39 protein-coding genes and 1 tRNA gene are annotated in these 47,211 nt (G+C 67.1%); 18 read left to right on the top strand and 22 right to left on the bottom strand.

Features of this window, described 5'->3' with window-relative positions:
• Window positions 1–159 precede the first annotated feature (159 nt).
• Together ABS88_RS13800 and ABS88_RS13795 are read right to left on the bottom strand one after the other, a co-directional pair.
• Window positions 160–534, bottom strand: a complete 375-nt coding sequence (locus tag ABS88_RS13800) for an ArsR/SmtB family transcription factor (RefSeq protein ID WP_067186242.1) — start codon at window positions 532–534, stop codon at window positions 160–162.
• On the bottom strand, window positions 531–1,187 hold the full coding sequence (locus ABS88_RS13795) for a peroxiredoxin (RefSeq protein WP_067186241.1): 657 nt from the start codon (window positions 1,185–1,187) through the stop codon (window positions 531–533). Before ABS88_RS13795 ends, ABS88_RS13800 begins: the two co-directional genes overlap by 4 nt.
• A 178-nt stretch (window positions 1,188–1,365) precedes the next feature.
• On the opposite strand from ABS88_RS13795, the gene ABS88_RS13790 reads away from it, so the two are divergent.
• Window positions 1,366–3,180, top strand: a complete 1,815-nt coding sequence (locus tag ABS88_RS13790; RefSeq protein WP_286750005.1) for a DUF885 domain-containing protein — start codon at window positions 1,366–1,368, stop codon at window positions 3,178–3,180.
• A 57-nt stretch (window positions 3,181–3,237) separates the two neighbouring features.
• Here the strand turns inward: ABS88_RS13790 and ABS88_RS13785 are convergent, their stop codons facing one another.
• From ABS88_RS13785 to ABS88_RS13775, 3 genes are all read right to left on the bottom strand, one after another.
• Window positions 3,238–3,669 carry a DUF2497 domain-containing protein gene (locus tag ABS88_RS13785; protein WP_067186239.1) on the bottom strand — a complete coding sequence of 144 codons (432 nt, stop codon included), beginning with the start codon at window positions 3,667–3,669 and terminating at the stop codon, window positions 3,238–3,240.
• 165 nt (window positions 3,670–3,834) lie between these two features.
• Window positions 3,835–5,313, bottom strand: coding sequence for a TolC family outer membrane protein (locus tag ABS88_RS13780; RefSeq protein WP_234002496.1), 1,479 nt, complete (start codon window positions 5,311–5,313; stop codon window positions 3,835–3,837).
• A gap of 50 nt (window positions 5,314–5,363) precedes the next feature.
• Window positions 5,364–6,026: a protein-L-isoaspartate O-methyltransferase family protein gene (locus tag ABS88_RS13775; protein ID WP_067186235.1), complete on the bottom strand. Its 663-nt coding sequence runs from the start codon at window positions 6,024–6,026 to the stop codon at window positions 5,364–5,366.
• A gap of 246 nt (window positions 6,027–6,272) precedes the next feature.
• On the opposite strand from ABS88_RS13775, the gene ABS88_RS13770 reads away from it, so the two are divergent.
• The 3 genes from ABS88_RS13770 (at window position 6,273) to ABS88_RS13760 (ending at window position 7,301) form a co-directional block, all read left to right on the top strand.
• A tRNA-Cys gene (locus tag ABS88_RS13770) sits at window positions 6,273–6,346 on the top strand.
• An 89-nt stretch (window positions 6,347–6,435) separates the two neighbouring features.
• Window positions 6,436–6,936 carry a hypothetical protein gene (locus tag ABS88_RS13765; protein WP_067186234.1) on the top strand — a complete coding sequence of 167 codons (501 nt, stop codon included), beginning with the start codon at window positions 6,436–6,438 and terminating at the stop codon, window positions 6,934–6,936.
• A gap of 53 nt (window positions 6,937–6,989) precedes the next feature.
• Complete coding sequence (locus ABS88_RS13760; protein ID WP_076077115.1) at window positions 6,990–7,301, top strand: hypothetical protein; 312 nt, start codon at window positions 6,990–6,992, stop codon at window positions 7,299–7,301.
• Window positions 7,302–7,365: 64 nt separating this feature from the next.
• Here the strand turns inward: ABS88_RS13760 and ABS88_RS13755 are convergent, their stop codons facing one another.
• From ABS88_RS13755 to ABS88_RS13740, 4 genes are all read right to left on the bottom strand, one after another.
• Window positions 7,366–8,961, bottom strand: coding sequence for a tetratricopeptide repeat protein (locus ABS88_RS13755; RefSeq protein ID WP_067186230.1), 1,596 nt, complete (start codon window positions 8,959–8,961; stop codon window positions 7,366–7,368).
• A 78-nt stretch (window positions 8,962–9,039) separates the two neighbouring features.
• On the bottom strand, window positions 9,040–11,208 hold the full coding sequence (locus ABS88_RS13750) for a primosomal protein N' (protein ID WP_067186228.1): 2,169 nt from the start codon (window positions 11,206–11,208) through the stop codon (window positions 9,040–9,042).
• A 229-nt stretch (window positions 11,209–11,437) separates the two neighbouring features.
• Window positions 11,438–12,541, bottom strand: coding sequence for a PepSY-associated TM helix domain-containing protein (locus ABS88_RS13745; protein WP_067187186.1), 1,104 nt, complete (start codon window positions 12,539–12,541; stop codon window positions 11,438–11,440).
• A 16-nt stretch (window positions 12,542–12,557) separates the two neighbouring features.
• Complete coding sequence (locus ABS88_RS13740; protein ID WP_286750004.1) at window positions 12,558–14,762, bottom strand: TonB-dependent receptor; 2,205 nt, start codon at window positions 14,760–14,762, stop codon at window positions 12,558–12,560.
• A 143-nt stretch (window positions 14,763–14,905) separates the two neighbouring features.
• On the opposite strand from ABS88_RS13740, the gene ABS88_RS13735 reads away from it, so the two are divergent.
• The gene (locus ABS88_RS13735; RefSeq protein WP_067186224.1) at window positions 14,906–17,221 is read left to right on the top strand and encodes a patatin-like protein; all 2,316 of its coding nucleotides are present in this window, start codon (window positions 14,906–14,908) and stop codon (window positions 17,219–17,221) included.
• Window positions 17,222–17,251: 30 nt separating this feature from the next.
• Here the strand turns inward: ABS88_RS13735 and dnaJ are convergent, their stop codons facing one another.
• On the bottom strand, window positions 17,252–18,370 hold the full coding sequence (gene dnaJ / locus ABS88_RS13730; RefSeq protein ID WP_067108657.1) for a molecular chaperone DnaJ: 1,119 nt from the start codon (window positions 18,368–18,370) through the stop codon (window positions 17,252–17,254).
• A 120-nt stretch (window positions 18,371–18,490) separates the two neighbouring features.
• Window positions 18,491–20,407 (bottom strand): molecular chaperone DnaK, encoded by a 1,917-nt coding sequence (gene dnaK / locus ABS88_RS13725; RefSeq protein WP_067186222.1) that lies wholly within the window; start codon window positions 20,405–20,407, stop codon window positions 18,491–18,493.
• Between the two features lie 153 nt (window positions 20,408–20,560).
• Here dnaK and ABS88_RS13720 point away from each other — a divergent pair, with 153 nt between their 5' ends.
• Window positions 20,561–21,070: a copper chaperone PCu(A)C gene (locus ABS88_RS13720; protein ID WP_067186220.1), complete on the top strand. Its 510-nt coding sequence runs from the start codon at window positions 20,561–20,563 to the stop codon at window positions 21,068–21,070.
• A 39-nt stretch (window positions 21,071–21,109) separates the two neighbouring features.
• Here the strand turns inward: ABS88_RS13720 and ABS88_RS13715 are convergent, their stop codons facing one another.
• On the bottom strand, window positions 21,110–21,574 hold the full coding sequence (locus tag ABS88_RS13715; protein ID WP_286750003.1) for a vgr related protein: 465 nt from the start codon (window positions 21,572–21,574) through the stop codon (window positions 21,110–21,112).
• A 117-nt stretch (window positions 21,575–21,691) separates the two neighbouring features.
• On the opposite strand from ABS88_RS13715, the gene ABS88_RS13710 reads away from it, so the two are divergent.
• From ABS88_RS13710 to ABS88_RS13695, 4 genes are all read left to right on the top strand, one after another.
• On the top strand, window positions 21,692–22,201 hold the full coding sequence (locus ABS88_RS13710; protein WP_067186216.1) for an RNA polymerase sigma factor: 510 nt from the start codon (window positions 21,692–21,694) through the stop codon (window positions 22,199–22,201).
• Window positions 22,198–23,256: a FecR family protein gene (locus ABS88_RS13705; RefSeq protein ID WP_067108671.1), complete on the top strand. Its 1,059-nt coding sequence runs from the start codon at window positions 22,198–22,200 to the stop codon at window positions 23,254–23,256. The genes ABS88_RS13710 and ABS88_RS13705 overlap by 4 nt, the downstream gene beginning before the upstream one ends.
• Before the next feature lie 80 nt (window positions 23,257–23,336).
• The gene (locus ABS88_RS13700) at window positions 23,337–26,672 is read left to right on the top strand and encodes a TonB-dependent receptor (RefSeq protein ID WP_286750002.1); all 3,336 of its coding nucleotides are present in this window, start codon (window positions 23,337–23,339) and stop codon (window positions 26,670–26,672) included.
• A gap of 250 nt (window positions 26,673–26,922) precedes the next feature.
• Window positions 26,923–28,278: a DNA recombination protein RmuC gene (locus tag ABS88_RS13695; protein ID WP_067186214.1), complete on the top strand. Its 1,356-nt coding sequence runs from the start codon at window positions 26,923–26,925 to the stop codon at window positions 28,276–28,278.
• Window positions 28,279–28,399: 121 nt separating this feature from the next.
• Here ABS88_RS13695 and ABS88_RS13690 read toward each other — a convergent pair whose 3' ends face one another.
• The 8 genes from ABS88_RS13690 to ABS88_RS13655 form a co-directional block, all read right to left on the bottom strand.
• Complete coding sequence (locus ABS88_RS13690; RefSeq protein WP_067186212.1) at window positions 28,400–29,113, bottom strand: META domain-containing protein; 714 nt, start codon at window positions 29,111–29,113, stop codon at window positions 28,400–28,402.
• A gap of 152 nt (window positions 29,114–29,265) precedes the next feature.
• A complete protein-coding gene (locus tag ABS88_RS13685) occupies window positions 29,266–30,081 on the bottom strand; it encodes a TrmH family RNA methyltransferase (protein WP_404950384.1) in 816 nt (271 codons plus the stop codon).
• Between the two features lie 220 nt (window positions 30,082–30,301).
• Entirely contained in the window at window positions 30,302–30,580 is a 279-nt protein-coding gene (locus ABS88_RS13680) for an HPr family phosphocarrier protein (RefSeq protein WP_067108681.1), read from the bottom strand.
• Entirely contained in the window at window positions 30,577–30,981 is a 405-nt protein-coding gene (locus ABS88_RS13675; RefSeq protein WP_067187185.1) for a PTS sugar transporter subunit IIA, read from the bottom strand. Before ABS88_RS13675 ends, ABS88_RS13680 begins: the two co-directional genes overlap by 4 nt.
• 38 nt (window positions 30,982–31,019) lie before the next feature.
• A complete protein-coding gene (gene rapZ, locus ABS88_RS13670; RefSeq protein WP_067186209.1) occupies window positions 31,020–31,958 on the bottom strand; it encodes an RNase adapter RapZ in 939 nt (312 codons plus the stop codon).
• Complete coding sequence (locus ABS88_RS13665) at window positions 31,955–32,401, bottom strand: HPr kinase/phosphorylase (protein WP_067186207.1); 447 nt, start codon at window positions 32,399–32,401, stop codon at window positions 31,955–31,957. Before ABS88_RS13665 ends, rapZ begins: the two co-directional genes overlap by 4 nt.
• Window positions 32,402–32,958: 557 nt before the next feature.
• The gene (locus ABS88_RS13660) at window positions 32,959–34,572 is read right to left on the bottom strand and encodes a sensor histidine kinase (RefSeq protein ID WP_286750000.1); all 1,614 of its coding nucleotides are present in this window, start codon (window positions 34,570–34,572) and stop codon (window positions 32,959–32,961) included.
• A 4-nt stretch (window positions 34,573–34,576) separates the two neighbouring features.
• A complete protein-coding gene (locus ABS88_RS13655; protein ID WP_067112304.1) occupies window positions 34,577–35,287 on the bottom strand; it encodes a response regulator transcription factor in 711 nt (236 codons plus the stop codon).
• Window positions 35,288–35,537: 250 nt separating this feature from the next.
• Here ABS88_RS13655 and ABS88_RS13650 point away from each other — a divergent pair, with 250 nt between their 5' ends.
• Entirely contained in the window at window positions 35,538–37,139 is a 1,602-nt protein-coding gene (locus tag ABS88_RS13650) for a phosphoenolpyruvate carboxykinase (protein ID WP_067186205.1), read from the top strand.
• 7 nt (window positions 37,140–37,146) lie between these two features.
• Here ABS88_RS13650 and ABS88_RS13645 read toward each other — a convergent pair whose 3' ends face one another.
• Together ABS88_RS13645 and ABS88_RS13640 are read right to left on the bottom strand one after the other, a co-directional pair.
• Window positions 37,147–37,632, bottom strand: coding sequence for a hypothetical protein (locus ABS88_RS13645; RefSeq protein WP_311880154.1), 486 nt, complete (start codon window positions 37,630–37,632; stop codon window positions 37,147–37,149).
• Window positions 37,629–38,075, bottom strand: a complete 447-nt coding sequence (locus ABS88_RS13640; RefSeq protein WP_067186204.1) for a cupin domain-containing protein — start codon at window positions 38,073–38,075, stop codon at window positions 37,629–37,631. Before ABS88_RS13640 ends, ABS88_RS13645 begins: the two co-directional genes overlap by 4 nt.
• Before the next feature lie 191 nt (window positions 38,076–38,266).
• Here ABS88_RS13640 and ABS88_RS13635 point away from each other — a divergent pair, with 191 nt between their 5' ends.
• The 7 genes from ABS88_RS13635 to ABS88_RS13605 all read left to right on the top strand — a co-directional run bounded on the left by ABS88_RS13635 (window position 38,267) and on the right by ABS88_RS13605 (window position 46,968).
• The gene (locus ABS88_RS13635; RefSeq protein ID WP_237233572.1) at window positions 38,267–38,968 is read left to right on the top strand and encodes a Crp/Fnr family transcriptional regulator; all 702 of its coding nucleotides are present in this window, start codon (window positions 38,267–38,269) and stop codon (window positions 38,966–38,968) included.
• A gap of 166 nt (window positions 38,969–39,134) precedes the next feature.
• Entirely contained in the window at window positions 39,135–39,317 is a 183-nt protein-coding gene (locus ABS88_RS13630) for a hypothetical protein (protein ID WP_067186202.1), read from the top strand.
• Window position 39,318: 1 nt separating this feature from the next.
• A complete protein-coding gene (locus tag ABS88_RS13625) occupies window positions 39,319–39,672 on the top strand; it encodes a cupin domain-containing protein (RefSeq protein WP_067186200.1) in 354 nt (117 codons plus the stop codon).
• Window positions 39,673–39,704: 32 nt separating this feature from the next.
• Entirely contained in the window at window positions 39,705–41,954 is a 2,250-nt protein-coding gene (locus tag ABS88_RS13620) for a nitric-oxide reductase large subunit (protein WP_067186199.1), read from the top strand.
• Window positions 41,951–43,156 (top strand): NnrS family protein, encoded by a 1,206-nt coding sequence (locus ABS88_RS13615; protein WP_082737361.1) that lies wholly within the window; start codon window positions 41,951–41,953, stop codon window positions 43,154–43,156. The genes ABS88_RS13620 and ABS88_RS13615 overlap by 4 nt, the downstream gene beginning before the upstream one ends.
• 196 nt (window positions 43,157–43,352) lie before the next feature.
• Window positions 43,353–45,680: a glycosyltransferase family 4 protein gene (locus ABS88_RS13610; RefSeq protein ID WP_067186197.1), complete on the top strand. Its 2,328-nt coding sequence runs from the start codon at window positions 43,353–43,355 to the stop codon at window positions 45,678–45,680.
• A gap of 91 nt (window positions 45,681–45,771) precedes the next feature.
• Complete coding sequence (locus ABS88_RS13605; protein WP_404950382.1) at window positions 45,772–46,968, top strand: glycoside hydrolase family 130 protein; 1,197 nt, start codon at window positions 45,772–45,774, stop codon at window positions 46,966–46,968.
• The last annotated feature ends 243 nt before the right edge of the window (window positions 46,969–47,211 follow it).

The following is a 47,211-nucleotide window of genomic DNA, read 5'->3' as shown; positions in this document are numbered from 1 at the left end:
CGCTGGTGATCCCCGGCGAAAGCCGGGGTCCATGCGAGGCAGGCGCACGTAGCTGGACCCCGGCTTTCGCCGGGGAACGCTCACCTGTCGGAAGGGGATAATTGCCAAACAGGTTCAGGGTGACGAGAAGATCCGCCGCTATCCGAATCCCCACAAACCTCAAACCATCTTGGCGAAGCTGGCTGCCGAACTCCGCACGCGCGATCGTGCGCCCGCCTGCTCCGGCCCGGGCGCTTCGTGCGGAGAGGTTGACAGGGCGCGGAGCAATTTTGCCGTGCCTTGCAGCGTTTCGGGGACGAGGCTGTAGAAAACGAGCTTCGCGTCGCGGCGCGTCCGCACCAGCTCCGCCTTTCGCAGAATCGCAAGCTGCTGCGACAGGCCCGGCTGGCCGATGCCGGTCAGGGCTTCCAGTTCGCCCACCGACGTTTCGCCTCTTTCGAGCAGCGTGTGCACCAGCTTGAGCCGCACGTCATGCGCAAGCGCCTTCAGGAGCGTCGCGATCGTACCGAGTTCGGTCTCCGTGAAGCGCGTCACCGGCTTGCCTTTCCATCGCTGTCGGCCCGCGTCTGGTGGAACCAGCAGGGCCCTTCCGCCGCATTGAGCGCCGACGCCTGGTCCTGGCAGGGCGGCAGCAGCACGTCGTCGCCCGGGCGCCAGCCTTCGGGCGTCACGACATTGTCGCGGTCGACCCGTTGCAGCGCGGCGACGACGCGCAGCAGTTCCTCGACCGACCGTCCGACGGTGGCGGGATAGCAGATGCGGGCGCGGACGACGCCGTCCGGGTCGATGAAGAAAGTCGCGCGCAGCGTCGCCGCGTCGATCGCGTCCGCCGCGATCATCCCATAGGCGCGGCCGATCACCATCGACGGATCCTCGACGATCGGAAAGCCGACCGTCACGCCGAAATGGTCGCGGATCGCACGGATCCAGCCCAGATGCGCATAAAGGCTGTCGACCGATATCGCGACGAGCGCGCAGTTCAGTGCATCGAACCGATCGACGGCGCGCGAGAGGGCGACGAATTCGCTGGTGCACACCGGCGTGAAGTCGCCCGGATGCGAGAACAGCAGCACCCAGCGGCCGCGATAGTCGGACAGGCGCAATTCGCCCATCGTCGTGCGCGCCTGAAAATCGGGCGCGACCTCACCGATCCGAAGCGGCCTGGAACTCAGGCCGGGGTCGTCCATGCTCGCGCTCAATATCGGCTCCCGTCAGGTTGAAGAGTGAAGGAACGACCTACACGCTTACACCATCATGATAAACGACGAAGCCAGCGCACGCGACGGAACTGCCGCCAAATTCGACGAGCGGCAATTGCGCCGGGCCGAAGCGCGGTTACAAGCGATACCATTCGATCAGGAGAATATGATGCGTCTGGCCCTTGCTCTGTTGCTGTTCCCCGCGCTGCCGTTCGGCCCCGCGATCGCCCCCGCGCTGGCGCAGGTGGCGCCGGCGGGCACCCAGGACGAAGCGCTGCTTGAATTTCTCGACCGCGCCTATGACGAGCGGGTGAAGCTGAGTCCCGAGGAGCAGACGCGGCTGGGGTTCAAGACCGACTATGAGCGGCTCGACGATTATACCGATGCCGCCGCGGTGCGCGAACAGGCACTGGCCGAGCGACAGCTTCAGGACCTGCACGCCCGCTTCCGGCCTGAACAACTCGGCGAGCGCGCCCGGGTCAGCTACCGGCTGTTCGAATATGAGGTCGAACGCGGCCGCGAATCGGCCCGGTTCCGCAAACTGCGGTTCCCGGTCACGACGAATGGCAGCCCGGCGGGCCAGATTCCCGTGCTGCTCATCAACAACCACAAGATCGACAGCGTCGCGGACGCCGAAGCCTATATCGCCCGCCTGCGCGATACAGAGCGCGTGATGCGCGAGGTCGCGGCGTCGATGCGCGAGCAGGCCGCGGCGGGAATCGTGCCGAACAAGGTCAATTTCGCGCCCGCGCGCGCCGATGCGCGCAAGGTCATCACCGGCGCGCCCTTCGATGGCGGCGCCGATTCGACGCTGATGGCGGATTTCCGCAAGAAGGTGACCGCGCTCGACGCGCCGGCCGCGGCGAAGGACAAGCTGTTGCAGGAAGCCGGCGCCGCGCTGACTGGGCCGTTCCAACGCGGCTACGACGCGCTGATCGCGGCGCTCGACGAGATCGAGCCGCAATCGAAGGGCAATTTCGGTGTGTGGAGCCTGCCCGATGGCGAGGCCTATTACGCCGACCGACTGAAGCGTTCGACGACCACCGACCTCACCGCCGACCAGATTCACGGGCTGGGCCTCGCGCAGGTGGCGGCGATCCGGCAGGAGATGGAGGCGATCAAGCGCGAAGTCGGCTTCGACGGCACGCTCGAGCAGTTCTTCGACCACATCCGCACCGACCCCCAGTTCAAATATCCGAACAGCGAGGCCGGCCGCGAAGCGTATCTGCACGATGCGCGCGGGGTGATCGCCGCGGCGATGGCGGCGGCACCGCGCTATTTCTCCGTCCTGCCCAAGGCGGCGCTGGAGGTGCGCGCGGTGGAGAAGTGGCGCGAGGCGACCGCGTCGACCGCTTTCTACAATTCGCCGTCCGCCGACGGTTCGCGTCCCGGCATCTATTACGTCAACCTGATCGACATGAACCAGACGCAGAAGGTGCAGGTTGCCGCCATCGCCGCGCACGAAGGCGCGCCGGGGCATCATTTCCAGATCGCGCGCCAGCAGGAACTGGCGGGACTGCCCAAATTCCGCCGGTTCGGCGGCTATGGCGCCTATATGGAAGGCTGGGGACTCTATTCGGAGCGGCTGGCGAACGAGATGGGGCTGTACAAGGACCCCTATGACCGCTTCGGGATGCTGTCGCTGCAGGTATGGCGCGCGATCCGGCTGGTGCTCGATACCGGCATCCATTCCAAGCGCTGGACCCGCGAGCAGGCCATCGAATATTTCCGGTCGAACAGTTCGGTGTCGGATACCGACATCGCGCGCGAGGTCGACCGCTATTTCAACTGGCCGGGACAGGCGACGAGCTACATGGTCGGCCAGCTCAAGATCGCCGAACTGCGCGCGCGCGCTGAACGCGAACTCGGTCCCCGCTTCGATATCCGCGAATTTCGCGAGGCGGTGCTGGGCGAAGGCGCATTGCCGCTTGACCTGCTGGAAGATCAAGTGGAGCGGTATATCGCAGCTAAGCGCTCCTGAGAGCGGGCGGACGAGGTCGCGTCCGCCTTCGCTTTCCCAGCGTTCGGAGAAGACCGCCTAGAGCCGGTGGCCGGTGATCCGGCTGATCTCCTTTGCGACCATCGTCTCGACGATCGCCGGCAAGTTGGCGTCGAGCCAGTCCTTCAGCATCGGGCGGAGCGTGTCGATCACCACCTCTTCCATCGTGCGGCCGCCGGTCGGCGGTGCGGGCGATGTGGCCGTGCCGGGCGCGACGGCGGCGGTCAGCGCGTCGAGCGACTGGCGCGCGGCATCGGCGCTGGCGGCCGACACGAGTTCCTCGCCGCCCGGCGCCGCTGTCGCGGCATCCTGAGGCGCGTCCACCGCTGCTTCTTCCTCCTGCAGGTCGAGGATGTCGTCGGCCGGGGTGCGCGTGGCGCGCGCCGTGCCCGGCGCCTCGTCACGGGCGATGACGCGCCGGATCGACGACAAGATATCTTCCATCGACGGCTCTCGCGACAGATCGCCCATCCTTGCCCCCTTCGGTGAACCCGCGCGGCGGGCGTTAACCACGATCATAAAGGTCCGGGGCGGGGCTTGCCAAGCCCCAGATTGCGGATTTCACGCCCGGCGCCCCGGATTTGCGTTTTGCCGCGTTTTCGGGGTCGTCGGCCGTTTTCGCCCTGCTGGAACGCCCTATTGGTGCGGCAGGTTGCTGGCGTCGGCCGGGACGCCGGCATCGGCGGCGGGCACCGCGCGCGTATCGGTCGCCTGCTGCTGCGGCGCGGGATCGTCGGCCCAATCCCAGATCTGGCCGCGCACGCGCTCGTAATTGACCGCCGGATCGTAGAGCGGGCCGCCCTCGATCCCCAGGTCGCGCGCCTCGGCCTTGCCCATCGCCGCGAGGACCGAGAAGGCCGCGACATAGCTGTTGCGCCGCGCCGAGACGAGCTGGACCTGCGCGTTCAGATATTCCTGCTCGGCATTCAATATGTCGAGGATCGAGCGGGTGCCGACGCTGTTCTCGGCGCGAACCCCTTCCAGCGACAGCGCGTTGGCACCGACCGCCTGCTCGGTCGCGGCGATGACGCGCTCGTTCGCCTGCCATGCGGCATAGGCGCCGCGCGTCTGCGCGATCACGTCGCGCTCGGTCGCGACATAGGTCTCGATCGCCTGGCTCGTGCGCGCCTGCGCCTGACGGACCTGCGCCGACGGCCGCCCGCCCTGGAACAGCGGCAGCGTCAGCGTGACGCCGGCGGCGGCGCTGGTCTGGCTCTGCGACACGCCGACGCCGGGAACGCCGCTCGACGCCGAGCCGAGGAAATTGGTGTAATTGCCGCTGACGGTGCCGTCGAGCTTGGGCATGCGCGAGGCGCGCGCGACGCCGATGTCGGCGCGCGCGGCGTGGACGAGCTGGTCCGCCGCGTCGATGTCGGGATTGTCCCGCAGCGCGATCGTGACCGCGTCCTCGGCGCTGGCGGGCAGGCCGGGCAGCGGCGGCGGCGGCTGGAGGTCGACCGGCGCCTCGCCGACGAGGCGGATATAGGTTTCGCGGCTGGCGATCAGATTCGCCTCGGCGCTGCGCAGGTCGCCCTCGGCGAGCGCGAGTCGCGCCTGCGACTGGGCGACGTCGGTGCGCGTCAGGTCGCCGATCTCGAACCGGTCGCTGGTCGCCTGCAAATTGGTGCGGAGCACCGACACATTCTTTTGATTGAGCTGGACGATCGCGGTGTCGCGGATCACGTCCATATAGGCGCCGACGACCTGCGCGAAGACGCTCGCCTCGGTCGCGCGCAGGTCCGCCTGCCCGGCCTCGACGCGATATTGTGCGGCGCGCACCGCGTTGCGCACCGCGCCGCCCTGATAGATGGGGACAGAAAGCCGGCCGCCGGCGTCGATCAGCCGCGTCGGTGAGGAAAAGCTGTTGCCGGGCTTCACCAGATTTTCGCTATAATCGCCCTGCGCGCCAAGCGACGGCAGGCCCTGGCTCCGCTGGATCGGGACATTCTCGTCGTTCGCCCGCTGTCCGGCGCGCGCGGCGGTCAGCGTCGGGTTGTTCTCATAGGCCTTGGCGAGCGCGCCCTGCAGCGTCTCGGCGGCGGCCGGCGTCGCGGTCAGCAGGAACGCCCCGGCGGCGATGCCGGCAAGCCAATATCCCCGGCGAACGGGTTTCATGTCGGAGTCGTGCATCCTGTTGCCAGCCTGAACCAGAGGGAAGGGGAGAATCAGAAGCGGAAGCCCCGGGGCGCCGCGAATCCCGGCAGCGGCGCGACGTCCATGTCGGCAAATGGGCGCAGCGCCAGCGTGCCGTCGGTCTTGATGCCCTGCACCAGCCGCGTAACCGTGCCGTCGCGCCGTGCTGCGACCAGACGGCCGCGCCGTGCGAGCTGGCCGACCAGCGTGTCGGGCAACTGCTCGATCGCGCCGTCGATGATGATGCGATCGAAGGGCGCGGCGTCGGGCGCGCCGGCGGTGAGGGGCCCCTCGATCCAGCGGATGTCGGTGTCGGCCGCGGCGGCGCGGGCGACCGCGATCAGCTCTGGCGATTCCTCGACCGCATGAACCTTGGCGCCCAGCATGGCGAGCAGCCGCGCCACATAGCCGGTCGCGCCGCCGATCAGCAGCACCTTCTGCCCCGGCTGGATATCGGCGGCGACGAGCATCCGTCCGGTGACGAGCGGCGGGTTAAGCATCCGGTCGCCGCCGAGCGCGATCGCACGGTCGATATAGGCGACGCTCGCCAACTGCGCGGGCACATGCGCCTCGCGCGGGACGGCCCCCATCGCTGCGACGATGGCGGGATCGATGACATCGCTGGTGCGAAGCTGGCTGTCGACCATCGCCGCCCGCATCGCCGCCGCGCTCAATTCGCTGTATTTGGTTGCCATCAGCCGGTTTCCGATTCTGCTGTTTCGTTCGTTTCCGCCGGGAGCTTCTAGCCCATGCCGCGCTGTATTGCAATGATAATACAGCAACGAAGTCCGGCTGCCGCCGCGCATAGCCGTCCGGACGCCCTGCGCCAAGCCTCGTCGCGGCCGAAGCGGCGGCGTGCTACCGAAAATTGCGCAACAAGCGGATTGCCAGTGCGCGACGAAATCGCTAGGGGCGCTTCTCCACGCATTTTGAGCGCCTGAGGCCCGATGGCGGAGTGGTGACGCAGCGGACTGCAAATCCGTATACGCCGGTTCGATTCCGGCTCGGGCCTCCAAATATCGCATGAGCGCGCACTGGCGCTGGCCCCCCGCTCATGTTGACTGCGATGCGCGCGCGGACATCCGGCGGACAAAGGGGAGGGGCATGCTGTATTTTCTGCTGATGAGTCCGGTGCCGCCGTGGATTCCGGATCCGGAAAACCTCACCCAGCCCATCGTCCATTACCAATGCGAAATGGTGAACGAGCGGTTCGACCGTCACACGCTCAAGTTCAGGCGCGAGGGCGGGCGCGGTTATTGGCGGGCGCCCGGCGAGGCCGCCGTTACGTCCGGAAAACATGTCATTGAAGAAGATGGCATGGGGTTGTTTTCGGGGATGATAGAGGTCCCACGGCCGGAGAGCGAAAGGCGGGGCGCCTATTTTCGCGACACCGAACGGATTGCCGATGCATCCAGAGCAATCGTCATGGAAGAGGTGACGCCGATATTGAAGATGCTGGAAGACGGCCTGAGTTGGCGGGCGAGTCTCGTCCTGACGATCGACCACGGTTTGCGCGTCGAGCGCGTCGTAGGATTTTGCGATGTCCGTCCCGAAGATCAGGATCCGCTGGACGAAAAGGAAACGCGGGACCTGCTGGCAGGTTGAACGGACAGGCGCCGAATCTCGTCTTCAGGGCGGGACACATCGTGGGGGAGGGGATGGTGGCCGTGCTGGACTGGCTGTTGAGTTGGTCGGGCGTGCTGGGATTCGCAATGGTCCTCGCCGCGCCGGTTTTCGTTGCCCGTTACGGCGTCGCGGGCGCCGGATGGTCGATGCTTCTCATCGGGCTGCTGAGCGCCGCTAGCTTCTGCCATTTCTGGACGGCTGATATCGAGGACGAGGCGCTCATCGGCCATTCGAACGCGGTGGGATTGCTGATGTCGGTCCTGCTTGCCGTTCTCGGTTTCGCGGTCGTCGCCGTCACGCTCGGAATCCGCAAGCTCATGTCGTCCGGAGACGATGCTCCATAGGCGTCGCCTCGTCACGGTTTCGCTTCGCTCGCCGTGACGAAGGAAAGCCGGGACGGCGGCGATCCTAGCCTTTCCTGCCTTTCTGCCGGTCCTCGGCTTCCTTGAAGATTTCGGCCAGCTTGGCGCGGGCTTCGTCGATCTTGCTCTCGTCGATCAGGTCGACGGTCGCGCGAATCTTGTTTTCCTTTTCGGTGCCGTGCGCGGCGAAGGCGATCGGCGACAGCACCGATCGCGCGAGGTCGCCCTTGTTCTCGTCGAGCAGCTGGCGCGCCAGGATCAGCCGATAGAGCGCGTCATATTTGGCATAGTCCCACGCGCTTTCGAGGATGACCAGCGCGTCCTCGGGAATCGGCTCGCCCGCCTCGCGATAGGACATGTAATAGCCGATCATCGGCCGCGGGTCCTTCTGGTCGAGCTTATGCGCCTTGACCAGCCACGGGCGTGCCTGGGCATACAGCGCCTTGTCCTTGTTTTCGTCGGCACGCGCCAGGAAGATCGAACCCATCAGGAAATTGGCGAAGGAGCTGTCGGGCGCCAGCGCCAGCGCGCGCTTTGCCGCGGCTTCGGCCTCGTCGAAATTCCTCGCGTCCAGATGCGCCTCGGCGACGATCAGCTGCGCTTTCAGATTGTCGGGATAGGCCGCGCCCTTGCCGGACAGGTCGCGCGCGACATCCTTTGCCTCCTTGCGGTCGACGCCGCGCTGCGAACGGATATATTCGCGCATCAGCGCTTCCTCGGCCGGGGGCAGCTGGCGCAGCGCCACCGCGGGCTCGGGAACCGCGTTCGGCGGCGAGACCATCACCGGGAACTGGTTGCGGCCCTTGTATTTGCGCAGCTCGGCCTGCAGCGTGTCGAGGTTGCCGAAGATCCGTTTCGCTGCGGTCAGGCTGTCCTCGCCCTTGTTGAGCGCCGCCAGATAGGCGGGAAGCTGCCCCCGGCGCTCTTCGTTGAAGTTCAGATAGTGCGACAGCAGCCAGCCGAAGGCGTAGGATTGATACTGCTCGAGCCCGGTCAGCTTCACCTTGTGGTCGAACAGGCGGGACAATCGCACGTCGGGCAATTGCTTGAGCGCGGCGCCGCGCGCCTGCGGCACCAGCCCGCCGACGAAGCTGCCGTCGTCGCGGAACTCGACCGTGCTGTACAGCTCGGCGAACCCTTCCGAATACCAGGCGGGATAGGCGGTGCTGAAATTGGTCAGCATGAAATGGTGCGTATATTCGTGGAACAGCACCTGTTCGGTGTCGAGGGTCGGGCCGCTGCTGCTGCGCCGGACGCTGCTCATGTCGCGGCGCTTTTCGCGCGCGGGGACGAAGGCGACGGTCGAGCCGGCGCGCGGGATATAGAAACCCGCGATGCCCGACCCCGGCGCTCCGGCGACATAGGCGATGTCGTCGATGTCGCCGCTGCGGAACACTTTCACCTTGTTCGCCTCGCCCATGTCGGGCCCCGGAATCGGATAGCCCTGAAGATAGCGCAGCGCATTGTCGTAGCGTTCGAGCAGGCGCGCGAACTGTTCGGCGTCGTCCTTCTTGCTTTCGGAATAGACGATGAAATGCGCGGTTTCAGCCTGCCACCATTCGGCGCGCGCGCTGGCACCGATCGCCATCGCCGCCAATGCCGTTCCGACGCCGATCGCGCGTACCCAGCCCTGCAATTTCACTCGCCCGCTCCTCGAACAGATGTCCTGAAGCCGAGGGCTAGCAACTACGGCCCGCGATTCCAATGCCCCGATCGGTCGTCAGACGAAGCTGTAGGGGTCTATGTCGATCGCGAGGCGCGCCTTGGCGGGCCAGTCGATGCGTCCGACCCAGTCGCGGATCGCGCCCTGCAGGTCGAAGCTGCGCGGGGCGTGCAGCAGCAGGCGGAAGCGGTGCCGTCCGCGCAGCATCGCGAGCGGCGCGGGGGCGGGGCCATAGATGGCGAGACCGTCAGCGACCGGTGCCTTCTCCCCCAGCCGCTGCGCGACGCCGCGCGCCACCTCCATCTCCTCCGACGAGATGACGAGCGCGGCGAAGCGGCCATAGGGGGGTGCCCCCGCCTGCCGCCGCGCGGCGGCCTCCGCGGCGTAGAAGCCCTCGCGGTCGTTCGCGACCAGCGCCGCCATCACCGGGGCGTCGGGGACGCGCGTTTGGATCAGCACCTCGCCCGGCTTCACCCCGCGCCCGGCGCGTCCGGCGACCTGCGCGATCTGCTGGAAGGTGCGTTCCGACGCGCGCAGGTCGCCGCCGTCGAGGCCGAGGTCGGCATCGACCACCCCGACCAGCGTCAGGTTCGGGAAATGATAGCCCTTGGTGACGAGCTGGGTGCCGATGATGATGTCGACGAGACCGCCCTCGACCGCGTCGACGAACTCGGCCGCCTTGGCGGGCGACCATAGGGTGTCGCTGGTGACGATGGCGGTGCGCGCTTCGGGAAAGCGTTCGGCGACCTCGTCGGCGATCCGCTCGACGCCGGGGCCGCAGGCGACGAGGCTGTCCTCGTCCTCGCACTCGGGGCACAGGCGCGGCGGTGGCATGACATGGCCGCAGTGATGGCAGGCGAGGCGATGGACGAGCCGGTGCTCGACCATCCACGCGGTGCAGTTCGGGCACTGGATGCGATGACCGCAGGTGCGGCAGAGCGTCAGCGGCGCGAAGCCCCGCCGGTTGAGGAACAGCAGGCTCTGCTCGCCCTTCTGCAACCGGTCGGCCAGCGCGTCGACGAGCGGCGGCGCCAGCCAGCGGCCGCGGTCGGGCGGATCGATCCGCATGTCGATCGCCGCGAGGTCGGGCAAAGTCGCGCCGCCATAGCGCGCGGGCAGGACGATGTGGCGATAGCGTCCCGCCTCGACCTGCGCGAGGCTTTCGAGCGCGGGGGTCGCGCTGGCGAGGACCACCGGCAGCTTTTCGAACGCCCCGCGCATCACCGCGACGTCGCGCGCGTGATAATGGACGCCGTCCTCCTGCTTGAAGCTCGTTTCGTGCGCCTCGTCGACGACGATCAGGCCCAGCCGGGCATAGGGCAGGAACAGCGCCGACCGGGCGCCGACGACGATCTTCGCGTCGCCGCGCGCGATCGCGTGCCAGGCGCGGCGGCGCTCGGTCGAACGCAGCCCCGAATGCCATGCGACCGGCTCGCAGCCGAAGCGCGCGGCGAAGCGCGTCAGCATCGGCTCGGTCAGGGCGATCTCGGGCAACAGGACGAGCGCCTGCCCGCCCGCTTCGACCGCGGCGGCAATCGCCTCCATATAGACTTCGGTCTTGCCTGATCCCGTGACGCCGTCGAGCAGCAGCGTCTCGAACCGTGCGGCGGCGACGGCGTCGCGAAGCTCGCCGGCGGCGGCGGCCTGCTCGGCGGAGAGGGCGGGCGGTGCGAAGGCGGGGTCGGGCTCGGGATAGGGGGCGTCGGCCGACACGCTCACCGCTTCGAGCGCGCCCGCCTGGACGAGGCCGCGGATCACTCCGTCGCTGACCTCGGCAAGCGCCGCCAGCTCGCGCACGGTGCCCTGCCGGCCGCCGATCTTCTCGAGCGCCACCGTCCGCTGCGGCGTCATCCGCGGCGGAAGCGCGCCCGTCGCGCGATATTCGACGATCGGGCGGCGCGCGTCAGCAAAAGCGGCGCCGGGCAGCACCATCCGCAGCACCGCGCCCGGCGGGGCGAGATAATAGTCGCTCGTCCATTCGACGAGGCGGCGCAGCGGCGCGGGGACCGGCGGCACCGGCACGACCTCGTACAGGTTGCGCAACCGGTTGTCGCCGACCGGATCGGGCGCGCCGAAGCTCGCATCTTCCCATACCGCGCCGCCCATGCGCCGCGGCCCGAGCGGCGCGACGACGACGCTGCCGAGCGGCGCCTCGGTGCCCTGCGGCACGCGATAGTCGAGCGGCCCGAGGGCGGCAGTGAGAAGGAGGACGCGGGCGCGGGTCATCTGTGGGGAGGATATAGGGCGGCCGGTAAAATAGGAAAGCGGACGCGGCTCCGCGTGAACCGAAATCTCTGCGCCTCTGCGCGAATCCTGGAGCGGCGAACCATGATCTGCACCGTTCGCCCTGAGCTTGTCGAAGGGCCGTTCTTTCTCTTTGGCGCCGCAAGAAGAACAGTGCTTCCCCCGGACTTGATCCGGGGTCAGCACGAACGAAAACAGCGGTGATCCAGATTTAACGCGCGGCGTTTTGGAAAGCGGCTAACGCCGCTTCCTTCACCCGCGGTTTCGCCGGCTTCGAGCGCCGGAACCAGAAGGTCCAGACCGCGAGGCTTCCCAGCATCGTCATCGACAGGCCCGAGATCGTCAGGACGAGCCGCCACAAAAGGCCGCCGACCTTGCCCGAATGGATCGGATAGGCCTTGTTGAACGCCTGCGCGCCCGCGGGCATCGCGAGCGCGTCGCGCGCGCCGAGCAGCTTGCCCGTCGCAGCGTCGAACCACAGGGTCGAGCGGCCGTTGGGCAACCATTCGGCCTGCTGGCGCATCCGCAGCATGATCGGGCCGCCGTCCTTCGCGGGCAGGCTGAGGATGCGGAACTCGGCATCGGGGAAGCGGCGGCGCGCCTCGCCCAGCATTGCCGCGTAATCGGGCCTGGCGGCTAGGGGGCCGCCCTGGTATTTCGGCGGCTTCATCGCCCTGGCGGCTTCGGCGGGCGAGCCGAAAGGCGCAATCATCGCCATTGCGAAAGGCTGAAAGATCATCATCGTGCCGGTGACGACCGACAGCAGCAGCAACGGTGCGACGACGATGCCGAGGTCGCGGTGGTGCATGACGATCGCCGGCCGGCTCATCCGTTTCGGCCACAGCCGGAAGCGGAAGGTGCGGCGCGTGCGCCACCACAGGATGACGCCCGAGAGGATGAAGAACAGGCCGCACAGCCCCGCGGTGCCGATCACCCATTCGCCGGTGTCGCCGGTGAACAGATGATGGTGGAAATCGAAGATCCACAGCTCGGGCCGCTCCCACTGGCTCGCCCACTGCGTAGCGACTCGCCCCGTCTGGTCGGCGTAGAGGCCGGCGCCGTCGCCGAAGCGCGCCTGGTGCAACCCGAAGCCGTCGCTGGCATAGATGATGCCCTGCGGCGCCTGCGGCAGCGCCATGATCCGCTCGGTCGCGGCGACGGTGCTCGCAAGGTCGGTACGCAGCGGATCGCCGGCATGCGCGACGCCGATCCACGCATATTTGTGCAGCAGGATGGTGCCCGACAGGCCGAGCAGCGCCAGCACGAGGCCGATCAGGCCGCCGGTCCAGCGGTGCAGCGTGTCGAGCAGTTTCATCATCGGTGGGCCATGCCTAGAAACGATAATCCCAGCCGAGCGTGAAGGTACGTCCGCGGCCGGCGAAGTTGAAGAAATTGTCCGTCGGTCGCTGGGTGTCGCTCGCATAGCTGATATATTGCCGGTCGAACAGATTCTGCACCGCAAGGCTGATGCCGCCGAGCCGGGTCTGATAGCGCAGGATGGCGTCGGTCAGATTATAGCCCTCGAAATCGTTGCGCGCGTCGCGGCCCGGCCCCCGGAAGGTGCGCGCGAGATAGAATTGCGTCTGGACGCGCGCGGACAGCGGGCCCTTCGCATAGGCGGCGGCAAGGTTGAGCCGGTCGGGCGAGATGTTGGCGCCGTCGAGGTCGGTGTCGACCGCCCCGTCGCCGTCATTATCGAACCGGCCTTCGATATGCGCATAGCCCGCCGACAGCGTGAGCCCGTCGATCGGCATCCGCACTGCCAGGTTGAGTTCGAGCCCCTCGATCTCGACGCGCTGGCGCACGACGTCGAAAATGCCGTCGGGACGCGCGATCAGAAGCTGCCCCTTGGTGCTCGTCGACCAGAAATAGGTCGCGGTCGCGTCGAGCGGTCCGCGCTTCACCTCGACCCCGATCTCGCGGTTGTTCGAGACGATCGGCGCGATATCGAGATAATTGTCGATATCGACCCCTGTCCTGCTCACCGCGCGGGTGATGCGGCCGACGTCGGGGACGGTATAGCCCTCGGCATAGCTGGCATAGGCTCGGATGCCCGGCGTCGGCTCGACGATCAGGCCGCCGTTGACCAGAACGTCGTCGAAGCTCGGGCTGCCGCCCCCGACGTCGACGCCGCCATAGGTCGAGGGACCGCAAGGTCCGGTCGGCACCGCCGGGGGCGTGGGGCACGCGACGAAGGTGTTGGCGGCGAGCGTGTGATAATCGGCAATGCTGATCTTCACATCCTCATAGCGCGCGCCGCCGGCCAGACGGACGATGCCGTCGAACAATTTGAGGTTCGCCTGGCCGAAGGGCGCGAAGCTGCGGAACCTGGTCGGTGGCACCCATGCGCGATTCGTGGCGATCAGCCGCTGCTCGCTTTCGTCCCACAGCGCGTCGAAGCCCGCGATCAGCGTCAGTGCCTCGAAACCCGGAACCGCGCGTTCATAGCTGATTTTGGCGCCGACCTTGCGGCTGCGGTTCTGCGACTGGTCGAACAGCGTGCCGACGGGCGCGATCACCGGGTCCTGAAAGCTGGCGATCGGATTGGGTTCGCCGCCGAACGTGTCGCGGGTGCGGTTCCAGAACAGCTGGCTGACGAAATTGCCGCCGCCCAGTTGCGGGTCGGTCAGCGACAGCGCGACGCTTTCGGTCCGGCTTGCGGCGGGAACGCCCGGCGGCGTTCCGCGCGTCTGGGTGGTGGGGATGCCCCCCGCTTTGTTGCCCGCGACCGGCGCATAGTCGCCGTCGCCCTTCATCTCATAGCGGCTGGCGATCAGGTCGAGCCGCATCGTGTCGGTGACGGCATAGCCGAAGCGGCCGAAGAGCGAGAGCGTCTTCGAATCCATCGTTTCGCCCTGCGTCAGGTTGATGCCGACCGGACGTCCCTCGCCGTCGCGAAAGATGCCGCGGATTTCATAGGCGGCACCGACCGTGGCGTCGAAGCGTCCCGCCTTGTACTGGACGAGCCCGGCCGCCTTGCCGCCCATGCCGGCGCCCGAAAATTCGTCGTCGGCGGTGCCCTGGAGCAGGAAGCGGCCGGACACGCCGTCGGCCTTCGGCGCGCCCACCGTCACCTGGTTGACGATGCCGCCGGTGCCGCCGATCCCCTGCAACGCGTTCGAGCCGTAGATGACCTCGACCCGGTCGATGAAGAAGCCGTCGATCGTGAAGCCGTCGCGGCTGCCGTCGCGCAGCGGGTTCGACTGCGGAATGCCGTTGATCGCATAGAGCGGCGCGCGCCCGCGCAGCGTTTCGCCGGCGCCCGACAATTTCTGCCGGGTGGGGGAGAAGCTGGGGGTCAGCGTCGCCACCGCGTCGGCGATCGACCCCGAAATCGCGATCTGCTGCTCCAGCGCCTGCTTGTCGATCAGGTCGATCGTCAGCGGCAGCGCGTTGGGCGGCAGGACGGTGCGCGCCGCGGTGACGATGATGGCCTCGTCGGCGTCGGCGCTGTCGGGCGCTGCGGCACTTTGGGCATGGGCGGGCGACGAAAGCACGGTGCAGGCCAGCGCTGCGGCGAAATATCTGCGATTCATTCTTGGCTCCTGTTCCGGATGCGCTGCTAATGCGAGCCATTCGCAGACGCAAGGGCAAAGCAGGATCGGTGCCGCTTCGGTTCGCTTTCGGACCCGGTGTGGAAAATTCGCCACAGTGCGCAAAGCGCGCTATCACCGCCGCCATGCGCGAGAAGGAACTGCGTTTCGCCCTGATCTGCTATGGCGGCATCAGCCTTGCCGTCTATATGCACGGGATCACCAAGGAGATATGGCGCCTCGCCGCGGCGTCGCGCGCCTTTCACGACGGCACCGACGCCGCCGGGTCGGGCGTCGTCTATCGCGAGCTGCTCGCCGCGATCCAGGAGAAGAGCGGGGTGCGGCTGCGCGTGCTCGCCGACATCGTCGCGGGGGCCAGCGCGGGGGGGATCAACGGCGTTTTCCTGGCGCGCGCGCTCGCCGAGGGCCTGTCGCTCGATCCGCTGACCGAATTGTGGCTCGACGATGCCGATGTCGATCGCCTGCTCGACCCCGACGCGCGGCCGCTGTCCGCCGCGACCAAATTCTGGGCGGTGCCGATCGCCGGCTGGGCGATGAAGCGGCGCGGCAATGTGATCGACCGCACCGTGGGCGGGAGCGCGCAGGACGAGGTGCGCGCGAAGCTGTCGCGCTTCGTGCGCGCGCGCTGGTTCGAACCGCCCTTTGGCGGCGCGATCTTCTCCAACCTGCTGCTTGACGCGTTCGACGCGATGGACAAGGCGCCGCGCGGCCCGACGCTGGTTCCGGCGGGGCAGCCGGTCGACCTGTTCGTCTCGGCCACCGATTTCGCGGGGCACAGCATGCCGCTGGCGCTCAACAGCCCGCCGCGCGTTACCGAGCAGGAGCATCGGCTGGTGATGCATTTCCGGCAGGACGGGCGCATGGGCAAGCGGCTCGACGATGTTCCGGGCCTTGCCGCGGCGGCGCGGGCGACCGCCAGCTTTCCCGGCGCCTTTCCGCCCTTCACGCTGCGCGAACTCGACGGCGTCCTTGCCCAGCGCGGCATCGACTGGCCGCACCGCGACGCTTTCATCAAGGTGCAGCTTCCCGCCGGCAGCGAAGCCGATCCCGCCGATCGGGTGCTGATCGACGGATCGGTGCTCGCCAACGCGCCCTTCCGCCCGGCCATCGCCGCGCTCAAGCAGCGGCCGGCGCGGCGCGAGATCGACAGGCGCTTCGTCTATATCGACCCCAAGCCCGATTATCGTTCGATCCGCTTCGGCCGGCACGGCGAGCCGGTCGAGGGCGCCGAAAAGCGGCTGCCGGGCTTTCTGACGACGATCCTGGGCTCGCTTTCCGAAATCCCGCGCGAACAGCCGATCCGCGACAATGTCGAGGTGATCGAGAGCATGTCGCGGCGCATCCGCCGCATGCAGCATATCGTCGACGCGATGAAGGTCGAGGTCGAGGAACAGGTGGCGGCGCTGTTCGGCACCACCTTCTTCCTCGACAGCCCGACCCCGGCGCGCCTCGGCAAGTGGCGCGCCAAGGCGCAGACCGAAGCGGCGGCGCGCGCGGGCTTCGCTTTCGCGCCCTACGGCCACCTCAAGCTGTCGGCGGTGGTCGAGGAACTGGTGGCGCTGGTCGAGCGGTTGGCGCCCTCCGAAGGCGCGATCCACCGCGCGCGGCGGCGCGAAGCGCTGTGGGAGGAGGTGCGGCGGCGCGGGCTCGACCGCATCTCGGGCAAGCGCGGCGCGGGGGCGAGCGGCGACGCCATCGCCTTCTTCCGCATCCACGACCTCGGCTTTCGCATCCGGCGGCTGCGCTTCCTCGCGCGCGAGCTTGACGCGATCGAGGCGACGCGCGACGCGCCCGACCCGGCGTGCGAGGCGATGCACGAGGCGATCTTCGCCGCGCTCGGCCTCTATCTGGAGCGCGAAGGTGACAACTGGCTCGCCGACCTCGACGTCGCCGAGGATGCCGGGATGGGGGAATGGATCGACGCGATCGGCGACCGGCGCGACCTCGTCGACGTCGATGCCGAGACCGACGAGCTGATCGCCGCGGCGCTCGCGGCGCTGCCCAAGGACGACCGGCGGACGATGCTGCTCGCCTATCTCGGCTATCCCTTTTTCGACATCGCGACGCTGCCGCTGCTGCAGGGCGAGGGATTCGACGAATTCGACCCGATCAAGATCGACCGCATCTCGCCCTCCGACGCGACCGCGATCCGTCCCGGCGGTGCGGCAGCGATGCTAAAGGGGATCGAGTTCAACAGCTTCGGCGCCTTCTTCAGCCGCGCCTACCGCGAGAACGACTATCTGTGGGGGCGGCTCCACGGCGCCGACCGCCTGATCGACATCGTGGCGTCGAGCGTGACCGGCGACGGCGCGCTGACGAGCGAGGAACTGGCGGCGATCAAGCGCCGCGCCTTCCACGCGATACTCGACGAGGAGGACGGCCGGTTGCCGCGGGTGCAGGCGCTGGTCGACGAGATACGGGGAGAGATCGGAGCCATCTGAGCCCTTCCGCAAGAGGAAGGGACAGGATGATCATTCGGTCAGGTCGTCCCACATTTCCTTGATGCGGCCGAAGAAGCCCTGGCTCGCGGGGCATTCGTCGCCGGTCTCGGTCTCGCGAAAGGCTTCGAGCAGTTCCTTCTGCTTCGCGTTGAGCTTCGTCGGCGTCTCGACGTCGATCTGGATGACGAGGTCGCCGTTGCCGCGGCCGTTGAGCACGGGCATGCCGGCGCCGCGCTGACGCAACTGCTTGCCCGACTGGATGCCGGCGGGAATGGTGATGTCGTGCTTGCGGCCGTCGAGGCCGGGGATAGTGATGCAGCCGCCGAGCGCCGCCGTGGTGAAGCTGATCGGCGCGCGCGTGAACAGCGTCGTCCCCTCGCGTTCGAACAGCCGGTGCCGCGCGATGTGGAGGAAGATGTAGAGGTCGCCCGGCGCCGCGCCGCGCGCACCCGACTCGCCCTCGCCCGACAGGCGGATGCGCGTCCCTTCGTCGACCCCGGCGGGGACGTTGACGGTCAGCGTCTTGCGCCGGTCGACGCGGCCCTCGCCATGGCACTGGTCGCACGGATCGGTGATGACCTCGCCCGATCCCTGGCAATGCGGGCAGGTGCGCTCGACCATGAAGAAGCCCTGCTGCGCGCGCACCTTGCCGTGGCCGCCGCACGTCGTGCAGCGATGGGTCGAGGTGCCGGGCCGGGCGCCCGATCCGTCGCACGCATCGCAGCGCGCCGCGACATCGACCTGAATCTCGCGCACGCAGCCCGAAAAGGCGTCCTCGAGCCTGATTTCCATGTCGTAGCGCAGATCGGCGCCGCGCGCCGGGCCGCGCTGCTGCCGCCCGCCGCCGCCGAAGGCCGAACCGAAGATCGATTCGAAGATGTCGCCGATGTCGCCGAAATCGGCATGGCCGCCGAAGCCGCCCTGCGGCATGCTCTTGCCGAAACGATCGTAGGCCGCGCGCTTTTGCGGGTCCTTCAGCACCTCATAGGCTTCGTTGATCGCCTTGAAGCGCGCTTCGCTGTCCTGGCACCCCGGATTGCGGTCGGGGTGATATTTCATCGCCAGCTTGCGATAACTCGCCTTGAGCGTCGCATCGTCGGCGGTCCGCTCGCATTCGAGCAGTTCATAATAATCGATGTCGAGCGACATGCTGCAAAGCCCCTTACTTCAACCCGTCGCCCCGGCGAAGGCCGGGGCCGCTATCGGTTCGGCGGAGCCTTGCCGGGAGCGATGCCGGCCTTCGCCGGCATGACGGGTGAAGCCCATTCCTTACTTCTTGTCGTCCTCGACTTCCGAGAATTCGGCGTCGACGACATCCTCGTCGGCCTTGGCGCCGTCCGTATCCGGGCCGGCCTCGGCGCCGGGCGACGCCGCGGTCTGCTGTTCCTTCTCGTAGATCGCCTGGCCCAGCTTCATCGCGACCTGCGCGAGCGCCTGCGCCTTTTCGGTCATCGCGGCGGCATCGCCGCCCTCGACCGCCGTCTTGGCTTCGGCGACCGCGGCCTCGATCTCGGACTTCAGCCCCGCATCGACCTTGTCGCCATGCTCTTCGAGCTGGCGCTCGGTCGTGTGGATCAGGCTTTCGGCGTTGTTCTTCGCCTCGGCCGCCTCGCGACGCTTCTTGTCCTCTTCGGCGAACTGTTCGGCGTCCTTGACCATCTGGTCGATGTCGGCATCCGACAGGCCGCCGCTGGCCTGGATCTTGATCTGCTGTTCCTTGCCGGTGCCCTTGTCCTTCGCCGAGACGTTGACGATGCCGTTGGCGTCGATGTCGAAGGTCACCTCGATCTGCGGCACGCCGCGCGGCGCCGGCGGGATGCCGACGAGATCGAACTGGCCGAGCATCTTGTTGTCGGCCGCCATCTCGCGCTCGCCCTGGAAGACGCGGATCGTCACCGCCGACTGATTGTCGTCGGCGGTCGAATAGACCTGCGACTTCTTGGTCGGGATGGTGGTGTTGCGGTCGATCATGCGCGTGAACACGCCGCCCAGCGTCTCGATGCCCAGCGACAGCGGCGTCACGTCGAGCAGCAGCACGTCCTTGACGTCGCCCTGCAGAACGCCTGCCTGGATCGCGGCGCCGATCGCGACCACCTCGTCGGGGTTGACGCCGGTGTGCGGTTCCTTGCCGAAGAAGTCCTTCACCACTTCGCGCACGCGCGGCATGCGGGTCATGCCGCCGACCAGCACGACCTCGTCGATGTCGCTCGCGCTGACGCCGGCGTCCTTGATCGCCTTCTTGCACGGTTCGAGCGTCCGCTTGATCAGCTCTTCGACCAGCTTTTCGAGGTCGGCGCGGGTGATCGTCTTGACGAGGTGCTTCGGCCCGTTGGCATCGGCGGTGATGAAGGGCAGGTTGACCTCGGTCGACTGCGCCGACGACAGTTCGATCTTCGCCTTTTCGGCGGCTTCCTTGAGCCGCTGGAGCGCCAGCTTGTCGCCGCGCAGGTCGATGCCTTCGTCCTTCTTGAAGCCGTCGGCCAGATATTCGACGATCTTCGAGTCGAAATCCTCGCCGCCGAGGAAGGTGTCGCCGTTGGTCGACTTCACCTCGAACACGCCATCGCCGACTTCGAGCACCGAAATGTCGAAGGTGCCGCCGCCGAGGTCATAGACCGCGATCGTCTTGTTCTCCGACTTGTCGAGCCCGTAAGCGAGCGCGGCCGCGGTTGGCTCGTTGATGATACGCAGCACTTCGAGACCGGCGATCTTACCGGCATCCTTGGTCGCCTGCCGCTGCGCGTCGTTGAAATAGGCCGGGACGGTGATCACCGCCTGCTCGACCTTCTCGCCGAGATAGGATTCGGCGGTTTCCTTCATCTTCTGAAGGATGAAGGCCGAAATCTGCGACGGCGAATAATCCTCGCCGCCCGCGCGGACCCAGGCGTCGCCGTTCGCGCCCTTGACGATGTTGTAGGGAACGAGTTCCATGTCCTTCTTGGTCATGGGGTCGTCGAAACGGCGGCCGATCAGGCGCTTCACCGCGAAAATCGTGTTTTCGGGATTGGTGACGGCCTGGCGCTTCGCCGGCTGGCCGATCAGCCGCTCGCCGTCCTTGGCGAAGGCGACGATCGACGGCGTCGTGCGCGTGCCTTCGACATTTTCGATAACCTTGGGCTTGCCGCCCTCCATGACCGCGACACAGCTGTTCGTGGTGCCGAGGTCGATCCCGATCACTTTGGCCATAATCTCAACGTCCTTGTTGCTTCTTCGGCGCCCTGATGCGGCACGCCTGATGTTCGTCTGATGGGCGCGATATAGGTGCGCTGATCCTTGGCACAAGGGTTTCCAGAGCGTATCTGGGACAGGAAATTGCAGCTTTTCGGGAGTCCGCACATCATGAAAGCCCTTGCCATCGCCGCGCTTGCCGCCGCCACCTTCGCCATCGGGGGGTGCCAGGAAAATCTTGGCGCCGGTCCGCAGCTCAATGTCGTCTCCGGCTATATCCAGATGGGCGCGACCCCCGATCGGCCCGCGGTCGGCTATTTCACCGTCGAGGGCGGGCCGCAGCCGGTCGAACTGGTCGCGGTGACCGCCGACCTCGCGCAGCGCGTCGAGATGCACGAAAGCGTGCGCGAGAACGGCGTGGTGACGATGAAGCCGCTCGCGAGCGCCGCGGTGCCCGCCAAGGGCAAGCTCGAATTCAAGCCCGGCGGCAAGCATCTGATGATCTGGCACATCAACGGCGCCGCGGTGCGCGCGGGCAAGCTGCCGATGGCCTTCGTCTTCACCAACAACAACAACGACCGCATCCTGTTCGACATGCCGATCAAGCCGGCACCCGATGCCGGCGCGGCGAACCATGACGGCATGGACCATGATGCGGGCGAAGGCGCCGCGAAGAAGTAGTCCCGGCCGCCTTCCGTTTCGCCGAAGGGCCGGCCCGGATCAGGCGGTGCCGAACGGCAGGATGCTTTCGAGCGTTGCGAGCGGCGGTGCGCCGGGAACGACGAGCTTGTGGCGAAGCAGGAAGGTGTGGCGGACGATTTCCGCCTGCTGCTCGATCCCGTAGCACTCCAGTTTCCAGCCGGGCTTGATGGTGTAGCTGTACCGGCAGAATGGGTGTCGGCGCAGGACGAGGTTCATGCCGTGCTGGAACTGCCAGACGTGAACCAGTTCGTGGATCAGATGCCCCTGCCAGCCGAGCGTGGCATGGGCGAAACAGTCGCAATAGCCCGGTCCCTTCGGGTGGAAATGGATGCGGCCGCGCGGGGCCATCGTGATCCGGCGCGGCTGGAACGGCCACCATTTCCGATGGACGATGCGAACGGCGTCGAGATCGAGCGCATCGCCGAACATGCCCTGCGCCATCGTGCGTTCTGCGTCGGTCAGCGGTCGTCCCTCGTCCAGCATGGCGCCACCATAGAGGCAAATGGACGGGAGGAAAGACGGTGTGCGCCGCGTCCCGATTTTTCGGGGCGCCAACTTCCCACCCATGCGTCATATAGACAGGGGAGGAAGAATTAGCGGATGGCTGCGGAAGCTGCCTCTGATCTGGAACGCTTGAGCCGGAAGTTCCGGCCGGCCCTTGTCGCGTTTTTCTCGCGGAGAATATCGAGCCATGCCGAGGCCGAAGACATGACGCAGGAAGTGTTCATCCGCCTGGCCCAGACGCAGACAGACCATTTCGATTCCACCGAGGCGTTCATCTTTCGCATCGCGACGAACCTGCTGCGCGACCGCTCGCGCCGCGACCGCGTGCGCAATGCCTACCGCCAGTCCGTCGAGCAGGATGATGCGGGCGAGGTCGATCCCCTCGACCCGCACCGCATCGCCGCCGCGCGCGAAACCATCGGCAAGCTGTGGGCGGCGATCCAGGCGCTGCCCGAGCCGACCCAGCAGATTTTCATCCTCTACCGCGTCGAGAATATGGACAAGCAGACGATTGCCGACAATTTCGCCTATAATGTGCGGACAGTCGAAAAGCATATTTCTCGCGCGCTGGTCTTTCTCGCTCGCCGGGTAGGGGGAAGGCCATGATCCATTCGGCAGACGACGACATGCCGCTCGCCCATGAGGAGCAGGCTGCCGAATGGTGCTGGCGCATCGCCGATCGCGCCCTGAGCGAAAGCGAGCGCGACGAGTTCGATGCATGGCTCCGCGCGGATCCGCGTCACCGCGAGGCGTTCGACGAGATGGTAACGGTCTGGAAAGGCACCGACGCCATCGCCGAGATGCCGGGCTTCCTCTCGCTCCGCGCCAAGGCGCTGACGACGATGGAAGCCGCGCGCGGCGCGGGCGATCCGCGATCTGGCTGGCGCAGAAGCCGACAGCGCGTTCTCGCCCTTGCGGCGGTTCTGGTGCTGATGGTGATCAGCGGCGCATGGTATCTGGCGAGCGGCCCCGACGTCTATGCCACCGGCATCGGCGAGCGGCGCGTCGTTCGGCTCGACGACGGGTCGCGCGTGTCGCTCGACGCGTCGAGCCGGGTCACGGTCGCCTATTCGGGCGACAGGCGCACGCTCGTCCTCGAACGCGGGCGCGCGAAATTCGACGTGGCGAAAGACCCGCTGCGTCCCTTCACCGTCACCGCCGGGCAAAAGACGGTGGTCGCGACCGGCACGGCATTCAGCGTCGAACTGCTGCGAGACCAGATGCGCGTCCTGCTCTACGAGGGCCATGTCGCGGTGCTGGCGCATCCCGCGGGTCAGGCGCGGGCGCCAGAGCGCATCGGCGGACGTACCGACGCGGGATCGCGGCTCAGGCCGGGGCAGGAACTGACCCTGATTCTGTCGTCGGGCGCGGCGAGCATCGCTCCCGCCGACGCCGTTCGGTCGCTGTCGTGGGAGGGCGGACGGCTGACCTTCATCGACGAACCGCTGGCGCGCGCGGTCGAGCGCGTGAATCGCTACGCCGACACGCCGATCGTCGTCGGCGACGCGACGGCGGGCGGCTATCCGGTCAACGGCGTGTTCGACGCAGGCGACACCCGCGGCTTCATCAGCGGCGTGACCGCGATCTTCCCGGTTTCGGCCCGCGCCGAGGGCGGCAGTATCCGGCTCGATAGCGCGGCAAGGGCCGCACCGGAAAAATAGAGGGGCGCAAATCCGGCGGCCGTGCGTCTCATTTTACAGGGGGGCGTGAATCGACCCCTCGTAACTTGGGGGAGTATCTCATGTCTTTCAGGCCGCACCTGCTGTCCGGGCTTGCCACCGCCGCTATCGTCGTTTCCGCCCTTCCGGCGCCCGCCTTTGCGCAACAGGCCGTCGCGTTCGACATCCCGGCGCAGGACCTTGGCGGCGCATTGCGCGCCTTGGCGCAGGCCAGCGGCATTCAGGTTGTCTTCGATGGCGCCGCGCTGCGCGGCAAGCGCAGCCCAGCCTTGAAGGGTAGCTATTCGGTCGATGCCGCCCTGACGGCGTTGTTGCGCGGCAGCGGGATGAGCGCGCATCGCAATGCCGAGGGTGTGTATGTGATCGCTCGGGCCGCGGCGGAAAACAACAGCGCCGAAGGCTTCCGGCCCGAGGAAATCGTCGTCACCGCGCAAAAGCGCAAGGAGGCGGTTCAGGACGTTCCGATCGCCATTTCCGCGTTCAGCGAAAAGGCACTCGAGGAACAGAAGATCGAAGGCGGCTTCGACCTGCTGAAAGCGATCCCCAACGTCACCTTCTCGAAGAATAATTTCACGGGCTATAATTTCTCGATCCGCGGCGTCGGGACCAAGGCGGTGTCGGCGACGACTGACCCCGGCGTTGCCGTGGCGTTCAACAATACGACGCTGATCCACAATCGCCTGTTCGAGCAGGAATATCTGGACGTCGAGCGGGTCGAGGTGCTGCGCGGACCGCAAGGTACGCTCTACGGTCGCAATGCGACCAGCGGCGTCATCAACCTGATCCCGCGCCGTCCGAAAATGGGTGTGTTCGAAGGGTCGATCAAGGGCGAGGTCGGCAACTACGATACCAAGCGCCTGAATGCGACCCTGAACGTCCCGCTGGTCGGCGACGTGCTCGCGCTGCGCCTTGCCGGGTCGATGACGACGCGCGACGGCTTCGACTATAACGACACCACGAAGAACCGCATAAACGGCCGCGATTTGTGGACAGGCCGCGCATCGCTCGCATTTGAACCGGAGCCCTGGTTCCGGGCCAATCTGATCTGGGAACGCTTCAACGAGGATGACAATCGGTCCCGCACCGGCAAGCAGCTTTGCCATCGCGACGATGGACCGACGCATGTCGGCGGCGTCGATCTGGCCGACAATGTGAATGTGTATACGGGCGTGGAAATCCGTCGTGCCTTGTTCGGTCAGGGAGGTAAGCCCGGCAGCCTCTTTGATGACGCCGCCTTTGGGACGCCCAATGGTTTATCGTACGGCTTCATTCTAGGTGCGGTGGGCCTGAAGGATGCTGGAACCGGCCTTGGATTTTTGAATGCCGAACAGAGCGGAGGATTACAGGCCATCATCCAACCGGTTGATCCGTACGGTGGGCTTATGCAGAATCGTGACCTGCGCGTGATCAACTCGATCCGTGATCCTCGCTACCGTGCAAAGGCCGATCTTCTCCAGTTCAACTTTGACATTGACTTCACGCCCGCTCTGACCTTCACTTCCCAGACGGCGTACAATGAAGATAAAACTTATTCATTTCAGGATTACAATAGATTTAATAGTTTTCCCGTCTTCACAAATACGTCAAATTTAATTCAGCATACTGGGGAGCCAAGTCAATATCGTGACTTGGCTCCGGGAGGAATATTCTGCGATCCGCAGGTGGGATGTACTGACAAGGTGGCCGGTTTTGATATAAGCCAAGCAAAATCAAAGCAGTTCAGTCAGGAACTTCGCCTACAGTCATCATTTAATGGGCCTTTTAACTTTAGCGCAGGCGTCAACTATACCCATTTTAAGACTGTAGATGACTATTATGTCATGTACAATGTGTTGACGGCATTGGCTTGGGGGCCAGGGTTTTTCTCGATCCCGGACCTTGCAACTCCGTGGGATCCAGCCGTGTGCCCCGGATCCAATACGATAGGCGGCCCCGCGGTTTCACCATCCGATCCGCTAGCGACTTGTCCTTATGTTGATCCAAATCCTGTTGATAGCATTGATGGGAATGGCCACAATTACTTTCGATCCAAGAATCCCTATAGGCTTGCATCTTCAGCGATTTTTGGCGAGGCCTATTGGAATATCCGCGACGATCTGAAGCTGACAGCCGGTTTTCGCTACACGGATGACCGCAAAACATTCACGCCGGTTCCTTCGCAGGCCTTGCTGGCAAGGTCGATGTGGGCAGGTGGAACGGTCTCCTCTGGCTATCCGGAACTCGCACCCATCAAACAGACTTGGCGCGAGTGGACGGGCAGGATAGGCCTCGACTGGAAACCGGAACTAGGTTTCACTGACGATACCATGCTCTACGCCTTTTATTCCCGTGGTTACAAAGGGGGCGGAGCAAACCCGCCGAGCCCCGGCTTCGCAACTGGGGAAGAGTTTCTAGCTAACGCTTTGGCTGACGGCGTTAATCCACTAGTTCTCGATTTTTATACGGGTATGTATCCTGTATTGACTCTTAATTCCGTAGAATATGATTCGACATTTAATCCAGAATTCGTGAACTCTTTTGAAATAGGTGCCAAGAATACGTTGCTAAATGGCGCGCTGACATTCAACGCTACGGCATTCCTATACGACTATAAAGATTATCAGGTTTCGCAAATTCGGGACCGTACGGCTGTAAACGAGAATTTCGACGCCAAGGTATGGGGTCTGGAATTCGAGACGGTGTTCGCGCCGACGCGGAATCTGCGGATCAATGCCAATCTTGGCTATCTCCGCACAAAGATCGGCAAAGGTGAGAGCTCGATCGACATCATGAACCGCACGCAAGGCAATCCCGATTACACTTTGGTCAAGCCGTGGATGCAATTGCCGTCCAACTGTGTCGTTCCGACTCATGTCGCAGCGGAATGGGCGCGCGCGCGTTCCGGTCTTATGCAATATTATGGCCTGTGCGGCGGCGTCAGGGGCCTGATCGCCGGATTCTTTCCTCCGGTCATCACGGACCCTGCCTTTGGCGGCACCGAATATGATCCCGCCAACTATCCCGAACTGAATGGCGGCGCTGGTCTCCGGGCCGACTTGAGCGGCAACGAATTGCCCAACGCACCCCGCTGGACGGCCAACATCGGCGCTCAATATACGATCGACTTCGATGCCGACTGGAGTGCGACCCTTCGGGGCGACGCTTATTGGCAGGCCAAAAGCTGGCACCGCGTCTATAATCTCGACCCTTATGATCGCCTGAAAAGTTGGTCTAACGTCAACATTTCGCTGCGCGTCGATGGGCCCGAGGATCTGACGTTCGAAGCTTATGTGAAGAATGTCTTCAACAAGTCGCCGATCACCGACGCCTTCCTGAACTCGGACGATACGGGCCTGACGACCAACGTCTTCACGCTCGATCCGCGCGTCATCGGGTTCAGCATCGCAAAGAAATTCTGACGTCCTCTCCACCCACCACTGGGGGAAACCTTGGGTCGATGCCTCCTTGCTCCCGGGCAAGCATCGGCCCAGCTTTTTTGGGAGGGCCGACGGGATATGGGCTCTCGCGCCCGCCGAGCGTGCCGATCGGCGGTGCGGCGCGGGTGGAGGCCTGTCGGGCGGTGCTGCCGTTCGGGCCGATGCGTTGATCGGAGCCGGCTGCCGCCGAAACCTCTGGCCAAAGGCGCAGCGTTCATTCTATGTTCCGTGCATGGATATGCTCTCGCTGATCGCCGCTCTTGTCGCGCTCGTCCTAGGCGCTCTGATCGGCTGGTTGTTTGCCGGGCGGCAGGCGGGGGCGCTGCGGGCCGAGCGTGACGGGTTGGCCGAGCGGTTCAAGATCGCCGTGACCGACCTTGCCGCAGAGGCCGACGCGCGCAAGGCCGCCGACCTGCAATTGTCGGCGCTGCTCGCCGAGCAGAAGGCGCGCGATGCCGCGCATGACGCGCAGATCGCCCAGCTTCGCGAGGCGCAGGCGGCACTTACCGCGCAGTTCCGCGAGGTTGGGCAGGCGATGCTCGGCGAGGCGCAGAAGGCGTTCCTCGAACGCGCCGAGGCGCGCTTCCGGCAGAGCGAGGAAAGCGCGGGGCAGAATCTGAAGGCGCTGCTGTCGCCCGTCCACGAGCGGCTCGAAAAATATGAGCGGGCGGTGACGAAGGTCGAGGCCGACCGGCAGAGCGCCTTCGGCATCCTGCAGGGGCAGATCGAATCGATGCGCGCGCAGAACGAGCGCGTGTCGAGCGAGGCGGCGAAGCTGGTCAACGCGCTGCGCAACGCGCCCAAGGCGCGCGGCCGCTGGGGCGAGCAGCAGCTTCGCAATGTCCTCGAAAGCTGCGGTCTTTCCGAACATGCCGATTTCCAGACCGAGGTCAGCGTCGCCGACGGCGAGGGCGGGCGGCTGCGCCCCGACGTGGTGGTGCGGGTGCCGGGCGGGCAGAATCTGGTCATCGACGCCAAGGTGTCGCTCAACGCCTATCAGGACGCGTTCGGCGCGGTCGATGAGGGGGAAAAGACGGCGCATCTGGCGGCGCACGCCGCGGCGATGAAGGCGCATGTCAACGCGCTCGGCGCCAAGGCCTATTGGAACCAGTTCGACGACACGCCCGACTATGTCGTGATGTTCGTCCCCGGCGAGCATTTCCTCGCCGCCGCGCTCGACCAGGATACGGGGCTGTGGGACTATGCGTTCGAGCGCAAGGTGCTGCTCGCGACCCCGACCAACCTGATCGCGATCGCGCGCACCGTCGCCGCGGTGTGGCGGCAGGAAAAGCTCGCGGGACAGGCGCGCGAGATCGCGGCGCTCGGCAAGGAACTGTACGCGCGCATGGCGACGATGGGCGGGCATATCGCGCGGGTCGGCAAGAATCTCGACCAGGCGACGGGCGCCTACAACGCCTTCGTCGGCAGCTTCGAATCGCAGGTGCTGACGCAGGCGAAGCGTTTCGAGGCGCTCGATATCGAGACCGGCGGCAAGGAAATCCCGACGCTGCCGGTCGCCGAACAGGCCGCGCGCCCGCTCGCCAAGCTGGCGGCAGCGCCGAACGCGGTGAACGACGCGGGCGAATGAGTCGCCATTGCTGCGTAGGCGGCATGTCGGCTTGGAGGCGCATGCCCGACCGGCATCGCTCCCCCGATCCCCGATCCCCGCTCGCCAACGGGGCGATGGTTCGGATTTTACGCCCGCGGTTCTATATCGCCCGCTTGAGCACGGCCGTCTTGCCGTCCCTGCCGGTCAGCACCATCGTGCCGTCCGCCGGGAAATCGACGCGCACCGGCGCCTCCATCAGGGCGAAGAAGCCGCGTTCCTGTTCCATCGCGGGGCCGGGGCAGGCCATCAGCGTTGCCGCGAGTCGCCCCGCGGTCAGCATTCCGTCCTTGACCGAATAGCTGCCGCCGAAGCGGTTGCAGCCGGCGCTGCCGCTCATCCGGTCACCGTCGAATTGCAGCTCGGCCGGCCGGTCGCCGGCGATCGCGACGCCGCCGATCGACACGAAGGTCCAGTGGGTGCCGGCCAGTTCGCCCGGCGGCAGGATCGCGCCGCCGCAGCCCTTCACCGTCTTGCCGTCGGCGGTCACCGTCACCGTGTCGCGATAGCGCCGGTCGCTCATCCCGTCGCTGCACGCGGCGTGGGCGACGTCGACCGTCAGGCGTGGCGTGACATAGCGTTCGCCGCCCGACGACGCGCGCGCGCCGGGGTTCGGCACGACGATATTCGTATCGCCGTAATCGCCGGCATAGTTCAGCCTTTCGGGGGTGATCTCCAGCGTCCAGCCGGGCTCGGTGCCGACCGCCATATAGGCGCCGGCGGGCGGCGGCGCATCGCCGGGCGCCTGCGGCGTCCCGGTGGACGCGCAGGCGGAGAGGGCGAGGGAAAGGGCGAGCAGGGGCAGCGTTTTCGTCATGGTCGTCTCCAGGAACGCGTTCGTGTCGGGTGGAGCCGGGATAGTCCGCGTCCTGTTCGGCACGCGCCCCGGTTCCGCTCGACTCGAACGGAAAGGCGGGCGTCTAGTTGCATGGGACTGGCGCTTTTCTGAACGATCCGGCCAAGCGCCGTTCATCTTCGCCGCTGGTTCAGCACCTCATAGGCCATCACCGCCGCGGCGACCGCGGCGTTCAGGCTGTCGGCCTTGCCCAGCATCGGCATCTTCACGCGCACGTCGGCGGCGGCGGCATAGGCGGGCGGTAGCCCCTGCGATTCGTTGCCGATCAGCAGGAAGGTCGGCGCGGCATAGCGCACCGCCTGATAATCCTTGCTGTCGTCGCCCAGCCAGGTCGCGACCAGCTCGCCGCGGCCGGCGCGCAGCCAGGGCAGGAATTCGTCCCAGCGCGCCTGCACCAGCCGCTGGGTGAAGATCGCCCCCATGCTCGCGCGCACCGCTTCCACCGACCAGGGATCGGTGCTGTCGTCGAGCAGGATCAGCCCGCCCGCCCCGACCGCATCGCCGGTGCGCAGCATCGTGCCGAGGTTGCCGGGGTCGCGCAGCCGCTCGGCGACCAGCCAGATCGGCGCGGCGTCGCGGTCGATGTCGGCCAGTGCGGTCTGCGGCTCGGCATAGATGCCGACGACGGTCTGCGGATTGTCCTTGCCGGAGAGTTTGGAAAGGATCGCGGGCGTCGTGTCGATCACCTCGCCGCCCGCCGCCAGCGTCGCCTCGACCAGCGCCTTCGCCAGCGGATGCCCGGCGGCGCCTTCGTCGGCGAGGAACAGCCACTGCGGCAGCACCCCCGCCTCGCGCGCCTCGGTCGCGATCCGCAGCCCTTCGGCGAGGAAGAGGCCTTCGGCGCGGCGGTGCCGTTTCTCGCGCAGCAGCCGCATCCGCTTGACCAGCGGGTTGGAGAGACTTTCGATGCGGGAACGGCGAGTGGTCAACGATGGACGTCCCTTAGAGCGTGATAATGTTTGGATAAACCATGTCGTGTCCCCGCGTAGGCGGGGACCCAGAGTGATGTGGCACCGACCTTGACTCTCCCCGCTTCTGGACTCCCGCCTGCGCGGGAGCACTCGGCTTTGCAAGCTAAGATAATCATGCCTCAGGGCACGCAAACTTTTATATTCGCTCGACACGAACGGGAATGCGGAATGGCGCCCGTCAATCCTCGCCGAAGCTGTCCTTGACGAGGCCGACCAGCTTGAGCAGCGCGGTGTCGGCGCCATCGCCGCTAGTGTGGATGGTGATGCTGTCGCCTTTCGCCGCGCCGAGCATCATCAGCCCCATGATCGATGTGCCGTTGACGCGCGATCCGCCTTTTTCGACCTCGACCGTCACGGTTTCGGGCAGGCGGCTGACGAAGGTGACGAACTTGGCGCTGGCGCGCGCGTGGAGCCCGCGCTGGTTGGTGATCTCGACGGTCTCCGACGCTTCGCTCATGGCCCCACTCCCAGCATTTCCGACGCGACGGAGATATATTTCTGGCCGGCTTCCTTCGCCGCGATCACCGCGGCGCGCAGGTCCATCGCCTTGCGCGCGCTTTCGAGCCGGATCAGCATCGGCAGGTTGACCCCCGCGATCACCTCGGTCCGCCCCTGTTCGAGCAGGCTGATCGCGAGGTTCGACGGCGTGCCCCCGAACAGGTCGGTCAGCATGATGACGCCGCGTCCCTCGTCGACCTTGCGGATCGCCTCGGCGATTTCCTTGCGCCGCATTTCCATATTGTCGTTGGGGCCGATGCACACGGTCGCGATCGCGCGCTGCGGGCCGACGACATGCTCCATCGCCGTCACCATTTCCTCGGCGAGCCGGCCATGCGTGACGAGGACCATACCAAGCAGCGGCAGCGCTTTATCGGTGGGCATGAAATCGACGACCCTTATGCTTGTCCGCCGGATGCGGGAGATGCGGGCGGGGGCTTGCCCTCAAGCCCATCTTGCGGGGCGGAGTCAAGGTTGCGGTGGGTGACGGTCGGAAGGTGGCCCGCGGCCTGCAGCGTCCCGGCGACGCGTTCGGCGACATGGACCGACCGGTGGCGCCCGCCGGTGCAGCCGAAGGCGATGGTGACATAGCTCTTCCCCTCGGCGCGGTAGCGCGGCAGCAGCGTCAGCAGCAGCGTCTCGATCTGCGACACCGTCGCCTCATAGGCGGGGTCGGCGGCGACATAGGCGGCGACCGCGGGGTCGAGCCCGGTGCCGGGGCGCAGCGCCGGGTCCCAGTGCGGATTGCGCAGATAGCGCATATCGAAGACGAGATCGGCGTTGCGCGGCAGGCCGCGCGCGAAGCCGAAGCTCAATATGTTGAGCGCCGGTTCGTTGTCGCCGTCGTCACCGAACCGGTGGCGGATCTCTTCCTGCAGGTCGTTGCTCGAATAATTGGTCGTGTCGACGACATGCTCGGCCCAGCGACGCAGCGATTCCATCATCTCGCGCTCGCGCGCGATGCCGTCGGCGGCGGGGCGATCCTCGGCGAGCGGATGGCGGCGGCGCGTCTCGGAAAAGCGGCGTTCAAGTTCGGCGCCCGCGCAGTCGAGGAACAGCGTCTGGATGTCGCGCCCGCCCGCGGCGCGCAGGTCCTTGATATGACGGACGAGCAGCGAGGGGCGGAAGCCGCGGCTGCGGCTGTCGATGCCGACCGCGAGCGGCCGGTGCGCCTCGCTGCGCTTGACCGGCGCATCGATCAGCGGTTCGAGCAGCGACAGCGGCAGATTGTCGACCACCTCCCAACCGAGGTCCTCGAGCACCTTGAGCGCGGTCGACTTGCCGGCGCCCGCGAGGCCGGTGACGAGCAGCAGGCGCGGTTCGGCCGGGGCGGTCATGCCGGGGTCGCCAGGCGGTCGAGCGCGAGCATGACCTTGATCGGTGCCGACGCCTCGAAGGCCGAAAGCCGCAGGGCGGGCAGCGGATGGCCCGCGACCGTCTCGACCTCGCCCGGGTTGGGCATGCGGTCGTAGCGGTCGGCCAGCCGTACCGCGAGCGCGAGCGGCACCGGCGCGGCGAAGGGCTGTTCGACGATGCCGATCCCGCGCACCTCCAGCTTGCCCTCCAGCGCCTCGGGCGGCCGGCACCACAGCGCGCCGTCCTGGCGCCAGACGTCGCAGCGATCGTCGGCGACCAGCCGCGCGCCCCGGTCGATCAGCCGTAGCGCGAGGTCGGACTTGCCCAGCCCGGACGGGCCGAGCAGCAGGATGCCGCGGCGCCCGGCGGCGACGCAGCTCGCATGGATGTTGACGATCTCTGGCACGGTCCGGCTCGAAAGCATCGCCTAGGCTTAGCTGCGGCGGGGTAGGGTAGCAAGGGCGGCAAACCGGCGGGTAGCGGGTTTGCGCCAACTCTGGATTGCCGCGTCGCTTCGCTCCCCGCAATGACGATTCCAACGCATGGCATCAGGCTTTATGGTCCTTGGGGATTCGGCGTTCGGCGCACCGCCTCATCCGTTCGTCATGCTGAACTCGTTTCAGCATCCATGACCGGACGTTGCCCTTTGCGCCGCCTTTCAGGCGAGGGCAGACCATGGACCACCGGATCGGGTCCGGGGCAGGCTCTGAAACAAGTTGGCACATATGTCCTTCAGGCAAGTCAGGCGCCGTTCCCCGGCGAAAGCCGGGGTCCAGATGGCACAGCGCTGCCTCGCATGGACCCCGGCTTTCGCCGGGGAACAGTGACTTGTCGAAAAGGGATCATTGCCAGACAAGTTCAGCGTGACGGAAGGGAAAAACCGTGCCGAAACCCGAATCCCCACAGATTATAACGAACAAGTTCGCAGGCCTCGCTGCCCCTCCCGCTTGCGGGAGGGAAGATTGGTGAATGCCGCCGGACTCAGGCGACCGTTTCGTTTCCGTCGCCGGCCGGCAGGGTGATCAGCAGGCTCGCGCCGCGCCGGCCGTCCTCGCGGTCTCGCGCGGCGATGGTGCCGCTGTGACCCTCGATGATCGTGCGCGCGATGGCGAGACCCAGCCCGCTGTGGCGGCCGAAGGCCTCGCCATCGGGGCGCTCGCTGTGAAAGCGGCGGAAGATCGCCTCGCGCTGCGCCGGATCGATGCCGGGACCGTCGTCGTCGACGCGCACATGCACCTCGTCGCCCAGCCGCGTCGCGGCGATGCAGACGAGACCGTCCGGCGGCGAGAAGCTGATCGCATTGTCGATGACATTGTCGATCGCGCGTTCGATCCGGTGTCCGTCGCCCATCACCATCGTCGTGCCGCGGCGTGGGCGCGCGAAGGCGATGCGCGGCCCGTTCGCCTTCTGTCCGTCCGCCCCCTGCTCGGCGCGCGCGGCGCGGCCCGCGAGCATCGATTCGATCATCAGCCCGATGTCGATCGGCTCGAAATGGGTGCGCGAAAGCTGCGCGTCGATGCGGCTCGCGTCGCTGATGTCGGTGACGAGCCGGTCGAGTCGGCGCACATCCTCGTCGGCGATGGCGAGCAGCTGCGCGCGCTGTTCGTCGGTCCGGACGCGGCCCAGCCCCTCGATCGCCGAGCGGACCGAGGCGATCGGATTCTTGAGCTCGTGCGTTACGTCGGCGGCGAAATGCTCGCCCGCGTCGATGCGTTCGCGCAGCGCCTGCGTCATGTCGCTCAGCGCGCGGGCAAGGGTGCCGATCTCGTCGCGGCGGCTCGGCAGGCGGGGGACGACGACCTCGCGCGCGCGGCCGAGGCGGACGCGCACCGCCGCGCGCGCCAGCCTGCGCAGCGGGCGGACGATCGTGCGCGCCAGGAACAGCGACAGCAGCACCGATGCGACCAGCACCATCGCCATCACCACCGCGAGGCGGAAGCGTTCGGCGCGCACGGTGCGCGTGATGTCGCGCGCGTTGAGCGTCATCAGCATCACCTCGGGCGTTTCGAGGTCGACGACGCGCGTCGCGCTGAGCAGCGGCGTGCGTTCGGGCGCATAGCGGAACCGCGTCGCTTCCACTCCGCTGCGCAGCGCTTCCACCACCTCGGGCCACGCAGCGGCGCGATCGTCCAGCGGCTCCTCGAAATCGGGATGGGTCGGCGCGCCGACGATCCAGTCGATGCCGCGGTCCATCGCGCGCGCGGCGTCGCGTTTCCACGGCTGCAGTTCGGGGTCGCGCAGCGTATAGGTCGGCGGGGCGTGCGCGAAGCTGTCGTCGACCTTGCGCCCCGCGGCATCGTAGAAGCGCAGCCGCGATTCGGTCGCACGGGTGAATTCGCCGATCAGCCGCTGGCGCTGGTCGGGGCGCGCCGCCTCGAGCGCGCTGTCGAGCATCGCGAGCTGGTCCTCCATCACCGCGATGCGCGTGTCGACCAGCCGGGTGCGATAGGTGTCGAGATAGAAGAAGCCGCCGGCAAGCAGCGCGACCGCCAGGATGTTGACCGCCAGGATGCGCGTCGTCAGCGACCAGCGCGCCGACCAGACGAGCGGCGCCTCTTCCTGCTCGGCTGCGGATGCCTCCTCCGACCTGCGCATCGCCCTAAGCATCGTCGGAGAAGCGGTAACCCGCGCCATAGAGGGTTTCGATCGCGTCGAATTCGGAATCGACCTCGCGGAACTTGCGGCGCAGGCGCTTGATGTGACTGTCGATCGTGCGGTCGTCGATATAGACATCGTCCTGATAGGCCGCGTCCATCAGCTGGTTGCGGCTGCGGACGATCCCGGGGCGGCTGGCGAGCGTTTCCAGGATCAGGAATTCGGTGACGGTCAGCGTCACGTCGCGCCCGTCCCAGCTCACCTTGTGACGCGCCGGGTCCATCGTCAGCCGCCCGCGCGAAATGGGTTCGGCGACCGGCTCGTCGTCGGCGCCGGCGCTGCTCCGGTTGAGTTCGACGCGGCGCAGGATCGCGCGGATGCGCGCGATCACCAGCCGCTGCGAAAAGGGCTTGGCGATATAATCGTCGGCGCCCATCGCCAGACCCAGCGCCTCGTCGATCTCGTCGTCCTTGCTGGTCAGGAAGATGACCGGAAGCTGGCTTTTCTCGCGCAGCCGGCGCAGCAGTTCGAGCCCGTCCATGCGCGGCATCTTGACGTCGAAGACGGCGAGGTCGGGGGGATTGTCGATCAGCGGCTTCAGCGCCGCCTCGCCGTCCGAATAGACGCGCGTCGCAAAGCCTTCGGCCTGGAGCGCGATCGACAGGGATTGCAGGATGTTGCGGTCGTCGTCGACCAGCGCGATGGTTGCCGTCATGCTCTTTCCAATGGCTGGGCGCCCCGCAGGCGAACTAGCCGATCCGGCGGCCATCGACAACCGCGCACGGCCCGGCCGCGATTCACCCTTTAATCTTTTGACCTGCCCCGTCATCCTCGCTAACGCGACTGGATATCTACGGAATCGGCGTCACGTCGGCACCCATGACGCATGCGGGCCAGCCCTTCTGCTCGGCAGGCCGCGCATCGCGAACCAGGCGGGCCGCAGCGCCAGGGAAAGGCGAAGATAGATGACCAGGATTGCGATCGGCGATGCGACCGTCGAAACGAAAGCGGACGTCGCCGACAATTGGGGCACGGCCCGGCTCGTCGAGGATGCCGTCCGCCATGGCGAAGGCCTGCTGGCCAAGGACGGCCCGCTCGTCGTCGCCACCGGCAAGCACACCGGGCGCAGCGCCAAGGACAAGTTCATCGTCCAGGACGACGAAACCCGCGACACCATCTGGTGGGGCAAGACCAACGTCGCGATGACGCCCGATCATTTCGCGGCGCTGAAGGCCGATTTCCTCGCGCATCTCGCCGCGTCCGGCCGCCTCTATCGCCAGCAGCTGTTCGGCGGCTCGCAGCCCGAATATCGCGTCGGCGTGCAGGTGCTCACCGAATATGCGTGGCACAGCCAGTTCATCCGCACCCTGCTTTGCCGCCCGACCGCCGACGAGCTGGCGGCGTTCCAGACCGACTATACCGTCATCGACCTGCCCAGCTTCCGCGCCGACCCGGCGAAGCACGGGACGCGGAGCGAGACGGTGGTCGCGGTCAATTTCGCGGAGAAGCTCGTGCTGATCGGCGGCACCGCCTACGCCGGCGAGATGAAGAAGTCGGTGTTCGGCATCCTCAACTATCTGCTCCCCGCGCAGGGCGTGATGCCGATGCATTGTTCGGCGAACATCGGCCCCGACGGCGACACCGCGGTCTTCTTCGGCCTGTCGGGTACCGGCAAGACGACGCTGTCGGCCGATGCGTCGCGCACGCTGATCGGCGATGACGAGCATGGCTGGTCCGACACCGCGGTCTTCAATTTCGAGGGCGGCTGCTATGCCAAGATGATCCGCCTGTCCGAAGAGGCCGAACCCGAAATCTATGCGACGACGCGGCGCTTCGGCACCGTGCTCGAAAATGTCGTGATCGACCCCGAAACGCGCGCGCTCGACCTTGACGACAACAGCCTCGCGGAAAACACCCGCGGCGCCTATCCGATCGACTTCATCCCGAACGCGTCGGACGCGAACATGGGGCCGGTGCCGAAGACGGTGATCTTCCTCACCGCCGATGCCTTCGGCGTGCTGCCGCCGATCGCGCGGCTGACCCCCGACCAGGCGATGTATCATTTCCTGTCGGGTTACACCGCCAAGGTCGCCGGCACGGAGATCGGCGTGACCGAGCCCGAGGCAACCTTCTCGACCTGCTTCGGCGCCCCCTTCATGCCGCGCCACCCGAGCGTCTACGGCAATCTACTCAAGGACCGCATCGCGAAGGGCGGCGTCAGATGCTGGCTCGTCAACACCGGCTGGACCGGCGGCATGGCGACGATGGACGGCATCAAGCGCATGCCGATCAAGGCGACGCGCGCGCTGCTCAACGCCGCGCTCGACGGCAGCCTGAACGACGCCGAATTCCGCCGGGACCCGAACTTCGGTTTCGAATATCCGGTCGCGGTGGCGGGCGTCGACAGCGCGATCCTCGACCCGCGCGAAGCCTGGGTCGACAAGGCCGCCTATGACCGCACGGCGCAGTTGCTGGTGCAGCAGTTCATCGACAATTTCGCGCAGTTCGCGGACCATGTCGACGAAGGCGTCCGCCGGGCCGCCCCGCAGGCCGCCGTCGCCGCCTGACGCCGGATCAGAAGGGAAGCCATCCGTGGCTTCCCGCCACGGCCCCCAGGATCGTCGCCATCGCGAGCACCAGCAGCACCACGTGCACGCGGTGCAGCGCGGTGAAGGCGCGCTGCGGGTCGCGCCGTGCCCATGCCGGGAAATAGCGGTGCAGCACGAACGGCTCGCCGACGAACAGCAGCAGCGCGAACAGCGACCAGACGATCACCATCGCGTGCATCCACCAGAAGCGGGCTTCGGCGAAGCGGTCCCACAGGTCGAGGCGTTCGATCATGTAGAAGCCGGTGAGCCCGACCAGCAGCACCGCCGCGCGCGCCTGCCATACGAAGCGGCCCTCGAAGGCGTGGAACGCCGCGACGCGGTCTTCGCCGAACGTGCCGCGCCGCACCGCGGGCAGCGCGACGGTGGTCGCCATCGACACGCCGCCGATCCAGACGACGACGCCCAGGACATGGAGCGCGCGGGCGAGCGCGAGATCGTCGATGCCGGTCATCGCGCCACCTGCGCCGCCGCCGCGGGCGACAGCGCCCCGTCCCGCACCAGCACGACCTGAAGCAGCACGTCGCCGTCGCGGGCCGCGGCCCAATGCTCGCCGCCCTCCGCGGGGATGACGATCACGCTGCCCGGGCCGAAGCGGCGCTCGGTTGCCTTGTCGAGACTGGCTCCGTCGCCCCAGGACAGCGTGCCCGACAGCACCGTCAGCAGGCGCACCGGTCCGGTCGCGCCGTGCGGCGGCAGCATCTTCCCCTTGTCGATCCGCAGCAGGAAGCTGAGCGGCCGGCCGTCGGCGTCGGTCGCGAGCACCGCCTGCTGCGCGGCGCCGTGAACGACGGCATAGGTCAATCGGTCGAGATCGAGTCGCGTCGATTGCGCCGACGCGGACCCCGGTATCGCGAGCGACGCGGCGGCGGCGAGAAGCGGAAGGCGGCGGAGCATTGGCGGATCCTTTCCGGTGTCGAACGATCGGCCGGCGCCATGCGTCGGCGCAGAGCATATGATTGCTGTTGCGAATGGATTGCATATAAGCGGTGTCGGCGGCGTCGGCTTTGTGCCAGCGCAAATCGCGGGCGCATCGGGCCGGCCGCTGCGGTGACGTGATGCGTGAGAGAGTAAGGCAGGGGATGGACATGGAGCCCGCAGTGTCGCTCGACCGGATCGGCGCGCTCGAGCTGTTCGCCTCGCTGCCGGCCGAGGCGCTCGAGCCGGTCCGCGCCGCGATGCGCACGGCGCGGGTGGAGAAGGACGCGGTCATCTTCCGGCAGGGCGACCCGGTGTCGCGCGCCTATGCGCTGGCGTCGGGCAGCGTCCGCATCGTGCAGGGCGGCGCCGACGGCGGACAGGCGATCGTCCGCTTCATCGCGCCCGGCGAGATGTTCGGCACGGTGCCGCTGTTCACCGATCACCGCTTCCCCGCCGATGCCGTCGCCGTCGAGCCATCGACGGTGCTGACATGGTCCGAACCGCAACTCCTCGATCTGATGACCCGCTATCCGGCGATCGCGATCAACCTGATCCGGGCGCTCGGCGAACGCATGGCGCAGCTTCAGGAACGCGTCCGCGAACTGACCACCTGGCGCGCAGAACAGCGCATCGCCCAGGCCGTCCTGCGGCTCGCCGCCCAGTCGGGGCGCGACGGGTCGCGCGGCACGACGATCGAGATACCGCTGCGCCGCAAGGACCTTGCCGAATTCGCGGGGACCACGCTGCATACCGCCAGCCGGACCGTCGCGGCCTGGGAAAAGGCGGGGCTTCTGGAAAGCCGCGGCCAGCGCCTGACCATCCACGACCTCGAAGCGATCCGCCGCTTGGCCGAGGGCGACGAGGATTAAGGCGTCCCGTCCAGACGACGCCGCGCTCCGGCGCCCGTTCCGGCTCGATCCCGCAAACCGCCGGACAGTTTGATCCAGCGCAAACCCATTGCCCCGAACTCTGCTATCGTCTCTCATAGTCGAATGCGCGTCCGGCGGTCCGGGTCGCGCGGATGGAGGATGGGCGATGCTCTGTCCCGAATGTGGTGAAGTAACCGGCCCCGGGCCGCTCGATGCCCGGCGCGGCGCACGCGAAGGCGCGCGCGGGGCAGGAGCGGTGCGGCGCTGGTGCGTCGCGGCGCTGCGGGGCGTCGGACGCGGCCTCTGCCTTGCGCGGCGCGGCGATTCGCCGTCCGCGGGGGAGGCCTGACATGGCGCTCCATCATTGCCGATCGGGCGAAGTGGCGCGCCTGGGCACGCTCGACGATCCGGCGACACGGACCGCGGCGCTCGCCAGGAATGCGTCGTTCGAGGCGGTCCATCTGGTCGTGCGGGCCGGCGAGTCGATCGCCCCGCATCAGGTCGCCGGGTCGATGACGCTTTACTGCATCGCGGGGCATGTGCGCTTCGAGGGCGGCTCGCCGGCCGAACTGCGTACCGGCGACTGGCTGTTCCTCGAACCCGGCGCGCGGCACGCGGTCGAGGCGGTGGCGGACAGCTCGCTGCTGCTGACGATCCTGTTCGACGAATCCGACAAACGTCAGGCGCCCGACGGGGCCGCCTGACGCACATGCTTTTCATATAGACGGGGGCTCTCGTGGGCGAATATCGCAAGCTTTGGTGGACGTTGATCGCGGTCCTGACGGTGACGTTCGCGATCCTGGGGATTTCCGGGGTAGAGGTCTATCGCAAGGCACCGCCGATTCCCGAACGGGTGACGACCGCCTCGGGCGAGGTGCTGATGACCCGCGACGACATCATGGCGGGGCAGGCCGCGTGGCAGAGCACCGGCGGAATGCAGCTCGGCTCGATCTGGGGGCATGGCGCCTATCAGGCGCCCGACTGGTCGGCCGACTGGTTGCACCGCGAACTGACCGCGTGGCTGAGCCTCGCGGCGCAGGAAAGCTATGGCAAGGCGTTCGACGCGCTCGACATCGCGCAGAAGGCGGCGCTGACCCATTGGCTGAAGGAGGAATATCGCCGCAACACGCTCGATCCGGCGACGGGCGTCGTCACCGTGTCGGACCTGCGCGCCCGCGCGATCGACCAGACCGCCGACCATTATGACCGGCTGTACGGAAACGACCCGGCGCTGCGCGAGATGCGCGACAATTACGCGATGAAGGAAGCGACGCTGCCCGACGCGGCGAAGCGTGCGGCGCTGACCGACTTCTTCTTCTGGACCGCCTGGGCCGCATCGACCGAGCGGCCGGGGACGGTCGCCACCTATACCAACAACTGGCCGCCCGAACCGCTGATCGGCAACCAGCCGACGCCGGAGAATATCCTCTGGTCGCTCGCCTGCGTCGTGATCCTGATCGCGGGCGTGGGCGCGCTGATCTGGGGCTGGGCCTTCCTGCGCCGCCACGACGACACGCCGCTCGTCGCCGCGGACAAAGACCCGCTGACGCTCGCGGCGCTTACCCCGTCGCAGCGCGCGCTCGGCAAATATCTATTCGTGGTGCTGGCGCTGTTCATCTTCCAGGTGTTCATCGGCGGCTTCACCGCGCACTACACGATCGAGGGGCAGAGCTTCTACGGCGTGGATGTGTCGCAGTGGTTCCCCTATGCGCTGACCCGGACCTGGCACGTGCAAAGCGCGGTGCTGTGGATCGCGACGGCCTTCCTCGCCGCCGGGCTGTTCCTCGCGCCGGTCATCCACGGCAGCGATCCCAAATATCAGAAGCTGGGGGTCGACCTGCTGTTCTGGGCGCTGATCCTCGTCGTCGTCGGGTCGTTCGTCGGCAATTACCTGTCGATCGCCCAGACGATGCCCGACGGGCTCGGTTTCTGGCTCGGGCATCAGGGCTATGAATTCCTCGACCTCGGCCGCGTCTGGCAACTCGCGCTGTTCGCGGGCCTGCTCTTCTGGCTGGTGCTGATGCTGCGCTGCATGCTGCCGGCGCTGCGCCGCCACGAAGGCGACAAGAGCCTGCTCGCGCTGCTCACCGTTTCGACGATCGCGATCGGCCTCTTCTATGGGACCGGCCTCTTCTATGGCGAGCGCACCCACATCACGATCATGGAATATTGGCGCTGGTGGGTCGTTCACCTGTGGGTGGAGGGCATTTTCGAAGTGTTCGCCACCGCCGCCATCGCTTTCATCTTCGCGTCGATGGGACTGGTGTCGAAACGGATCGCGACCGCCGCCAGCCTCGCCTCCGCCTCGCTGTTCATGGTCGGCGGCGTGCCGGGCACCTTCCACCACCTCTATTTCTCGGGAACGACGACTCCCGTCATGGCGGTCGGCGCGGCGTTCAGCGCGCTCGAGGTCGTGCCGCTGATCGTGCTCGGTTACGAGGCGTGGGAACATTGGAGCCTGCGCGACCGCGCGCCGTGGATGCGCGCGCTGCGCTGGCCGCTGATGTGCTTCGTCGCGGTCGCCTTCTGGAACATGCTCGGCGCCGGGGTGTTCGGCTTCATGATCAACACGCCGGTCGCGCTCTTCTATCTCCAGGGGCTCAACACCACCGCGGTTCACGCCCATGCGGCGCTGTTCGGGGTCTACGGCTTCCTCGCCCTCGGCTTCACGCTGCTGGTGCTGCGCTACATCCGGCCGGAGATCGCGTTCAACGAGCGGCTGATGCGCGTCGGTTTCTGGGGGCTCAACGCAGGGCTGGTGCTGATGATCTTCACCAGCCTGCTGCCGGTCGGCCTGTTCCAGTTCGAGGCGAGCGTGACCACCGGCATGTGGTACGCGCGCAGCGATGAATTCCTGCAGCAGGGCTTCCTCGAAACGCTGCGCTGGATCCGCACCTTCGGCGACGTGGTGTTCATCGTCGGCGCGATCGCCGTCGCGTGGCAGGTCGTGATCCTCGGCCTGGCGCGCCGGGGCGCGCGGGCATGACGATCGCGGCGGCCACTGGCGGGGCGCGGAGCGGCGCAGGCTCGCCGCTCTGGCTGCGTGGCGCCTACCGCCTGTTCTTCGGGGCGGGCGCGCTGTGGGCGGTCATCGTCGTCACCCTGTGGGTCGGCGCGCTGGGCGGCCGCTGGGTCTTGCCCACCGCGATGGAACCGCTCGCCTGGCATCAGCATGAAATGCTGTTCGGCTATCTGAGCGCGATCATCGCCGGTTTCCTCAGCGCCGCCATCCCCAACTGGACCGGGCGGCCGACGGTGACCGGATGGCGCGTCGCCGCGGTCGTCGGCCTGTGGCTCGCGGCGCGGCTCGCGATCCTCTTTTCCGCGACGGTGCCGCCACTGGTCGGCGTCGCGCTCGACGTCGGCTTCCTGGCCGTTCTGCTCGCCTATGCGACGCGGGAAATCGTCGCGTCGGGCAACCGCAACAAGCCGATCCTGCTCATCCTGCTCCTGTTCGCCGCCGCTTCCGCGCTCGATCATGCCGGGGCGATGGGGATGCTCGCCGATCCGGCGCTGGGGATGCGGACCGGCTTCGCGCTGATCCTGCTGCTGATCTCGATCATCGGCGGCCGGATCACCCCGGCCTTCACCCGCAACTGGCTGATGCGGCAGGGCCGGACCGATCGGCTGCCGACAATGGCCAACCGCTTCGACACGGCGGTGATCGGGGCAACGGCGCTTGCGCTCGCGCTGTGGAGCACCCGACCCGACAGCATCGTTTCCGCAGCCCTTCTGCTGGTCGCAGGAGCCCTTCAGGCCGCCCGGCTCTCCCGCTGGGCCGGCCTGAAGGCGCGGGACGACGCGCTGGTCTTCGTCCTTCACCTGTCCTACGCTTGGCTGCCGCTCGGGCTGGTGCTGCTCGGCTGCGCGATCATCCACCCGTTCATCCCGGTATCCAGCGCGATCCACGCGCTCGGCGCCGGCGCGATGGCGGCGATGACGCTGGCGGTGATGACGCGCGCGACGCGCGGCCACACCGGCCGGCCGCTGGAGGCCGACCGGCTCACCGTCGGCATCTATATTCTCGTTCATCTGGGGGCGCTGCTGCGCGTGGCGGCGCCGTTGCTGCCGATCGATTACATGCTCGCGATCCGCATCGCGGGCGGGTTGTGGAGCGCGGCCTTCCTGCTGTTCGTCCTCGCCTATGTGCCGATGGCGGTGCGCCCGCCCCCGGGCGCCCGGCGCTGATCCGGCGGCCCGCGCCGCCGCTTTCATAACCTGGATCAGGAAACCGGACGCGTCCGCGGCTGGCGGCGCGCAACCTGTCGACCGGCCGGGCGTTGCCATGACGGGACCGCCGTCCGACGAATGCGGAAGGACGGCGGCTCTTTGTTGCTTGCGGGGGGAGACGGTTTCAATCGGGGGAACGGACGGAAGGCCTGCCATGAAATATGATGCCGAGGACAGCTTCTTCGCTCGCTTGCTCGACGACGATCACGCCATCGCCGAAACGCCTGCCTCGTGGACGCATCCCCGCACCCGCCGCATCGCGCTGATCGGCTGTTTCCGGCCGCGGCGTTGCGGGATCGCGACCTATACCGCCGACGTTCACGATCATCTGCGGCGCGAGCATCCCGAAATCGGCATCGACGTCTATGCGATGCGCGCCGATCCCGAACAGCCGGACGATGCCGACGTCGTGGCGGCGATCGACGCCGACGATCCCGAATCCTATGCCGCCGCCGCCGCCGCCATCAACCGCAGCGGCGCCGACGCCGTCTGGCTGCAGCATGAATTCGGCATCTTCGGCGGCCGGGCCGGCGCGATGGTGCTCGAACTGGTCGAGCGGCTCGCGGCGCCCCTCGTCGTCACGCTGCATACGGTGCTTGCCGCGCCCGATGCCGATCAGCGCCGGGTGATGGACGCGCTCGTCGCAAGGGGCTCGCGGCTGATGGTGATGAGCGAGCACGGTCGCCAGACGCTGATCGACGTCTATGGCGCGCCGCCCGGCAAGGTCGCGCTGATCGAACATGGCACGCCGGTGCGCCCCTTCTCCGCGCGGTCGCCGCTGCGCGACCGGCTCGGCATCGGCGATCGCCCGATCCTTTCGACCTTCGGGCTGCTTGGGCCGGGCAAGGGGCTCGAAACCGCGATCCGCGCGCTGCCGGCCATCGCCGAACGGCACCCCGACATCCTCTATCGCATCGTCGGCGCGACCCATCCCAACCTGATCGCCGCCGAGGGTGAGGCCTATCGCGAAAGCCTCGAACATCTTGCCGCGACGCTGGGCGTCGGCGACCATATCGCCTGGGACAATCGCTTCCTCGATGCCGAGGACCTGCTCGACCAGATCGAGCTGTGCGACATCTATCTCGCCCCCTATCCCAACCTTGCGCAGGTCACGTCGGGGACGCTTTCCTATGCGGTGGCGCTGGGCCGCGCGGTGGTGTCGACGCCCTTCATCCACGCGCGCGAACTGCTGGCGAACGACGTCGGCGTGCTCGTCGCGCAGGGCGACAGCACCGCGATCGCCGATGCCGTCCTCGCGCTGCTCGCCTCGCCCGAAGAGCGGCACGCGCTCCAGATGCGGGCCTATGAGCGCGGCCGGCGCACCGCCTGGCCGCAGATCGTCCGCCAGAGCGCCGCGCTGCTCGACCAGGTGATCGCCATGCCGCCGCGCCTGCTTTCGACGCCGCGGACGGCCCCGTCGCTGTCGGGCGTGTGGTCGATGTGCGACGACGTCGGCATCCTCCAGCACGGCCACGGCCCGGTCGCCGACCGCGACCACGGCTATTGCATCGACGACAATGCGCGCGCGCTGATGCTCGCCGACCGCGTGCGCTTCGACACGGTGCAGGCCTATGAGGAGCGGGCCTTCCGCTTCGCCTCCTTCATCCAGCATGGCTGGAACCCGGAGCTGCGGGCCTTCCGCAACTTCATGGGATACGACCGGCGCTGGCTGGAGGATCGCGGGTCGGCGGACAGCAACGGCCGCGCGATCTGGGCGCTCGGCCATTGCGCCGCGCATTCGCCCTCGAACGACCTTGCGCGCTGGGCGCGCGAATGGTTCGACCGCGCCGCGCAGAGCGCGGCCAGCGTCGAAAGCCCGCGCGCGGTCGCCTTCGCGATGCTCGGCGCCGACGAACTGCTCGCGCGCTTCCCCTCCGATGCGCTGGCGGGGGAGATACTGGGGTGCGGCGCCGCCTTCCTCGAGCAATTGCGGTCCCGCTGGGGCACCGAGGGATGGAACTGGTTCGAGCCGACGCTGACCTATGACAACGCCCGCCTGTGCGAGGCGCTGCTGCGCGCCGGGCGCACGCTCGGCGTCGCGGCGTGGCAGCAGGCGGGGCTGGCCACGCTGGCGTGGCTCTGCGACCGGCAGACGGCGACCGCCGGCCATTTCCGCCCGGTCGGCTCCGACGGCTTCGGCCGCCTCTACCAGGCGCTGCCCTTCGACCAGCAGCCGCTCGAAGCCTGGGCGTCGATCGAAGCCTGCGGCGCGGCGCTGGCGATCAGCCGCGACACGCGCTGGCGCCGCCATGCCGACGCCGCGTGGCGCTGGTTCTTCGGCGCCAACGACCGCGGCGAAGCGCTGGCGAGCATCGAGACCGGCCGCTGCTGCGACGGACTGACCCCGCGCGGCGTCAACACGAATGCCGGGGCCGAATCGACGCTGGCTTTTCACCTTGCCTATCATGCGATGGACGCCCTAGTCTGGCCGGGGGGTGCCAGGAAGGACGCCGGCTTCACGCATGCTGATATGCAGACCTGATCAATCGCCGTTACATATCCTCGATGAAAAGCTGAACGCGGACCCTTCGCGGGTCGTGCTTCGGCCCTTTCACCTCGCCTGGCAGGCAAGCGTGTCCGAACCCTCGCGCGCCGCGCAGCTCGTCAGCGACATATTGACGCTCGACGACGATCAGGCGGAGGCCGAGCTGGATATCGTCTGGCAGGATTTTTCGGAACGCCACTGGCAGATCGGGCGCATCTTCGACCAGCGTTTTGCCGAGATCGCGGAGGACGTGCGGCTGGCCCGGGCGTCGGTGTCGCCGGTCAAGCAGCGGCTGATCGGCGCCTATTTCTGCCACGAATACAGCTATGCCGCCGCGGCGCTGATGAACCCCAGCGTCGTGCCCCATCCCGACCAGAGCGGGCTGAGCGGCGGCCAGCAGCGCTTCCTGATGTCGCTGCGCGCGGTGGGCGAGGGGCATATCAGCTCGATCGCCTTTCGCGAGGGCATGATCGGGCCGGGCGGCGATTTCCGGCTGTGGCCGCAATCGGGGCCGGCGATGGCCGCGGTGGTCGACGACCGCCACCGGATGGAGGCGGACGGGGCGGTGACCGTGCACCGCCAGCCCGACAGCGCCATATCGAACAGCGTGCTGTTTCCCGTGACCGAGGCGCAGCGCAACGGGCTGGAGGATCTGCGCCTCGTTTCCTTCACCCACGACGACGGCCGACGCGAATATATCGGCACCTACACCGCCTATTCGGGTCGGGCGATCCGGTCGGAAATGCTGCGCACGACCGATTTCGCGAGCTTCTGCCTCGAACCCTTCACCGGCCGCGCCGCGCGCAACAAGGGCATGGCGCTCTTCCCGCGCAAGATCGGCGGCCGCTACCTGATGGTCGGGCGGCAGGACGGCAAGAATGTCACCCTGCTGTCGTCCGACAGCCTGACGCACTGGGACGACGAGGGCGAACTGCTGCTCAGCCCCGAATTCCCGTGGGAATTCGTCCAGATGGGCAATTGCGGCAGTCCGATCGAGTGCGACGAGGGGTGGCTTCTGCTGACCCACGGCGTCGGCGCGATGCGCAAATACAGCCTGGGCGCCGCGCTGCTCGACCGCGACGATCCGTCGCGGGTGATCGGCCGCACCGCCTGTCCGATCCTGACCGCGGCGGAAAGCGACCGCGAGGGCTATGTCCCGAATGTCGTCTACACCTGCGGCGCGATGCGCGTCGGCGACGAACTGTTCATCCCCTACGGGATTTCGGACAGCGCCATCGGCTTCGCCACCGCCTCGCTCGACGACCTGCTCGACCTGCTGCTTTAGACTGATGCCATCGAATGGGATCGTCATTGCGAGCGGCGAAGCCGCGCGGCAATCCAGAGTGTGCGGTAACCGCTCTGGATTGCTTCCCCCGGATCAGGTCCGGGGTCGCAATGACGAAGGGGGACAATCCAAAGTCATCAGAGTCTAGGCGACGTTTACATTCACGCGGCACATTTGATGGCTGCGACGAGATTGAGGAAGCCAGCGTAGTTTCTGGCGAGCTTGTCGTATCGGGTTGCGATG

The sequence above is a fragment of the Sphingopyxis sp. SCN 67-31 genome, assembly GCF_001725095.1.
This window is presented reverse-complemented; position numbering and strand designations above follow the sequence as displayed.

What these genes read in the sequence shown, in the direction of transcription:
- ABS88_RS13795 (WP_067186241.1), bottom strand. Translation starts at nt 1,187, where the DNA reads ATGGACGACCCCGGCCTGAGTTCCAGGCCGCTTCGGATCGGTGAGGTC.
- ABS88_RS13790 (WP_286750005.1), top strand. Translation starts at nt 1,366, where the DNA reads ATGATGCGTCTGGCCCTTGCTCTGTTGCTGTTCCCCGCGCTGCCGTTC.
- ABS88_RS13785 (WP_067186239.1), bottom strand. Translation starts at nt 3,669, where the DNA reads ATGGGCGATCTGTCGCGAGAGCCGTCGATGGAAGATATCTTGTCGTCG.
- ABS88_RS13780 (WP_234002496.1), bottom strand. Translation starts at nt 5,313, where the DNA reads ATGAAACCCGTTCGCCGGGGATATTGGCTTGCCGGCATCGCCGCCGGG.
- ABS88_RS13775 (WP_067186235.1), bottom strand. Translation starts at nt 6,026, where the DNA reads ATGGCAACCAAATACAGCGAATTGAGCGCGGCGGCGATGCGGGCGGCG.
- ABS88_RS13765 (WP_067186234.1), top strand. Translation starts at nt 6,436, where the DNA reads ATGCTGTATTTTCTGCTGATGAGTCCGGTGCCGCCGTGGATTCCGGAT.
- ABS88_RS13760 (WP_076077115.1), top strand. Translation starts at nt 6,990, where the DNA reads ATGGTGGCCGTGCTGGACTGGCTGTTGAGTTGGTCGGGCGTGCTGGGA.
- ABS88_RS13750 (WP_067186228.1), bottom strand. Translation starts at nt 11,208, where the DNA reads ATGACCCGCGCCCGCGTCCTCCTTCTCACTGCCGCCCTCGGGCCGCTC.
- ABS88_RS13745 (WP_067187186.1), bottom strand. Translation starts at nt 12,541, where the DNA reads ATGAAACTGCTCGACACGCTGCACCGCTGGACCGGCGGCCTGATCGGC.
- ABS88_RS13740 (WP_286750004.1), bottom strand. Translation starts at nt 14,762, where the DNA reads ATGAATCGCAGATATTTCGCCGCAGCGCTGGCCTGCACCGTGCTTTCG.
- ABS88_RS13735 (WP_067186224.1), top strand. Translation starts at nt 14,906, where the DNA reads ATGCGCGAGAAGGAACTGCGTTTCGCCCTGATCTGCTATGGCGGCATC.
- dnaJ (WP_067108657.1), bottom strand. Translation starts at nt 18,370, where the DNA reads ATGTCGCTCGACATCGATTATTATGAACTGCTCGAATGCGAGCGGACC.
- dnaK (WP_067186222.1), bottom strand. Translation starts at nt 20,407, where the DNA reads ATGGCCAAAGTGATCGGGATCGACCTCGGCACCACGAACAGCTGTGTC.
- ABS88_RS13720 (WP_067186220.1), top strand. Translation starts at nt 20,561, where the DNA reads ATGAAAGCCCTTGCCATCGCCGCGCTTGCCGCCGCCACCTTCGCCATC.
- ABS88_RS13715 (WP_286750003.1), bottom strand. Translation starts at nt 21,574, where the DNA reads ATGCTGGACGAGGGACGACCGCTGACCGACGCAGAACGCACGATGGCG.
- ABS88_RS13710 (WP_067186216.1), top strand. Translation starts at nt 21,692, where the DNA reads ATGGCTGCGGAAGCTGCCTCTGATCTGGAACGCTTGAGCCGGAAGTTC.
- ABS88_RS13705 (WP_067108671.1), top strand. Translation starts at nt 22,198, where the DNA reads ATGATCCATTCGGCAGACGACGACATGCCGCTCGCCCATGAGGAGCAG.
- ABS88_RS13700 (WP_286750002.1), top strand. Translation starts at nt 23,337, where the DNA reads ATGTCTTTCAGGCCGCACCTGCTGTCCGGGCTTGCCACCGCCGCTATC.
- ABS88_RS13695 (WP_067186214.1), top strand. Translation starts at nt 26,923, where the DNA reads ATGGATATGCTCTCGCTGATCGCCGCTCTTGTCGCGCTCGTCCTAGGC.
- ABS88_RS13690 (WP_067186212.1), bottom strand. Translation starts at nt 29,113, where the DNA reads ATGACGAAAACGCTGCCCCTGCTCGCCCTTTCCCTCGCCCTCTCCGCC.
- ABS88_RS13680 (WP_067108681.1), bottom strand. Translation starts at nt 30,580, where the DNA reads ATGAGCGAAGCGTCGGAGACCGTCGAGATCACCAACCAGCGCGGGCTC.
- rapZ (WP_067186209.1), bottom strand. Translation starts at nt 31,958, where the DNA reads ATGACCGCCCCGGCCGAACCGCGCCTGCTGCTCGTCACCGGCCTCGCG.
- ABS88_RS13665 (WP_067186207.1), bottom strand. Translation starts at nt 32,401, where the DNA reads ATGCTTTCGAGCCGGACCGTGCCAGAGATCGTCAACATCCATGCGAGC.
- ABS88_RS13660 (WP_286750000.1), bottom strand. Translation starts at nt 34,572, where the DNA reads ATGCGCAGGTCGGAGGAGGCATCCGCAGCCGAGCAGGAAGAGGCGCCG.
- ABS88_RS13655 (WP_067112304.1), bottom strand. Translation starts at nt 35,287, where the DNA reads ATGACGGCAACCATCGCGCTGGTCGACGACGACCGCAACATCCTGCAA.
- ABS88_RS13650 (WP_067186205.1), top strand. Translation starts at nt 35,538, where the DNA reads ATGACCAGGATTGCGATCGGCGATGCGACCGTCGAAACGAAAGCGGAC.
- ABS88_RS13645 (WP_311880154.1), bottom strand. Translation starts at nt 37,632, where the DNA reads ATGACCGGCATCGACGATCTCGCGCTCGCCCGCGCGCTCCATGTCCTG.
- ABS88_RS13640 (WP_067186204.1), bottom strand. Translation starts at nt 38,075, where the DNA reads ATGCTCCGCCGCCTTCCGCTTCTCGCCGCCGCCGCGTCGCTCGCGATA.
- ABS88_RS13635 (WP_237233572.1), top strand. Translation starts at nt 38,267, where the DNA reads ATGGAGCCCGCAGTGTCGCTCGACCGGATCGGCGCGCTCGAGCTGTTC.
- ABS88_RS13630 (WP_067186202.1), top strand. Translation starts at nt 39,135, where the DNA reads ATGCTCTGTCCCGAATGTGGTGAAGTAACCGGCCCCGGGCCGCTCGAT.
- ABS88_RS13625 (WP_067186200.1), top strand. Translation starts at nt 39,319, where the DNA reads ATGGCGCTCCATCATTGCCGATCGGGCGAAGTGGCGCGCCTGGGCACG.
- ABS88_RS13615 (WP_082737361.1), top strand. Translation starts at nt 41,951, where the DNA reads ATGACGATCGCGGCGGCCACTGGCGGGGCGCGGAGCGGCGCAGGCTCG.
- ABS88_RS13610 (WP_067186197.1), top strand. Translation starts at nt 43,353, where the DNA reads ATGAAATATGATGCCGAGGACAGCTTCTTCGCTCGCTTGCTCGACGAC.